Origin of the sequence: Henriciella mobilis (assembly GCF_003576285.1) — a bacterium.
GTDB classification, from domain to species: domain Bacteria; phylum Pseudomonadota; class Alphaproteobacteria; order Caulobacterales; family Hyphomonadaceae; genus Henriciella; species Henriciella mobilis.
On the sequence record NZ_QWFX01000012.1, the window covers coordinates 57672 to 112925 of the forward strand.

A 55254-nucleotide genomic window follows, 5' to 3' on the forward strand; every position below is an offset into this window, starting at 1 on the left:
GTCCAGCGCGCCGCCGATGTGTTCGGTCCCTTTCCATAAAGCCGGAAGGCTTCCTTCTGGAGCTTCAGCTTGCGCTCATAGGCGACCATGTCCGAAATCTGCAGCTTCATGCGTACGGGTTCGAGGCTCAGCAGTGACATGCCTGTGCAGCGCACCTGGACGACGCAGTCATTACCACGGATCAGAAGATATTCCCGGCCCGCGCGGTCGGTAATATGCGTGATATCGCAATGAGGCACGGTGCGATCCCAGATGTCGCAGCTCTGGCCCGGCTTGCGCGGCGTGCAGTTCACCTCGACCTGGTCGGGGAAGACATAGTGGCTCCAGACGGCGTCCGCCTCGAAACCGTTCAGGTCCGGATCGGGCATAAAGACGAGTCCCCAGCGCTCAGCCAGGGTCTGGGGAACGCGCGAACGCAGGATGCGGATGTCAGCGCAATCGGCTTTCTTTTCGGAGATGTCGTCATCGCTGCGATGCGCCGCATCATCGCGAAGATCGTCATTGCGTCTGGCGTACTCCCAGGCCCAGCGGTCTGAAGAAAGCCGGGAGAGATAATCGTAAGCGGCTGTTTCCGCATTGGTTTCAAGTGTGAAGGTCTTCATGCCCTTTTCCTCCTTTCCCGGAGGCAACAGCAAAATTCGTTCCACACGCGATTGTGCCAATTCGAATTATTCCAATGACGGGAAATTCAGTTCGGTCTTGTGACATCGATCGGCGCCAAAAGCGCAATCGTCCGCAGGTCAATTATTGGTGTGATGCCTGACGTGGATTTGCAGAGGACTGCGACAGTCTGCAGTCGCTTGCGCGCAATGGCCGGTTTTCGAACTGATGTGAAGGCGCTGTTGCTGGGATGATTGAGGGGTCCACGAAAGGCCCCGTCCATGTCGCTATCCGCGCAACAAACGCAAACAGAAACCCGCCGCACCGCGATGCTGCGCACGGCCTTCTGCCCGGTGGTGCGCGAGGCGCTGGAAGCGCCTGACACGATCGAAGTGATGGCCAATCCGGACGGCTCGGTCTGGATCGAGAAGGCGGGCATCGGCGTCATCATTTCGCAGCACACACTTGCCCCTTGCGACCGCGAGCGCGTCATCCGCCTGGTCGCCTCAGGAGTTGGAGAGGCCGCTCACGCCAAGTCCCCCATCGTCTCTGCCGAACTCCCCGGCAGCGGCGAGCGGTTTGAGGGGCTTCTCCCACCTGTCTCGACAGCCCCATGCTTTTCGATCCGCAAGCCTGCGACGACGCCGTTTGAACTTGGCGACTATGTCACCCAGGGCGCGCTCGCGCCTGCGCTGGCTACAGCGCTGAAAGACAGTATCGCCAGCCATGCGAACATCCTGATCGCGGGCGGCACGTCCTCTGGCAAGACGACCTTCACGAATGCCTTGCTGGCAGAAGCCTCACTCCACGATGACCGCATCGTCATCCTCGAAGACACGCGCGAGCTGCGCTGCGCTGCGCCCAATGTGGTTCAACTCAGAACCCATCGCGGCAGCACCAGCCTGCAGGACCTTGTCCGCTCGACGCTGCGCCTGCGCCCCGACCGGATCATCGTCGGCGAGGTGCGCGGGGCTGAAGCGCTTGACCTGCTCAAGGCCTGGAACACGGGCCATCCGGGCGGGATCACGACGCTGCATGCCAATTCCGCCCACGGCGCGCTGGCCCGGCTTGAACAGCTGACACTGGAAGCCACACCCCGCGCGCCCTTCGATCTCATCGCCGAGGCGATTGACGTGGTCGTGTTCATGAGCCGCGCGGGCGGCCAGCGGCGCGTCGAAGAGGCGCTGCGCGTCACCGGCTTTGACGGCGAGGGGTACCAGACCGCCCCGCTCGTCTCCCGTTCCCTGTCCCTCGTCCAACATGGAGAAACCCAATGACGCTCTACACCCACCTTCAGGCTGTGAACCGAACGGTTCAGGTCGCGGCCTGTATCGGCCTCGGCCTCATGATCGCCGGTCCCGCCCATGCGGCAGGCTCCGGCATGCCCTGGGAAGGCCCGCTCGATCAGATCCTGACCTCGATCGAGGGCCCGGTCGCGCGGATCGTGGCGGTGATCATCATCACCATTACCGGCCTGACGCTGGCGTTCGGAGAAACTTCCGGCGGCATGCGCAAACTGATCCAGATCGTGTTCGGGCTGTCGATCGCGTTCGCCGCGACCTCGTTCTTCCTGACCTTCTTCTCGTTCGGCGGCGGAGCGCTGGTGTAATGGCCGACGGCTATGAAATCCCCCTCCATCGCTCGCTCACCGAGCCGATCCTGATGGCGGGCGCGCCGAGAACCGCCGCCATCGCCATCGGGACGCTCGCAGCCGCGGTCGGCCTCGGCCTCCAGCTCTGGATACCGGGCCTTGTGCTCTGGGCGGTCGGGCATTCGGCAGCGGTGTTCATGGCCAGAAGCGATCCGGATTTCATGGCCGTCGCAGGCCGGAGCACGCGGCACAAGGAGCATCTGACATGCTGAACCTCAGAGAATATGCCGAAACCCCGGTCCTCCTGGCCGACTACCTGCCCTGGGCCTGCATGGTCGCGCCGGGCGTCGTCCTCAACAAGGACGGGTCTTTCCAGACGACATTCAAATATCGCGGGCCGGACCTCGAAAGCTCCACCGAAGAAGAACTCGTTTCCGTCATGGCGCGGGTCAACAACGTCCTGCGCCGCTTCGGCTCCGGCTGGGCGCTCTTCTTCGAAGCGCAGCGCCATGAAGTGCATGACTATCCGGAGGCGGAGTTCCCCGATGCGCTGTCCTGGCTTGTCGATCAAGAACGCGCCCTGCAGGCCGAAGAAGCCGGAACCCGATTTGAAAGCGCCTACTATCTCACGCTGCTCTGGCTGCCGCCTGCCGACGCCACAGGCCGCGCCGAGAAGGCCCTGATCCAGCGCGCCGAAACCGAAGACGCCGCAACCTGGCGCCACCGGCTGGAGACGTTCCAGCAGCATGCGGCCCGCGTGTTCGATCTGCTCGCGACCTGCCTCGCCGAGATTGCGAAGCTCTCGGATGACGAAACGCTGACCTATTTGCATTCAACGATCTCGACCAAGCGGCACCCGGTCGCGACGCCCGAGCTTCCGGTCTTTCTCGACGCCATTCTCGCCGATGAACCCTTCGCAGGCGGGCTGGAACCCATGATCGGCGAGGCTCACCTTCGCACACTGACGATTCTCGGCTTTCCGGCCTCGACCCTGCCCGGCATTCTCGATGAGCTGAACCGGCAGGGCTTTGCCTATCGCTGGGCGACACGGTTCATCGCGATGGATAAAGCCGAGGCTGAAAAGGTGCTCGGCAAGAAGCGCCGCCACTGGTTCGCCAAGCGCAAATCCATCGGCGCGGTCCTGCGCGAGACCATGTTCAACGAACAGGCCGCGCTCGTGGACAATGACGCCGACAATAAAGCCGCTGACGCTGATGCGGCCCTGCAGGAGCTTGGCTCCGACCTTGTCTCTTACGGCTATGTCACCACGACCATCACCGTTGCACATCCCGACCGGCGCACGGTTGATGAACACATCCGCGTGGCCGAGCGCATCGTGAATGGCCGTGGCTTCACCGCGATCCGCGAGACCCTGAACGCCGTTGATGCCTGGCTCGGAAGCCTGCCCGGTCACCCCTACGCCAATGTCCGCCAGCCCATCCTGCACACGCTGAACCTTGCCCATATGGTCCCGCTGTCTGCGGTCTGGGCCGGCGAAGACACCAACCGCCACTTGCAAGCCCCCGCGCTCATTCAGGCCCAGACGGATGGCACGACGCCCTTTCGGCTCAACCTGCATATTGGCGATGTCGGTCACACGCTGGTCGTCGGACCGACCGGCGCGGGCAAGTCTGTCCTGCTCTCTCTGCTCGCTCTCCAATGGAGGCGCTATGAGGGGGCGCAGGTCTTCATCTTCGACAAGGGCCGCTCGGCCCGCGCGGCAACGCTCGCCATGGGCGGCGCGCATATTGATCTTGGCAGTTCGAACGCCCCGAGCCTCCAGCCCCTGAAAGACATCGACACAGACACCGGCGCAAGCTTTGCCGCCGACTGGCTCGCGGGTCTTTGCACCAATGAAGGCGTCGCGATGACGCCGGACCTCAAGGCAAAGCTCTGGGAAGCGATCCAGTCTCTCAGCTCAGCGCCTGAACCCGAACGCACGCTGACAGGCCTCAGCCTGATGCTGCAGGACGACACGCTCAAATCCGCGCTGCATCCGTTCACGCTGGAAGGTCCGCACGGACGGCTCCTCGATGCCGACCATGAAAGCCTCGCGCTCGCCGACACAGTCTGCTTCGAGATGGAAGAGCTGATGCATGCGAAAGGCGCCGTGGCGCCTGTGATCACCTATCTCTTCCACCGGCTGGAAGCGCGGTTTGATGGCAGGCCAACACTGCTCATCCTCGATGAAGCCTGGCTCTTCCTCGATGATCCCATGTTTGCCGCGCGCATCCGTGAATGGCTGAAGACCCTTCGCAAGAAGAACGTGTCCGTCGTGTTCGCGACGCAAAGCCTTGCCGACATTGCGAACAGCACCATCGCGCCAGCCCTCGTCGAATCCTGCCCCACGCGCATCTTCCTGCCGAACGAGCGCGCGCAGGAACCACAATCCCGCGAGACCTATCAGCGGTTCGGCCTCAACGCGCGCCAGATCGAACTGATCAGCAGGGCCACACCGAAGCGCGACTATTACTACCAGTCGCCCCTCGGGGCCCGTGTCTTCGATCTTGGCCTCGGGCCGATTGCATTGTCCGTCTGCGGCGCGTCATCGCCCGAAGACCAGGCCCGCATGGATCGCATCTGGGCCGAGACGGAAGGCGACGGCTTTTCCGCCTGCTGGCTGATCGAAAAGGGCCTGCCCTGGGCAGCCGAGCTTCTCACCCGCTGGCCCGGCCATGCGCCGGAGCCTGAGGCGCACGCGCCCTTCAATCCCTCCCACATCCTCGCCGCCGAATAGGAGCCCCCGATGAAACGCATACTTGCCTCCGCTTTGATCTGCGCCGCGCCGCTCTCCATCCTCATCGCGCCGCCCGCTTCGGCCCAATGGACGGTGTATGACCCGGCCAATCACATCCAGAACATCTACCAGGCCATCCGCTCGCTTCAGGAGGTCAACCAGCAGATCCAGCAGCTCACCCATGAAATCGAAATGCTGGAAAACATGGCGCGCGATCTGGAAGCACTGCCGGATTCTATCGCTGACGACATCCTGCGCCGTATGCGCCGCATCGAGGAGCTGATGCGCGAGGCCGAAGGCATCGGCTACCGCGTCGAGGAAATCGAGCGCGAGTATGAAGAGGTGTACCCGGAAGACTATGGCGCCGAGCCGCCGCGTCAGGCCGTGCTCGTCGAAGAGGCCCGCGCCCGCTGGCGGCAATCGCGCACAGCTTACAGGGACAGCCTGACCGTCACGGCGCAGGTCGTCTCCACAGCGCGGGCTGACAGTGACAGCCTCGACCGGCTGATCGCGGACAGCCAGTCCGCCGTCGGCAATCTCCAGGTCGCCCAGGCCGGCAACCAGATCGAAGCCCTGCAGACCGAGCAGCTCATGCAAATGGAAGCCATGATGGCGGCCCATTACCGCGCCGAGGCGCTGGAGCGGGCGCGCCAACTCGCCGAAGCCGAACGTGGTCGCGCACGCACCCGGGCCTTCCTCGGAGAATAGCGCGCCATGGACGTGATCGACACCTTCCTTGCGACCTTCATAGCTTACATTGACAGCGGGTTCGGCCTGCTGGCGGGCGATGTCGCTTATTTGTCGACCACGCTCATCGCCATCGACATCACGCTGGCGGGCCTGTTCTGGGCGCTAAGCCAGAACACGGACGTCATCGCCGGGCTCCTGAAGAAGGTGCTCTATGTCGGCTTCTTCGCCTTCATCATCGGCAACTTCTCTCTCCTCGCCGGTATCGTCTTTGACAGTTTCGCCGAGCTTGGCGTGACCGCTGGCGGCGGGACGATGACTGCCGATGATCTCCTGCGCCCCGGCTTCATTGCCAGTGTCGGTCTCGATGCCGGTCAGCCGCTGCTCGAAGAGATCAGCGACATGCTGGGGCCGATTTCGTTTTTTCATAACTTCATCATGATCGCGGTCATGTTCGTGGCCTGGGCGATCATCATGGTCGCGTTCTTTGTGCTCGCCGTGCAGCTCTTCATCACGATCCTGGAGTTCAAGCTGACGACCCTGGCCGGGTTCGTGCTCGTGCCCTTCGCGCTCTGGAACAAGACGACGTTCCTCGCCGAACGTGTCCTCGGCAATGTCATCACCTCGGGCATCAAGCTCATGGTGCTCGCCGTTATTATCGGCATTGGCTCGACGCTCTTCTCGTCGGTGACCGATGCGTTCCGCACCGGCGATGATGTGACGCTGGCGCAGGTCATGGGCACGGTGCTGGCTGCGATTGTCTTCTTCTGGATGGGCATCTTTGCGCCCGGCATTGCGAGCGGGCTGATCACCGGCGCTCCGCAGCTCGGCGCAGGCTCAGCAGTGGGTGCTACAGCGGGCGTCGCTGCCGGGACCTATGTAGCGGGCATGGGCGGCCGCGCCGCTGTCGGCGCGGTCGCGGGCGGTGCTTCAAGCGCCGTCAAGGCCGGCGCCAGCATGGCAGGAGCGGCGCGCACCTCCTATACGCTGGGCTCTGTCGCCTCCGGCGCATCCGGCGCAGCGGGCGTCGCCGCCGGCCTTGCCGGTGTCGCGCGCGCAGGCGGGGACGCCATGCGCCGCGCTGCAAGCCGTCCTGCCCAGTCCATGCGCGAGGCCTACCAACGCGGCAGTCAGGGCGCCTGGCGCGCAACCGGCGGGTCTGAGACCGCATCCATGCAAAGCTCTGCCTCCGGATCATCCTCATCCCAGAGCCCCGGCTGGGCCCGCCGCATGCAGACCAGCCAGCGCATGGGACAGGCAGGCCAAATGGCCGCCCATTCGATCCGCGACGGCGATCGCGGCGCTTCGGGCGCGAACCCAACCCTCAAAGACAAGGACGATTAGACGATGGCTTTCAGGCGATCTTCCTCCAGCTATGGGCCAAGCCCGTTCCCTGAAACGCCTTACCAGAAGGCCGGACAGGTCTGGGACGACCGTATCGGCTCCGCCCGCGTGCAGGCAAAGAACTGGCGGCTCATGGCGCTCGGCTGTCTCGGGCTCTGCTTCGTCACCTCCGGCGCGCTGGTCTGGCGGAGCATGCAATCGACCGTCACGCCTTATGTCGTGGAAGTCGATGAGACCGGCGCGGCCCGCGCCGTTTCGCCAGCGACGGAGCGCTACACCCCGACCGATGCGCAGATCGCGCATCACCTCGCCAACTTCATCGAGCACGTGCGCGGCCTCAGCGTCGATCCGGTCGTCGTGCGCGAAAACTGGCTGCGCGCCTATGACTTCGTCACTGACCGCGCCGCCACCACGCTCAATGAATACGCCTCGACCAATGATCCCTTCGCCGATGTCGGCAGAAAATCCCGCACGGTGGATGTCGTCAGCGTCGTGCGCGTCTCGGACGACAGTTTCCAGGCCCGCTGGATCGAGAAGACCTATGAGAATGGCGCGCTGGTTCGCGCCCAAAGGTTCACCGGCAACTTCACCCTCATCACCCAACCGCCGACGGATGCGCAGACCCTGCGCGCCAATCCGCTCGGCCTTTATGTCCATGCCCTGAACTGGGGTCAGGACCTCGTTACAGGAGAATGATCCCCATGCTTCGTATCCTCACCGCCGCTTCTGCCATGGCGCTATTGTCAGCCTGCGCCACGACGGAACTCGACCCCATCGATGCCAGCGCCTTCGTCGCCGCGACGCCTGTCGAGGACCGCGCTGACTACCCTGTCGAGATTGTCGAAACCGCCGTGGCACTTCCGCTGCCCGGCCAGATGATGCCCATCGGCACCCGCGTCACCACCAATCCCGATGGCAGCGTGACACGGACCTATACAAGGACCGTCAGCACGCCGTCGGTTTCACCGGCAGAAGCGATAAGACAAGGTCGCACCAGCGCCCTGATCGAACCTTCGGTCGACGGCTATGTGAACGCGATCCAGGTCTATCCCTATACCGAAGGCGCGCTTTACCGCCTCTATGCCAGCCCCGGCCAGGTGTCGGACATCGCCCTGCAGCCGGGCGAGGAACTCGTCTCGGTTTCGGCCGGTGACACGGTGCGCTGGGTGGTGGGGGACACGGTGTCCGGTTCGGGCGCGACGGCCCGCGCCCATGTGCTGGTCAAACCGATCAGCTCCGGCATCCGCACCAATCTGATGATCGCCACCGACCGGCGGACCTATCACCTCGAACTGGAAAGCACCGACGGCGGCTATATGGCCGCGCTCTCCTGGCGTTATCCGGCAGTTGAACTGGCAGGCCTGACCGCTCGCAATGAACGCGCCATCGCGCGCGACGCAGGCAGCATTGAACGCGGCCTGACGCTTGAGGGCCTCAACTTCGATTACCGGCTCTCCGGCGACAGCCCGGACTGGAAGCCGGTGCGCGTGTTCGATGATGGCCGTCAGGTGTTCATCCAGATGCCGGAGGACATTGCCACCACCGACATGCCGCCGCTCTTTGTTCTGGGCGCGGACGGCGACGCCGAACTCGTCAACTACCGGGTGCGCGGCAATTATTATGTCGTCGACCGGCTGTTCCGCGCGGCGGAACTGCGCCTCGGCGAGCGGAACCAGACCGTTGTCCGCATCAGTCGCACCGAGCGCCGTTCGCCTCTGGCTGGCCTGTTCGGGAACTAAGCCCATGTCCGAGCCCATTCCCTTCGATGAGCATGCCGAACGGCTGAAGATCCGTTCCAGCCCGAAGCCGGTCACGCGGATCAACCGCAAGGTCCTGATGGTCGGCGCAGGCCTTGGCGTGCTCGCCCTGTTCGCGGCGATGAGCATTGCGCTCAAGCCGCCGACCGCCGTCGATCCCGATGCGCGGCGCGAGCTCTACAACACGACGAACACGCGCAAGCCCGAAGGTCTCTCCACGCTTCCTGCCAGCTATAGCGACATCGCGCCGGTCGAAGACCGCATTGCGCGCCTTGGCCCGCCACTCTCCGGCGATCTCGGCGCGACCATGCTTCGGGCTGAACGCGAGCTTGGGATCGAACCCGAATATGTGACCCGGTTCGAGGACGATTTCCACCCGAACCCCGCCGATGAGGCCGAACGCGCAAGACGCATGCGCGAGGCGGCGCTTGCCGATGAAGCGGCCCGCGCACCGGTCTTCTTCCGGCTCGATTCTCAGAGCGGCACGGCAAGCGCCACCGACACGCGCCCAGCCTATCGCGACCCCGCGCTTGATCTTGGTTCGGAACTGCTCGCGCTCGCCGCCCTGCCGCAAGGCGCGCCGTCCGCGTTCGGTCAGCCAAACGATACCAATCTCCAGTCGCGCAAGCTCGCCTTTGCCGCGGAAGGTACGGAAAGCGAGATCTACAATCCGCACGGCGTCGAGGACCCGGCCTCACCTTATCAGGTCATGGCGGGCACGCTGATCCCGGCCTCGCTGGTCACCGGCATCAACTCGGACCTCCCCGGCACGATCGTCGCGCAGGTCACCCAGCCCGTCTATGACACGGTCACCGGGCAGTATTTGCTTATCCCGCAAGGCTCGCGGCTGATCGGGCGCTACCGGTCGGAAGTCTCGTTCGGTCAGGACCGCGCGCTCGTCACCTGGGACAGGATCATCTTCCCGGACGGATCCTCCATCGTCATCTCCGCGCCGGGTGCTGATGCCCAGGGCTTTGCGGGTCTGTCTGACCGCACCGACCATCACTGGGACCGTGTGTTCGTGGCAGCCGGATTGGCGACCATTCTGGGCGTCGGGGCCGAGCTTGGTGCAGACGGCGACGGCGATCTCGAACGTGCCATCCGTCGCGGCACCACCGACACTGTGAACCAGGCCGGTCAGCGCGTCGTCGAGCGTAATCTTGGCATCCAGCCAACCATCCGCGTGCGGCCCGGCTGGCCGGTGCGCGTGGTCGTCACCCGCGACCTCATTCTCAGACCCCACCCCCAAGGAGCCACACGATGACCCTTCGTCTTGGACAATTACCCGACCGCACCCCGGTGCGCATGAGCCTCTCGGTCGATCCCGAGCTCGCCAGCGCGCTCAGCGACTATGCCGAAATCTACCGCCAGACCTACGGCGCGGAGGAAAAGCCCGAAGCGCTGATCCCGGCCATGATCGAGAGCTTCCTGGCGTCCGACGCCGGGTTCAAGCGGGCGCGACGCGCCCTTCATTCAACCGCCAGCACGGAGACCTAAACCCATGGCACAGATCGGAACATTCACCCTGAAGGAAGGCAGCTATACCGGCACCATCCGCACCATGACCATCAATGTCAAAGCCCAGCTTGTTCCCAACAGTGACAAGGCCTCAGACGGTGCCCCCGACTTCCGCCTCTATGCCGGCGGGGCCGAACTCGGCGCTGCCTGGCGTCAGGAAAGCAAGGATGGCGAAACGCCCTACCTCGCCGTCAAACTCGACGACCCGAGCTTTGCCAGCCCCATGCGCGCGGCCTTCTTCGAGAACGAGAAAGACGGCACCGGCGTGATGGTGTGGAACCGGGCGAAGACGGTGTAATCGGAGTGCGTCATGTTGCATCGCGTAAAGGAGGGCGGGCGCACAGGGCTTAGGGATTTCGCGCGGGACCTGAACCCGCCGCCAAAGGCCCCTGCTCCGGTCACTTCAACCGATCCTGAACGGATCACGCCCGCCGACATCTTCAGGCGCCGAACCGTCAGGCGGCCGGAGCTTCGCAAGCTTGTGCCGCTCTCCGATACGACGATCTACGAACTCGAACAGAAGGGCGAATTTCCGCAGCGGTTCTACCTGACACCCCGATGCGTCGTCTGGCCCCTCGCCGAAGTGCTGGAGTGGATCGACGCCCAAAGGCGCAAGGGTCGCGAAGGCTGCGGACCGCATCCGGATTATCGAATGCGGTGAACTGTCTCAAATATCCCTCATTGCGGACAATGCTGCGTTTCGTAGGCAGCGCGCCCGTTAGCAGACATCCAATCGTTAAGTCGTATTGACTGCGACACCGCCAAAGCATCTTCCGAGCCGCCCACCGCAGGATGAGTTGAACAAGCAGCTGACGAAGGCACAGTGCATCGCTTGGCCCCGTCTTGGACTAGAGGCCGCGAAAGATCAGCCACCGCCTCTTGCAGCTACGGGGTGAGGAGCTCCTGCAACCCGCGATAAGCCGCCGCAAGCTGCTTCACCAGCGCGTCGTAGACATCAAAGAACGGCGCGGCGGCCGGGAGACCAAGGCGGCTCGTGATATCGTCCATCTTGTCCGACGCCGTCCCCGTAGATGTGAGATGCAGGTTTGCCACCCGGAGATCGTAGGTCACGAAGAGCGGCAGCATGAGATTCGAAATTGCGGAACTGCCGGGAAGCGTTTCAAGTAGTGTCTGCAGGCGCTTCAGGCCGCCAAGGCCTTTGGGATCGCCTCCGGCCGCGCTCAGCAACTTCCCGATGGCCTGTGTATCCAGAGATTCGACGTGGATCTTGTTGAGCGCGTCCGCCGCATGCTGTTGGTTCTTCACGCTGTCTGTGAGCGGCCTCGCAAAGTCGAGGGCGATCGCCACCACTTCGGCTTCAAGGTGGGCGAGCGTCGCTCCAAAATGCATCCTGGCAGCTTCGAGGAAGTCCGTCCTTGCCGCGAGTAGGTCGTTTTCCGGTGTTGGATCGGAAAATATGCAGTCGATCTGTCCATCGTAGAATTCGCTGCCGATGGAGTGATCCGATTCCACGTTTTCAGACAGCAGGTAATACTGTTCCGGCACGGGCAATGTCGCGATGTCGCCGAGCCACATGACGACGCGGCCATTTCGGTTGATGCCAAAGCTTATCTGGTTGTCTTCGTCCGTGGTGATCGTGCCGTACGTCCGAGACGCAAACGTCAGGCGATAGCCCGACGCCGTGTCGTATTTCAGCAAGACCCCTCTCTTGAAGAACACAGGTGTGAGAAAACCGTCCCCCTGCCCGCGAAGGCCAGGCAGGTATTCGTAGTCGTCCGCATCATACTGGAACGGCACGTCCGTGAAGGGGTAGCGGTCTTCAAGCTTCCTACGCGTTACGGTGACACCGGCGGATACCTTGGACACGCACTGCTCGTGCAGCCGGATGATCGAGATGCGCGATCGGTCCGGAAGATAGTCCTTCTCGCACGTAGAACACCGAAGTACGGGCAGCCCTTTGATGGCTATCCGCGCCCCTGACACAGTTTCGTCGAAGTCAGCATAAGCGAGATCGAGCCAACCGTCGCAGTCAGAGCACCTCAAGCGCTGCACGTGACCAGGCGGCGGGAAAATGTCTTTGATGTCCACGGTGCCCCCCATAGTTACACCTTCCTACTTAGACCGATGTGTTGCAACATGGGATTGTCCACGACATTCATCCAATCTGACCTGGGATCCACGATTGGCCGTTTGGCGCCATCAGCGCTGCTTCGCGCCGCAATCGCAAACGTCAGCTTTGGCCTACGCTTCATGCCGGTCGTAAAGACTCCTTCTGCGCCCGAACCGGAAGTGACGATCACCCCACCCTCGGATCAGCGGCGTAGACCGCCATGCTCTCCGGGATGATGTTCGGCTTGCGGCTTTCACCCGCAGCCCAGGCATCGATCATGTCGGCCCATTCCTGCATCATGTGGCGGCGCTGGTCTGCATATTCGGCCTTGTTGTAGACCCCACGCGAAGAGCGCCGGTCTTCGTGCGCGAGGCTTTTTTCGATCCAGTCGCGATTGAAACCAAGCTCATTCAGGAGCGTCGAGCCCGTGCGCCGCAGGTCGTGGACGGTGAAAGGCTCCAGCGGAAGCTCCATCTCGCTTGCCAGCTTGTGGGCGCTGTCGGTGATCCGGTTGAAGGTCGCATTCGATATCGGGCGAAACGTGTCATAGCGCGACGGGAAGACGTATTTCGATCCGCCTGCGCAGGTTTTAAGCGCCACCAGAATATCGAGCGCCTGGTTCGACAGATAGACATTGTGGTCGAGGCCGGTCTTCATCCGCTTCTTCGGGATGGTCCAGACCGCATCCTGGAAACTGACTTCATCCCATGTCGCATGGGCGACCTCGGTCTTGCGCTTCATCGTCAGCAGGATGAATTTCACGCCGAGCTTCAGCGTCGGATTGGCGGTGATCTCTTCGAGCACGCGATAGAGGACCCGGATCTCCAGCGGCGTGAGCGAGCGGTCGCGGGGCCGGACACGCGCGATCGACCGGGGATCGACCTCCTCGGCGGGATTCTCGACACGGATGCCGTGCAAATTGGCGAAGGCGTAGATGAGCTTGATGAACTCGCGGGCGTGCAGCGCCGTTGAAGGCGCGCCCCGCTTCTTGATCTTGTCGCAGAGCTGACGGACGTCCTCGCTCGTCACTTCGCGCAAGGTGTAATTGCCCAGCGCCGGGATCAGGTCACGATCGACAATGTGACGACGCATGTCGCGGGTCGAGTCCGACATCTCGCTCTCAGCGAGCCAGCGCTGAGCAAGCTCCCCGAACGTCCCTTCGGATTTCGCTTTGGCCTTGGCCCGCTTCTTTTCCTTGGCGGGTGAGACACCCTCATCCACGAGCTTCTTCGCATCGATCAGCTTCTCGCGCGCAGCCGCCAGCGTGATCCCGTACTTGCCATAACGCCCGATGGTCAGCGTCTCCCGGCGCCCGTTCACACGGTAATCGTAGCGGAAGGTCTTGGTGCCCGTCGGCGCGACGGACACATAGAGACCGTCCCGGTCTGCGACCTTGTAGGGTTTATCCTTTGATTTCAAAGACTTGATTGCAATATCGGTCAGCATGTTGCGCCTCCTTCCCACCAATTTTACCGTCAGGCCGAAATGGCCAATTTTCCACAACAAAAAACTTATTTTTCAATGCGTTATGCCGAAAAAATACCGTCAGGCCGCCAAAATGGGCTGACGGTATTTTGACTTTAGGCAGGAAGAGGCAATTTGTATACCGTCAGGCGATACCGTCAGAATGTTCCGTTGGCCCGCGATAGAAGGCGATAGACACCGAACGAAAATCGGTATCAAGCTATTGTATTTGTTGAATTTATTGATCGTTCGCGATAGTCCGCGAGAGACGCGGAATCATTCCCACTCGATCGTGCCGGGCGGCTTCGAGGTCACGTCATAGACGACGCGGTTGACGCCTTTCACCTCATTGATGATGCGCGTGGCGACGCGGCCGAGGAAGGCGTGATCGAAGGGGTAGTAGTCCGCGGTCATGCCGTCGGTGGACGTCACCGCCCGCAGCGCCAGCACAGCCTCATAGGTGCGCTCGTCGCCCATCACGCCGACCGTATTGACCGGCAGCAGCACCGAGAAGGCCTGCCAGATCTCGTCATAGAGCCCGGCATTCCGGATCTCCTCGATATAGATCGCGTCCGCCTTGCGAAGCGTGTCGGCCTTTTCGCGCGTGATCTCGCCCGGGATGCGGATGGCGAGCCCCGGCCCCGGAAAGGGGTGGCGCCCGACAAAGGCCTCCGGCAGGCCGAGCTCACGGCCAAGCGCGCGGACTTCGTCCTTGAACAGGTCGCGCAGCGGCTCGACCAGCTTCATGTTCATCCGCTCCGGCAGGCCGCCGACATTGTGGTGCGACTTGATCGTGACGGACGGCCCGCCCGTCGCGCTGACGCTTTCGATGACATCCGGATAGAGCGTGCCCTGGGCGAGAAAGTCGGCGCCGCCAATCTTCTTGGCCTCTTCCTCGAAGACGTCGATGAACAGCTTGCCGATGGTCTTGCGCTTCTTCTCCGGGTCACTGACGCCCGCCAGCTCGCCGAGGAAAAGATCAGAGGCATCCACATGCACGAGCGGGATATTGTAATGGTCCCGGAAGAGGCCGACGACCTGCTCGCTTTCATTCATGCGCATCAGGCCATGATCGACATAGACGCAGGTCAGCTGGTCGCCGATCGCCTCGTGGATCAGGACGGCCGCGACCGAGGAATCCACCCCGCCGGACAGCCCGCAAATAACCTTCGCATCGCCGACCTGCGCGCGGATCTTCTCGATGGCCTCGGCGCGATAGGCCGCCATCGTCCAGTCGCCGGACAGGCCGGCAATCCTGTGGGTGAAGTTGCGCAGCATGTCGCGGCCATGGACCGTGTGGACGACTTCCGGGTGGAACTGCGTGCCATAGAAGCGGCGCTCGAGGTCAGCGATGATGGCGAGCGGAGCGCCCGGAGACCTCGCGATCACGCCAAAGCCCGGCGCGAGTTCGGCGACATGGTCGCCATGGCTCATCCAGACCTGCTCGCGATGGTCCTCGCCCTCGAACAGCCCGTCCAGCAATTCGCTGTCCGTGACCTTCTCGATGAAGGCGCGGCCGAATTCGCGGCTGGTCCCGCTTTCGACCTTGCCGCCGAGCTGCTCCATCATCACCTGCTGGCCGTAGCAGATGCCGAGCACCGGCACGCCGCGCGTAAAGACGGCCTCATCGGCGCGCGGGCTGTCGTCCCAAGTCACGCTCGACGGCCCGCCCGAAAGGATGATCGCCTTCGGGTCGAACCGGTCGAGGAAGCCGGCATCGACCTTGTTGAAAGGATGGATCTCGCAATAGACGCCGCTTTCACGCAGCCGGCGCGCTATCAGCTGCGTCACCTGTGAACCGAAGTCGATAATCAGGACGTGTTCGTGCTTGTCGGCAATGGAATCGGGAGTGCTGGCCATGACGCCTCCTAACCGCTAATTTCCAAGGCTGGAAGAGCCACAGATGCGCTTTCAGGGAGGAATCGATGGACGAGCGCCTTGCGAAGGCAAGAACACTCGCCGCCGAAGGCATGCAGGCGCTACAACGCGCCGACGGGATGGCTGCGCTGCAGGCTTTCAGCCGCGCCATCGACATGGGCTGGCCGGGCGCCGATGTCTGGATCGCGCGCTCCTTTGCCCACTCCCTGCTGGGTGACATGGAAGCCCGTCTCGGCGCCCTTGAGAAAGCCCTGGAAGTGGACCCGGCCAGCGTGCGGGCCCGCCTGCACTATGGCCAGGCCCTTGTCGGCGCGGGCCGCCAGGAAGAGGCTGAACCGCACTTCCTTGAAGGTCTTGAAGGCGCCCGCGCCCTGGAGCACCGCAATGCCGAGATCGAACAACTGATCCGCGCTGCCAGCGATTTCGTCGGCATGGCCAGCGAGCCGGACCCGCATCCGGTGGACGAGTTCGCCCGCGCCCATGGCGTCGGCGACGATCCCGAGGACGACCTCTTCCAGCAGTCGCTTGACCTTCTGGCCGGCCGGGCTCTCTCCTACGTCTCGCGCCCGACACGCTATCTTTATCCCGGCCTGCCCAGCCGGCAGTTCTATCGGCCCGAAGACTTCGACTGGACCAGCGCGCTCGCCGCGAAGACGCCGGAAATCCGCGCCGAGCTGGACGAGCTCCTGGCCCGCCAGTCGCTCGAGGCGTCGGCGTTCGCCCCCTATGTCGAAAAGGCGGGCCGCGAAGGCGCGGGCGTCTCCCATCCGCTGCTCGACAATCCCGACTGGAGCGCCTTTTACCTCATCAAGCAGGGCGAGCGGGTCGAAGAGAATATCGCCCTCTGCCCGCGCACCATGGCGGCCATTGATGCGATCGGCGACGACGCTGCCCCTGCCCCGGCGCCGTCGGTCCTGTTCTCGCGCCTGGAGGCCGGCGCGCGCATCCCGCCGCATCATGGCATGCTGAATACGCGCCTGATCTGCCACCTGCCCGTCATCCTGCCGGGCCAGTGCGCCTTGCGGGTCGGCAATGAGACACGCGCCTGGAAGGATGGTGGGGTCTTCATTTTCGACGACACGATTGAGCACGAAGCCTGGAATGAAAGCGATGAGCCGCGCTATGTCCTGATCTTCGAGATCTGGCGCCCGGAACTGTCGGCGCGCCAGCGCCACCTCGTCAGCGAACTGTTCAAGCTGGGCGGACTGGCAAGGCGCTAGGCCCTGCCCGCAATATCCTCCGGCCACCCGAAATGCTTGACCGGCAGGTGGAAACTGATGCCCGGGTGAGCGCTTGTGCGCATCTCGCAAAACCGCCGCAGAAGGCCCTTCCGCTCAGCCGCCTTAATGTCCGACCGTGGGATGACCAGTGGCGGCTGTGCCCAACGGAAAAGGATATGCGGCTTCAGCAACAGGCGGTCCGGCTCGAACGCCGCCCAGAGAACGCCGCGATAGTGCACGCGTGGAAACCGCCCATGCCCAAGTGTCACCGTGCGGAGGCGGCGCCCTTGGAAGTCGTCTGGAAGCTGCGCCCCATAAGTTTTCGCCAGTGTCCGCCAGCCGCCGACCCAGGCGAGGAACCCGACAATCGCGAACCACAGCACGCCGAAAAATAACGGGAAGGACAGGACAATGAAGATGACCGCCCAGTCTATGACGCCGCTCCCTCTTCACTGAGCGCGCGGTCCCGGAAGGCATTCAGTATCTCGACCAGCCGCGATCCCTTGAGCCGGTAATGCTCCGTGATGCGGATCGTACCAGCTGTCATCAGACCGGACAGACGACCGGCAACCTGCCTGTCCCTCGCGGTCAGTTTGAAGGCAACCTGGTGGGTGCCCGGTACCCTGCCGACGCGCTGGCGATAAAGCTTGAAGTCGGAGACATCACGCCAGGGAATATGACCGAGCGCCTTGAACTCACTAGAGGAAAAGCCTTCCCGGTCGAGCTTCAGCCAGCTGCGCTTGAACAGCGCCGCTGAGGCGGCAATCAGCGTGACGATGGCAAAGAAGACAGTCAGCCAGACATTCACATCATAGGTGGCGACATCGTCGACTTCGCGAACCGCAGTCAGCAGGACCACCAGCAACGCGCTGACAGCGCCGAGCACAATGTACTGGCGATTGCTCGCCTCGAAGTGCATCTCGTCTTCCAGGGGTTCATCCATGCGAATCTCTCCAGCTGGAGGGAGCATACGCCGCTCAGCCAGTGCGCACCATGAGGGAGAAGAAGAAGCCGTCCGTGGCGGCGGTGCGCGGGGTCAGGCGGACAGATGTGCCGGTCTTGCAGCCGGCCCGGACCTTGGCGGCGCCCTCATCGGTCAGCAGGCCCGAGGCGATGGCGGATTCGGCGGCGTTCTGCTCGGTGAATTCCGGATGGGCCGACAGGAATGCGGCGACGCGGTCCTCATCCTCTTCCTTGAGAAAGGAGCAGGTCGCATAGAGCAGCCGCCCGCCGGGTTTTACGAATTCCGACGCTTTTTCAAGGATTTCAGTCTGCTCCTCGATGCGCTTGGCAAGCTGTTTGTCCTTCAGGCGCCACTTGGCATCCGGGCGGCGGCGCCAGGTCCCCGTGCCCGTGCAGGGCGCGTCAACAAAGACGAGATCCATCTGCCCTTTCAGCGCCTCGAGCGCCTCCGGCTCACTGGGATGGACGAGCTGGACATTGTGCGCGCCGGAGCGTTTCAGCCGCGGGATCAGCGCGCTCAGCCTGCGCCCATCAATGTCATAGGCATGGATCTGGCCCTTGCCCTCCATCATCGCCGCGAGCGCCAGCGTCTTGCCGCCCCCGCCCGCGCAGTAATCGAGCACCTGATCGCCCGGCTGCGCATTGGCCGCGGCCGCCGCGATCTGCGAGCCGGCATCCTGCACTTCGACCCAGCCCTTGGAATAGGCCGGGATGCTTTCGAGCGAGGCCTCCCGCTCGGACGGATCGCGGGCCGGGATGTGGTAGGCATTCTTCAGCAGCGGTGAAACTTCCGCATTGGCCGAGCGCATCGGCCCGCCGGCCTTTTCGGCATCCACCTTCAGCGTGTTCACCCGGATATCGACATCGGCGCGCACCGCCATGGCCTGCGCCTCGACGACCTTCTCCTCACCGAAGACGCGCTCCATCATCGGCTCCATCCAGTCCGGATAGTCGCCCGACACCCAGGGTTCGGCCGTTACGTCCGGGGCCATGACCAGCCGCTCGCGCTCATCCAGCGTCAGCTTCGAGGGCGCATGCTCCTCATCCATGGCCGAGTCGATGCGCATGATGTCCCACTTCCAGGCGTGCGCCAGCGCGCCGAGCACCAGCGCGCGCGGCTCGTCCGAGCCCATGGCATGCGCGATCGAATTCTTCTTGCGCAGCGCATCGAGCACCAGGCCGGACACCCAGGCCCTGTCCTTGGAGCCGGCATAGCGCGCCCGCTTGCCCCAGTCGCGCGCCGCCGACTTCACCGGCTGATGCCGGTTGAGGACGTCTGTGAGGACATCGATGGCTGCTGCTATTCGTCCGCCGTCGCGCATGCGTACTATCGCCCTATTTCTTGTTCAGCTTGCCGGGGTTCTGAATGGAGATGACATGCGCATCAAGCCGCTTATCGCATTCTACCTGATTGCCGGCTTTGTCTTTGTCGCCTTTTCGGGCCGCGCCGAAGGCATGGGAGCGCCCCGCTATCTTATCGCGCCCTTCGCCCTTTTGGCGATTGGCCATCTTGCCTTTCTGGTCTTTCAGGCCGTGCGGGTGTCCTCCCGAGCCGGTCTTCTCTCAGGTGCCGCCTTGTTGCTGCATGTCATCGCGCCCGCCATCTTCCTGCTGTGCCTGTTCATCGGGCTTCAGATAGACCGCTTCAGCGAACGATACTCAATGAGGATCGGGGACACGCTTGTGAAACAAGTTGCCGCGTATGAAGAGGCCAACGGCTATTGCCCGGCCAGTCTGGAACAAGTGCTGGGAGAGGGACAGCAGCTTCCCTCGCCAATCTTGCGAGCATCCTCTTTCCGTCTCGATGGCTGCACCGTCTGGTTTGAGTCCACCCTTTTCACGACCTGCAGGCGATCAACGGGTAGCAACGAATGGCTTTGTAGCGACTAACCGCCTGAGTCCGCCACGCCACATCGATTTACTTGCTGGCAGACAATCCCTTAAATGCACGCCAGTCTTTGAGGGAGGACACACCATGAGCGCCTATATCACCGCGCAGATCACCATCCATGACCGCGAGACCTATCGCAAATACGAGGCCGGATTCATGGACATCTTCGCGCCTCATGGCGGCAAACTTCTCGCCGTCGAGGAAGCACCGATGGTTCTCGAAGGCGACTGGGACTGCACCCGCACAATCGTCGCCGAATTTCCCGACCGGGAAAGCGCCCTCGCCTGGTACAGGTCGGATGACTACCAGACCCTGATGCAACACCGCCTTGCCGCCTCCACCGGCAGCATCGCGCTTCTTAGCGGCCTGCCCACATGACCCCTGCAAGCCGTCCCGCGCTCATGCTGAGCGATATCGAAGCAAGAGCGCCTCTCAGCGGGAGCCCGCAATGAAGATCGACCTTCCTCCCGCCATGCGCCGCGCCGCCCGACAGGACTGGCGCGCCGTGGGCGAGATCATCGGCGAAGCGTTTCGCGACGATCCGGTGAACCGCTACCTCTTCGGCACGGCTGAAGGCGTCCGCTCGGCGATGATGGTGCTCGCCCATCATGTCTATGTGCCGGTGGGGGAGAGCTACCTGCTCGACGACAAGGGCGCGACCATGTGGCTGCCGCCCGGCGCCGCGCCGAAATTCGGCCCCTGGCCGCAGATCGTCTTCGCGCTCGGCCAGCTGCGCCATGGCAAGAGAGGCGCGATGAAGCGGGCCCTTCACCTGGCGAGCCTTATGGAGAAACACCACCCGGGCGAACCGCACATGTACCTCTTCGCTATTGGCACAACGGTCGCCGCGCGCGGCAAGGGTGTCGGCAAGGCGCTGATGCGGCCCATGCTGGACGCCTGCGACCGCACTGGCACGCCCGCCTATCTCGAAAACTCCAATCCTGCCAATCACGGCTTCTACACTTCGTTCGGCTTCGAAAAGGTGGCCGAGTTCGAGGTTGGCCCAGATGGCCCGCCCATGGCCCCGATGTGGCGTGAGCCAAAATGAGCGCACTTCTCTCGAATGAGGTCTTCAGCGCCATCGCCATGGTGCTGACCTTTGTCGCCTTTTATCCCTATATCCGCGCCATCCTGAAAGGGAAAACGCGCCCGCACGTCTTCTCCTGGTTCATCTGGGCGGCGGTGACCTTCACGGTGGCCACCGCCCAGCTGGCGGGTGGCGCGGGCGTCGGCGCCTGGCCCATCGCGGTGTCCGGGCTGATCACCGGCGGCGTGGCGCTGCTCGCCCTGTCGAAATCGGCCGACACCTCGATCCACCGCGCCGACTGGATTTTCCTCGCCCTGGCCGCAACGGCGCTGCCGCTCTGGTGGCTGACCAATGATCCGCTCGCCGCCGTGTTGATCCTCACCAGCGTGGACCTGCTCGGCTTTGGCCCGTCCATCCGCAAGGCATGGACCCTGCCGCATGAGGAGAACGCTCTCTTCTTCACGCTAGGGGCGATCCGCAACGGCTTTGTCGTCCTGGCGCTGGAGCACTATTCATGGACAACGGCCCTCTTCCCGGCGGCCGTGGGGCTGGCATGTATCGGTTTTGTAGCGATGATCCTCATCCGGCGTAGCGTGCTCGGGCCAGTGGTGGCAGGCCTGACGAGATAAGCTAGCCACCATTCGCTGCAAAGGAGCGACCCACGCCCGCTGTTCATACCCCGTCTCAGCGTCTTCGGTATTCTGGAAAACTGCCCGTATTTGAAGCAATGTATTCTTCGTACAAGCTTAGGAGTCGCTGCTCGTAATCTCGCGGATCTGTCGAAGAAGGTGAATCTGGATTGTCGTGTCCAATTGCCTGCTCCCAGGCCTCATAAGGCAAGTCGACGGGGATTGAGTTTCGACTAAGCTCTTCTAACAAACCACGATCCGGCTCATCTCCATACGTGTGAATCGAATTCAGATCGTCCATAATATCATTCAATGTCGGGATATTCTCATCCGCTCCAGCCGTCGGATTGATCTGAATGACAACTGGCTTCAGGGGGTCGTCAACAATCAGGTTTGCAACCCCCAGCGCACCGGTCACAAAGACTCCGGCAGCCGCGGCTCCTGCGCCGACAATTTGGGCAACCTCGGTTGGGCTCATCTTCTTGGGAGCCACCCCAGAAGTGATCTGATCCTGTTCGGGCTGATCTGCCGGTTGCTGACTTTTTGCCATTCGAGCGAACACTTCTCTGTGCAGCCCAAAGCCTTTTGAACGCCTTAGAACGGCCGCCTTGTCTTCATCGCTAAGTTTAGATGGATTGATGTCGCCAGTGAGTAAGCCCATCATCTTCAAGTCGATGGACTCTTCCAAAGTGACACCGGAACTGTTCGAAGAGGCCAACCGTTTCTTCCCCGCAATCCTGCCGTCCTGCATCAAGGATAACATTCCCGGCAGAAATTGGCAGCCTACCGCCCGATGGAATAGTTCGGCGCTTCCCGCGTCATGGTCACATCATGGACGTGGCTTTCCGACAGGCCCGCGCCGGTGATCTGGATGAACTGCGCCTTTTCGTGCAGCTCCTTGATGTCCTTCGCACCGACATAGCCCATGGCGGCCCGAAGCCCGCCGACCATCTGGTGGATGATGTTGCCGACCGGTCCCTTGAACGGCACCTGGCCTTCAATGCCCTCCGGCACGAGCTTGTCGCTCTCAACCTCTTTCTGGAAGTAGCGATCCGCCGATCCCCGCGACATCGCGCCGAGCGAGCCCATACCGCGATAGGCCTTGTAGCTCCGGCCCTGGAACAGGAACACCTCGCCCGGGGCCTCTTCGGTGCCGGCAAAGGCCGAGCCCATCATCGCGGTCGATGCGCCGGCCGCCATGGCCTTGGCAAAATCGCCGGAGAACTTGATGCCGCCATCGGCGATGATCGGCGTGCCCGATGCCTGCGCGGCCTCGGCGCAATCCTCGATGGCCGTCAGCTGCGGAACACCGACGCCCGCCACGATCCGCGTCGTGCAGATCGAGCCCGGCCCGATACCGACCTTCACACAGTCCGCCCCGGCATCGATCAGCGCCTTTGTCGCGTCGCCCGTGGCGACATTGCCTGCGATGACCTGCACCGAATTGGAAAGCTTCTTTACCCGCGTGACCGCATCGAGAACCGATTTCGAATGGCCGTGCGCGGTGTCGATCACGATGGCGTCGACCCCGGCATCAATCAACGCCTGCGAACGCTCGAAACCAGCATCGCCAACCGTAGAGGCCGCCGCGACGCGCAGGCGCCCCTGATCGTCCTTGGCCGCGTTCGGGTTGAGCTGTGCCTTCTCCATATCCTTGACGGTCAGCAGGCCGACGCACTTGCCGGCCTCGTCCACGATGACGAGCCGCTCGATGCGGTGCTTGTGCAGGAGCTGGCGGGCTTCCTCGATGGGGGTCGCCATGGTGACGGAGACGACCTGCCTCGTCATCAGCTCGGCCACTTTCGCCGTCGGATCGTCGACAAAGCGGGTGTCGCGATTGGTGATGATACCGACAACCTTGCCGTCTTCCTCGACCACTGGAATGCCGGAGAAACCGGTGCGCGACTTGATCGCCTGCAGGTCGCCGAGGGTGGCCGTCGGGGCGATGGTGATCGGGTTCATCACCACGCCGCTCTCATATTTCTTCACCTGCGTGACCTGACCGGCCTGCTCCTCGAAGGTGAGATTGCGGTGGATGACGCCGATACCGCCAGCCTGCGCCATGGCAATGGCGAGCCGCGCCTCGGTCACGGTATCCATGGCCGATGACAGCAGCGGGATGTTCAGCGGAATCGACTTCGTCAGCCAGGTCGAGGTGCTGACATTGGCGGGCATGACCTCACTCGGGCCGGGCTGGAGAAGCACGTCGTCGAAGGTGATGGCTTGTCGGATTTTCATGTGGGGAGCTCCCTTTTCGGCCTAATAAGGGAGTCGCGGCCCTTCGAAAAGCCCCTTTGTGAAATCCAGTTACATGTTCCCGGTTGAGCGCCGAGCGCCCCCATGACCCGGATCTGGTCGGACGATCCGGCAGGCGGAAAGCGGTCCGATTTTCCAACAGGGCAAGCGGTAGACTTATGGTGTGCCGCATGGACCGGATGCAGGGATTTGTCGAAACGGGCCTTGCCACAGCAGGGCGTGCGCTTCAGGCGGCGGGCGACCGCGCGGGCCTGCACCTTGCGCCGGACACGCTGACCCGCACTGCCGCTCGGCGCCTTCGTTCGAGCCTTCGTGCCATCGAGACGCTGGTCCGCCGCCTGCTGGTCCTGATCGCTGCCTCGCTTGAGCTGGAAGACCGAAAAGGCCCGGCAAGCCCCGCGTGCGACAGCCAGAGCCCGGCGCCATTGCCCGGCCGGCGTGCCCGTGTTTTCGAGTTGATGCCGCTGGCGACATTCGACCCGGAAGCCTTCCAGCGGATGGCCGCAACTCCCGCTCACGCGCCAGACCGGAATCATACCGGAATCAGACTCCTTCTGGACCGTTTCCATACCCTCCGCGCGGTGATCGAAGATCCCGCCCGCGCCGCCCGCCGCATGGCGCGCCTGCTGGCCCGCGAAAAGCAAGCGGGTGCCCTGAAGCCGATCTGCGTGCCGCAGGAGCGGCTCTACCGCTTCGATGCCGAATTCGGCCTGATCGCGGCCGCCCTGCCGGGCCTTGTCAGCGAGGTCTTGCCGACTTGGTACGACACCGGCTGAAGCACTTGATAATGTGGAATAAAATGCCGCAAGCCGGGCCGGTTTGCGGATGGAGGCGCAGGCCTATTCGTCGCGCTCTTCCTTGTAGCTTGGCGCTTCATCGGCCTGGTCGGCCGGGCGCCCCGGAATGGCGTAGGAACCCTTCAGCCAGCGCGAAAGATCCACATCCGCGCAGCGCTTCGAGCAGAACGGCCGGAAGGCCGGATCGGCGGGTTGCTTCTCGCAAACGGGACATTTGGCCTTGCTCATGCGCGCCTCACAACAGATTGCTCGCCTGTACCGCTGGCAATCGAAACCCTGCCGGAACAGGCCGAGTTCAGGATCGCGTCGCAGTCATTCCGGCGCGCGTTATAGGCCTTGAGGGCGCGGGGCGACAGGGTCAGTCTGAAAAAAGCGGTGCGATCGGCCGCGGCCTGCCGGGCGGCGTCGCGGAAGAGATCGAGCAATTCGGTGTCGGCAGTTTTTTGCCCCGTCTCGTCCAGCAGCCGGTCCTCGATGGGCGATGCGCCCCAGGCGATCTTGGCTTCGAGCAAGCCGAAGCGGGATGGTTTCAGCGCCTCGACCTTGCGCGCGGATACAGACTGGAAGGCCGCCAGGAAAGCATCGCGCAGCTGGGTGCGAGCCTCGGCGGTCAGCGGGGCAAGGCAGTCGATGACCAGCAGGCCGCCCCAGTCCCGGAGGGCGACCTGGCGGGCGGCCGTCTCGACCGCTTCCTTGTTGATGCTGAGCGCCCGGGCCGCCGCGCTGCCCTTGCGGTTGCGCCCGGCGCTGTCGATGTCGATGGCAATCAGGGCGGCGGTCCGGTCCAGCCGGATCAGCCCGCCGCGCGCAAGGCCGACGGCCGGCGCAAGCGCCTCGTCAAAGGCTGCCTCGATCGCGTCGAGATCTTCGGCGTCGGCAGCGGTTTCGGGCTCGGGCGGCTGGCCGGGCAACTCGTCCAGCCAGGCCGTGAACGCGTCGAAGGCGGGCGTGGGGTCCTGTTTGGAGAAGGCTCCTCTTGCAAGCTTGCCATGGCGGGCTTCGGCGCGGATTTCCAGGGTTGTTTCAGCGCCTTCGCTCAGCCCTTTCGGCACGTCACCGCGCACAAAAATGCGCTCGCCGCTAGCTGTTTCGAAAAAGGCGCCGCCATCCTTGACATCACTCTGGCGCAGCCGCGCGCTGACAATTTCCCCGGCCCGCACCGGCTGCCCATCGCCGGACCAGCGCTGCAGGAAAAGCCGGACCGCCTGCCCGGCCTCGTCGAATGCGGCGGCGCGTATTTCGCCGGGTGCCTCATTCAGGACGATGCGGGAAATGCTCATTCCGGTTTGCCGCGAAAACCCTGCGCGACCACAAACAGCTCCGGCGATCCGGCCCGGCTGGCGGGCGGTTTGACGTGTTTCACCGTCCGAAACATCTGCTTGAGCTGGTTCATCATGTCGGGCGTTGCCCCGCCCTGGAAGACCTTCGAACAGAAATTGCCGCCGGGCGCGAGATGCTCCCCAGCAAACCAGAGCGCCATCTCGGCCAGGGCCGCGGTGCGAAGGCTGTCAGTCTGTTTGTGGCCGGTCGTATTGGCGGCCATGTCGGACAGGACAAGATCTGGCGGGCCCGAGAGTCCTTCCATCATCGCAGCGACATCGTCGGGATCGTTGATGTCGCCCTGGACAATGTGGGCACCTGGAATGGGGTCGACCGGCAGGAGGTCGATCCCGACAATTTCCTTCACCCCGCGGCGCAGACAGACCTGCAGCCAGCCGCCGGGCGCAGAGCCAAGATCAACTACGCGCGTCGCGCCTTTCAGCACGCCGGTCTTCTCGTCGATCTCGATCAGCTTGTAGGCAGCCCGCGCGCGAAAATCATCGGCCTTGGCCCGCTGGACATAAGGGTCCGAAAGCTGACGCTCGATCCAGCGCTTAGAGCTTTCATCCTTGGCATTGTAAGCGATGATCTTGCGCTCGCCCATGCGCCGGCCGGACGAACCCTTGTCATTCTTGGGGGGGCCTTTCCAGCGGCGTTTTCCCTCATCGCTCATCCGTCAGCCTCCATCCGATTGTCGCCTGCCGGTTTCGGCTTTCGGCTCCGGCCACCGCGACTGCGCCGGCGTTTCTTGGGTCCGCGCATCATCGACAACAGAAGCCCTTCGCGAAGTCCCCGGTCAGCGACGCGCATCCGGGACGTCGGCGCCAGTTCCCAGACGGCTTCCATAAGAGCACACCCGGCGACCATGAGCCCAGCGCGCTCTTCTCCGATAGTCGGATATTCAGCGCGCCTTTCCGGCCCGGCCTGGATCAGTTCGTGCATCGTCTCCTGACAGCCTTCCCACTCCATCCACTTGCCGTCTACCAAGTCGCGGCGATAGCGCGCCAGACCGAAATGGACACCGGCGACGCAGGTCACTGTACCCGATGTTCCGACGATGTGGGACGCCTTGTCGGCCAGCGCCTCACGAACACCATGCTTTGCGGCCCACGGCTCAATGTATTCGGCCAGCAACTCCCGCATTTTCGGATAGGCTTCAGCTTCGCCAAGGTCACCAAACCGCTCCGTAAGCGTGACGACCCCATAGGGAATGCTGGTCCACGCCTTGATCGGCGGGCGTTTCAGCATGCCGTTCAGGCCGCCTTCGCGTGCCTTCGCCGCATCGACGAGCGAAAGCTCGGTCGAGCCGCCGCCAATATCGAGGACCAGGATATGGGATGCGTCCGGGTCAATCAGGTTATGGCAGCCGATCAAGGCCAGCCTCGCCTCTTCCTGCGCACCGATGATCTTGAAGGTCAGTCCAGTCCTTTCACGGATTTCGCGGATAAAGTCCGGCCCGTTCGTGGCCTTGCGACAGGCTTCGGTGGCGATGCAGCGAATCCGGCCGACCCGTTTTGCCTTGAGCTTCCGCGAGATTGTCTCAAGCGCATCGAAGGCGCGGTTCATCGCGACATCCGAGAGCTGGCCGCTCTGGGCTAGACCTTCGCCAAGCCTCGCAATCTGGGAATGCGAATCGACCACGTTGAAGCCATCGCGCGATGGCGCGGCGATCAGAAGTCGGCAATTATTCGTGCCGAGGTCCACCGCCGCATAAAGCGGTGGCCCCTGCTTGTTGCGCGGCGGGCGGCCATTCGACCGCGGCCTGCGCGATTTTTTTTCAGCCATGTGCGGCCCAAATCTTGTCGGTTGCCGAAAGGTTTATCACATTGGGCGTTAATGAGCCATGGACAGGGCATAGGAAAGCGGATCGCCGCACTGTTTCGCCGCAACAAGGCAGGCCATGAGGAATCTCATCAGCCAGCCGAGCCTGCGAGCGATGAGCCATTGCGTGCGGAAGCCCCCCACGAGGACGAGGATGTCCTCCACAATGCGATTGACCACCGGCGCGCCAAATTCCAGATCGGCCAGGTTGTCCAGCACCGGATCTTCGACTTTCGCGGCGTCATTTTCGACGTTGACCCGGTCTTTGCCAACACCGATGAGTGGTATGAGGCCATCCCCGAGGACATGCGTCCCTCGAAGGACCAGCCTTACTATCATCTCTTCGCCGAGAACGACAAAACCCACTATGTCGCCTATGTCTCGGAGGGCAATCTTGTCCCCGATGACAGCGATGACCCGGTCACGCACCCGGACATTCCGCATTTCTTCGAACGCACGCCGGAAGGCTATGCGCTGAAGACCATGCATTCCAACTGACAGAAGCGGTCAGCCGGGCTTGACCACATCGGGCGAGGCCCGCCTGAAAGCGTCGATCTCGCTACACTTTGCATCGACCTCCACCAGGCGTGGAAACGCGCCCAGAGGCGTGTCAAAACGGCGGGCATTGTACATTTGCGGCACCAGACAGACCTCCGCCAGCGTGGGCCTGTCACCGAAAAGAAAGGGCTTGGCAGGTGCACTCGCGGCCTGCGCCTCAAGCGCCGTGAATCCCCGGATAATCCAGTCCTGATACCAGGCAGAAACCGTTTCGGCATCGGCTGAGAACTCCGTCCGCAGCTTGGTGAGCACAGCCAGATTGTTCAGCGGATGGATGTCGCAGGCAATCAGGTCCGCAAATGCCCGGACCTGGAGGCGCGCCCACGGATCGGCTGGCAGCAGCGGCGGCTCTGGATGAGTTTCATCGAGCCATTCGAGGATCGCCATGGACTGGCTCGCAATCTTCCCGTTCACATCGATCGAGGGCACGCGCATCTGCGGATTCACTGCCTTGTAGGCCTCCGCGAACTGCTCATCGGCGCCCGGCGCAATGTTGACCGTTTCCGATGTGTACGCGACCCCTTTCAGATTGAAGGCGATTCGCAGGCGGTAAGCCGCCGACGAGCGCCAGAAATCGTATAGTTTCAGCGCGCTCATGCCTTCACGACGTCCTGCTCGATTGCACCGAACACCGTATGCCCGGACTTGTCCTTCACCTCGATGCGGATCGTGTCTCCCACCTGCATGAAGCCGGTTTTCGGCTCGCCGTCGCGGATCGTCTCGATCATGCGGATTTCGGCAATGCAGGAGTAGCCAAGCCCGCCATCGGCGACCGGCTTGCCTGCCCCGCCATCCGGGTCCCGGTTGGAGATGGTGCCCGAGCCGATGATCGAGCCGGCGCCCAGCGGACGCGTCTTCGCCGCATGGGCAACGAGCGTGCCGAAATCGAAAGTCATGTCGACATCGCATTCGGGCTTGCCGAAGGGTTTGCCGTTATAGGTTGAGAGCATGGGCAGGTGCAGCTTTCCGCCAGACCAGGTATCGCCCAATTCGTCTGGCGTGACGGCAACCGGCGAAAAGGCGCTGGAGGGTTTGGACTGGAAGAAACCGAAGCCTTTGGCCAGCTCTCCCGGGATCAGGCCGCGCAGGCTGACATCATTACAGATCAGGATGAGCCTGATCTGGTCGAGAGCGGCGTCGCGGTTCGCGCCCATAGGCACATCCCCAGTAATGACGCAGACCTCGGCTTCGAAATCCAGCCCCCAGGCCGGATCGCCGAGCGGGATCGAATCGCGCGGCCCGAGGAAACTGTCAGAGCCACCCTGATACATCAGTGGGTCGGAATAGAAGCTCTCTGGCACTTCGGCGCCGCGCGCCTTTCTCACCAGTTCGACGTGATTGATATAGGCCGAGCCATCGGCCCACTGATAGGCCCGCGGCAGCGGCGAGGCGCAGTCATGCTCGTGGAAGCGCTCACTCGGCACAGACCCGACCTCAAGCTCCTCGGCCAGCTGGGCGAGTTTCGGCGCTGTCAGGTCCCACGTATCGAGCGCCGCCTGCAGAGTCGGCGCAACATGGCCTGCATCGGTGTAGCGGGTAAGGTCTTTCGAGACGACGACGAGCCGTCCATCACGGCCCTGTTTCAGACTGGCAAGTTTCATGGGGTGCGCGTCCTTTTCTCTGATGTTTTCCGCCACGCTGCGAGCGGCTTCTCATTTCATTCAGCGCGTTTTGCGTTATATTAGTTTCATGAGCAACCATTTCGAAAAACCCGATCATGCCCGCGCGGACTGGACGATTGATCAGGACTGGTCTCGTTATACCGATGAAGAACATGCCGTCTGGGACCTGCTTTACAAGCGGCAGATGGAAGTATTGCCCGGACGGGCTGCACCGGAGTTCCTCGACGGGCTGAAGGCGCTTGATCTTGGTCGAGGCGGCATTCCGGATTTCGAGGTTATATCAGACGAGCTGGAAGCGCTGACGGGCTGGCGCGTCGTCGCGGTGCCCGGCCTTGTTCCTGATGACGTCTTTTTCGACCATCTCGCCAATCGCCGGTTTCCGGCCGGGCAGTTCATCCGCAAACGGAATGAGCTGGACTATCTTCAGGAACCTGACGTCTTCCACGATGTCTTCGGCCACGTGCCGATGCTGACCAATCCGGTGTTCGCCGACTATATGGAAGCATACGGCAAGGGCGGTCTTCGCAGCCTGAACTACGCGGCCCTGAAGAATCTGGCCGCCCTGTACTGGTATACGGTCGAATTCGGACTCATCCGTACCGATGAGGGCCTTCGCATCTATGGCGCGGGCATCGTCTCGTCGAAGACCGAAAGCATTTTTGCGCTCGAAGACCCGTCTCCCAACCGGATCGGTTTCGACCTCGAGCGCCTGATGCGCACCGACTACCGGATCGATGATTTCCAGCAGACCTATTTTGTCATCGATTCCTATGACCAGCTTTTCCGCGCCACGGTCGATACTGACTTTGCGCCCATCTATGAGCGCCTGCAGGGCAAATTTGCCCATGGACCTGAGGATGTGCTGGACCGCGACGAGGTGATCACGCGCGGCACGCAGGCCTATGCAAAAGCCGGCGGGCGATTTGCAGACGCGAGCTAGTTCCTAGACCAGTCCAGTCAGACCCAGCGCTTCAAGCAGCGCCTCACGGGCGATCTGGCACTCGCTGGCGAATTGTGGATCGGCCAGATCAGCCGGCGCAACCCGGTCGCGATAGGTTCGCCGTACAATATCCTGCAAGGCGTCGATCCTGTCGTCGTCGAGGAACACGCCCTGATGGGCCGCCGCGATCTCTTCATCGGTCATCACGACCCGAAGGCGCAGGCAGGCCGGACCACCGCCATTGCGCATGGACTGGCGCACATCGACGTACTGCACGCGCCCGATCGGCCCATTTCCCGACACCATCCGCTCACAGAATGTCCGTGTGCTGTTCGTCTCCTGCGTCTCAATCGGTGCGAGCAGGACAAGCCTGTCTTCACCTGGCCATTGCAGGAGCTGGGAGTTGAAGAGGTAGGACCGGATCGCATCGCCAATTGGCACCTCGGCCTCAGCCACCATCACAGGCTTCAGCTCGAACAATCCATCCGCCGCCTTGCGGATCTGAGTTAACGTGCCCGTCGTGTCTTCAAAGGCAAGCTCATGGAAGAACAACGTATCAAGCGCGCCCACGCAGACGACATCATTGTGGAAAGCGCCAGCATCGATGGCAGCCCTGGCCTGCCGCGACAGAACCGTCCGGTTGTCCTTCAGCCGGTGCGCTCGGGCAATGCTCTCGCTTGCGAGCTTTGTCTGGCGCGCCGGAAAGCCGATCAGGCTTTCGCCCGCCTCGCGGCCAAAGACAAACAGCTCGACACCCGGCCCACCATGCTCAGCACACAGACGGACATGATTGGCCGCCCCCTCATCGGCAAAGTCCGCATGACAAGGCAGGGCACCGTGGACGGCAAATCGCGACTCGTCCTCGAAGATCGCCGCGAGGCTTGCGGTTGTATCGGGATGCTCTGTCGAGCGGTGCAGCATGGTCGAAAGGTTCGCGGCGGTCAGATGCAAGCGTCCGTCGGCCGCATCGGCAGATGGCGAAACCGTCGCTGCGTTCGCCGCCCACATCGAGCTGGCGCTGTAAGCCGCCTTCAGCAGCTGCGGCGCTGTCTTTGCCGCTTTCTCGATAATATCGGCATCCGACCCGCCAAAGCCGGCCGAGACGAGCAGGTCGAAATTCGGTCGCGGCAAGGGCGGAAGGATCGCCTGGGTCAGCCCGGCCTTCACCAGCAACCGCATTTTCTCCAGACCTTGCAGCGCAGCTTCGCGGGGATTGGAGACATCGCCCGCATTCGACGCACTCGCTAGATTGCCTTCGGACATGCCCCCATAGTTGTGGCTTGGGCCGATCAGGCCATCAAAATTGACTTCGCGTGCTTTGCTCATGCGATCGCTTTCTCAATCCGTTCTAGGCTTGTGCGGTGACAATCCAGACGGCGGCATCCAGTCTGACATGGCCGTCAGTATCCGCTTTCGCCGCCAGTGCCGAGCGCACGACTTGGAACACCTTGTCGGAATCGAGCTCCTTCTCGGCGATCAGTCTGGCGGCCGGTCCCATCCGGACCGCAAAGGCAGCGGCCTCGTCCACCGTATCGCCCGGCAGCCGCATCTTCCCGGTCCAGGATGCGGCCGTGGCATCTTTCCACCCAGCACCACTCAGCAGGCCCACTGTGCGATCAGCATCCTCGAATGCGAATGGCCCGGGCGCACCCGGCTCAGGCCGGGTTGGCGCTTCATCGGTCAGCGACAGCGCAGCCTTGAGCGGCTCGACTGCCCAGTCATTCCTGGAAAGGGGCTGCCAGCAGACGAAGGCCAGCCGCCCATCTGGAGCTATCTGTGCCCGCAAATTGGCAAAGGCGGCCTGAGGGTCAGCAAAGAACATCACGCCGAAGCGGGAGATGAGCCGGTCGAACTTGCCGTCCGCCTGCCAGACCGAAGCGTCGGCCTGGATGAATTCGGCATCGCTGCGGCCTTCGGCGCGTTTGCGGGCGAGCGCGAGCATCGGCCCTGATACGTCGACACCCGTTACATGCCCGGCGCCAGCTGCGAGCGCGGCCCGGCTGAGTGCCCCGGAGCCGCATCCAACATCGAGGACACGCTGCCCCGAGGCAATCTGCGCCGCACTGAGGACGATGTCGATGTAAGGCGACAGCATCGCATCGAGACGGTCAGCCTGAGCGGCCCAGTTCTCACCGGCTTTGCCATTCCAGTATTCGATCTGGTCGGCATTGCTGGCGTTCTGTCGCGTCATTTCGGAAATCCTTTTGCTTCCAGCCGCTCGGCCTTGTCGGAGACCTGGCTTGCCTGCGGCCAGGCACAATAATCGGCGGCATAGTAGGCGCCGGGCCTTGAGTTGCCCGACAGGCCCGGACCGCCAAATGGCATATTGCCCGCCGCGCCCACGGTCGGCCGGTTCCGGTTCAGGATGCCCGCACGCATTTCGTTGTGCACCTTCAACCAGAGCGCATCATCATCACTCACAAGGCCGCCCGAGAGGCCGAACCGGGTGTCATTGGCCATGGCCAGCGCGGTGTCGAAATCCTTCACGCGGGTGACCTGGACCAGCGGTCCGAACAGCTCTTCATCCGGAATGCTTGAGGCATCAGTGACATCAATGACACCAGCGGTAACGAAGCCCCCGCCGCGGTCCATCCGCTTGAGCCGGCGCAACGGCTTGCCGCCAGCCTTGGACAGCATGGTCTGGAAATCGACAGCCGCCTCAGCCGCCTTTTCGGAGACGAGCGGCCCCATGAAGACATCGTCTTCATTCCATGCCCCGATCTTGAGACCGCGGGCCCGCTCGACCAGCGCATCGATCACTTTTCCACCGAAACCATTGTCCGGCACGAAGATGCGGCGCGCGCAGGTGCAGCGCTGGCCTGTCGTCAGATAGGCAGACTGGGCGGCAATGTCGGCAGCGGCATCGACATCTGCCGGATCCCAGACAATCAGCGGATTGTTCCCGCCCATTTCGAGCGCGAGGATGACATCTGGCCGGCCCGCAAAGTGACGGTGAAAGGCTGTTCCGGTTCCGGCGGAGCCGGTAAAGAGCAGCCCGTTGATATCCGCTTCGAGCAGCGCTGCCCCGGTATGGCGCCCACCATGGACAACGTTCACGACGCCGGGCGGCAGACCAGCAGCCTCGAAACATTCGACCATGATCTCGGCAACGGCCGGCGCCAACTCAGAGGGTTTGAATACGCAGGTATTGCCCGCCAGAAGCGCCGGGACGATGTGCCCATTGGGAAGGTGGCCCGGAAAGTTGAACGGGCCGAAGACAGCCATCACGCCATGCGGACGATGGGTCAGGTGCGCTGAGCCGAACGCCGTGTCGCCGGATTTGCCGCCAGCGCGCTCAACCTGCGCCTGGATGGACACCGCGATCTTGCCTTTCATCGCTGCCGCCTCGCCGAGCGAATCCCATTTCACCTTCCCCATATCGCGGCTGATCGCTTCGGATATTCGTTCCGCCCGCGCGCCGATCTCCTCAGCATACGCTTCGAGGATCCGGGTCCGGTCATGCTGTGGCATGTGGCGCCAGGACTTGCCGGCCTCACGGGCATTCTCGACGGCCTGATTGACCTGCGCCGCGCTCGCCGCCTGGCCTTCCCAGCTTGTGTCTCCCGTGGCCGGGCAGGTCTTCTCGAACCAGTCCCCGTCGCCTGCGGCCCATTTTCCTGCGATGTAGGCGCCCTTCGCCATCGATCAGCTCCTCAACCAGATTCTTGCCGTGTCACCCGGTGACAGTTTCAGGCGGTCGAGCACATCCGGCGACGTCACGAAGACGGCGCCATCGCGTAGCTCGCCATCCGCCATGGTGACGCGGATGTCGGAGGCCTTGTCGTTCGATACAAGCCCGCTTGCAGTATTGGCCTCACCGACCTGCAGGGTCACAAGGCGGCTTTCCCGGATCGTCCGAATAAGGCTGCGCGGTGCCGCTACCAGCGGACCGCCATCGAAAATATCGACCGTGCGCTCGAACCGGAAGCCTTCCCATTCAAGCAGTTTAAGCGCACCCACGCCATCTGCATGGACCCGGCCGATCACCTCACGCGCTTCTGGCGGCAGGAGATCCACATAAATCGGGTATTTCGGCATCAGGTCGAGGATGAACTGGTTGTCCGTGGTCGCCGACAGGATGTCTGCTTCGGTGAATTCCATGCGGAAGAAGTGCGCGCCCATCGCGTCCCAGAACGGGGTCCGTCCCTCTGGATCGACGACGCCGCGAAGCTCGGCCAGAACCATATCGCCAAAGCGCTCTGGCCCAGCAGCCATGAGCAGGTAGCGGGACTGCGCCAGCAGCCGCCCTGCCCCACCGCCCCGATGGGCCTTGCGCAGGAAAAGCGTACCGACTTCGGTGTAGCCGACGAACTCGTTCGTCAACACCAGCGCGTCCATGTCAAAGCGCCGGTCAGCGGCCTGACTCGCCTGGGCTATTGTGATCACGCGATAATTGAAGAAAGGCTGGTCGATGCCGACGCCTGCCTTGACGGCACTGCAGCCGCCAACCTCGCCGGTCTCGTGATCGACCATCATCATGAGGTACTTGCCGTATTGTGGCTGCGGAAGCTTGCCGGCAAAAGCCTTCTCTGACTTTTCAAGCCGTTCGCGGATGATCGGCTCGTGCACGGGCAAGCTGGTAAAACCGGGGCCTGACTCCTCGGCCAATTGCATCAGAATGTCGAAATCGTCCAGCCGCGCCGGACGCATGACATAGGACGAACTCATTCCATCAGAGCCTTGATTTTTCTGGCGTCAATACGCCCATCCGCCAGGCGGTTCAGCAACAGCCCTGAAAGGCTTGCACGCTGGACGAAGCTCGACATGACGACATATTCCTCATTTGAATGGATGCGCCCGCCCATGACGCCCAGCGTATCCACATTGGGAACACCTGCTGCGAAGATGTTGTTTCCCTCACAGACGCCGCCCGTGTCGACGAATTCCAGCGCAAGGTCAATCGCGCGACCGGTTTCGGCAACGGCCGTGAAGAGCGCCTGCTGTGCCTCGTTGCGCGGCTTTGGCGGGCGGTAGAAACCGCCATGCAGGTGACCTGAAATCCCGTCGCGCGCCTTGGCCTCGCGGAAGATGCGCTCGACTTCCCAGGTCGCCCACTGCGCTGCGTCGGCGTCCGGTGCGCGGGCCCCGAACCGGACGATGGCGAGATCGGGCACGATGTTGACCGGCCCGCCACCCTCGATCGCCCCCACATTGAACGACACGCCTTCGCGGCGATTGTTCAGCGCTTCGAGATCGACGACCATGTGCGCGGCCGCCTCGATGGCGCTGCGCCCTTCCTCTTTCGCCCGGCCCGCATGTGAGGAGCGGCCATGCAGAACCACATCAAACACGGCCGAGCCTTTGCGCCCACCAGACATGGCGCCCGTTTCCATGCACGGCTCATAGGTCATCCCGATCATCGCACCGGACTGGGCGGCCTGTTTCAGGACAGGCGCGCTGGCGAAATTGCCGATCTCCTCGTCAGGGGAGATAACGATCTGATAGCCCAGCTTGTCCTTGAGCGGCCCTGCCTCGAACGCTTCCAGCGCGCCGAGCATGATCGAGAGACCACCTTTCATGTCAGCGAGGCCCGGCCCGTTCAGCCGACCGTCACCGAGATCCTTGATGTCGGTGAAAGTCCCCTCGGGAAAGACCGTATCATAATGCCCGCTCATGATAACCTGGACCGGCGCATCCGGACGCGATGAAACGCGGATGATCGGCCCGGTCTCGAAATCCTCGGCCTCGCCCTTGGCGTTCACTTTCTCAAAAGGCTGCGAGGCATCCAGCTTGATTTCGGCATCGAGCGCGGAAAAGGCATCGGCAAGCTTCGGCGCTAGCGCATCGAGCCCGGCGCGATTCCAGCTTCCTGTGTTAATCCGCGCCCAGTCCAGTGTTCGCGACTGCATGCGTTCTTCGGCATCAGCGATCCGCTCGCAGATGGCCTCGTCTTCAGAGGTCTTGAGTGTCAGGTCTGCCATGTCTCTTGGTTTCATGGGAATTGTGTTCCTGCAAGCCCGCCTCACGAGTTTGACGCACCTATTTTCAGAGCCATGTACCATATCGACTCGAACGTTCCGTTTTGCCATGAGGGCCGGGACATTCAGGAGATTTGAAATGATGATTCGCAGCACAGCGACCCTCGCACTGTGCCTTTCGGGTAGCGCCCTGGTTGCGTCGGCCCAGGATGGCTGGTCCGGTGAAGGCTCTTTCAGCGCCGGTTATACCACAGGCAACACCGAAACCACCGACCTTGGCCTCGCCGTAAAGCTCGACCGCGAAGCCGGCTTGTGGACCTATTCGGCGGAGGCGGCGGCCGATTATGGCGAGACCGACGAAGTCGAAACGAAGAATCGCTGGTTTCTCGCCGGCGAGATCGACCGCCAGCTGGGCGACCGTCTGTTCGGCTTTGTCCGCTCCTCCTATGAAAGCGACGAGTTTTCCGGTTTCGATTCGCGTCTGTTCGTCGGCGGCGGTCTCGGCTACGAGATCCTGGACGGCGAGAAGACGACCTGGTCTGTCCAAGGCGGCCCGGGCCTGAAAATCGATGAAGTGAAGGAAACCACCGTCACTGTGAAGGGCACGCCAGTCACGACGCCGGCGTCGACCGAAGAATCCTTCTCGCTCGTCGGCGGCTCGGAATTCAGGCACCAGTTCAACGATTCAGTGCGCTTTTCCAACGATACCGATATCCTCTACGCTGAGGAGTCAACGCAGATCGGCAACGTCTCGGCGCTGACCGCATCGCTGACGAATACGCTGTCGGCCCGCTTTTCCTTTGAGGTTCGCCACGACACGAACCCGCCGCCCGGTTTCGAGGCGACGGACACCGTAACGCGTGCATCGGTCGTCTACACCTTCGGGAAGCAGAAAGACGGCTAGACCTTTTCAAGGGCCTGTTCGAGATCGACGAGCAGGTCCTCAGCTGCCTCGATGCCGACAGAGAACCGGATAAGGCCATCGGTGAAACCGATCCGCTTGCGGATCTCCTCGTCAACACCTGAATGGGTTGTCGAGCCGGGATGGCACATCAGGCTTTCCGTGCCGCCCAGAGACACCGCGAGCTTGATGAGCTGGAGGTTGTCGAGCATCCGGAAGGCGGCGTCCTTTCCGCCCTTCACATCGAACGAGAAGGTCGAGCCGGCAGCCTCACACTGCTCGTCATAGACCTTGCGCTGGGGGTCGTCCGCTTCGAGAAAGGCCGGATACATGACCTTTCCGATCTTCGGATGGTCGCGCAGGAATTCCGCGCAGATCCTTGCATTGTCGAAGGCCTTCTCCATCCGGAGACGAACCGTTTCCAGCGACCGCGTCACCAGCCAGCAGGTATGGGCGTCAAGCGTTGTACCGAGATAGTTACGCACACGGCGGATCTTGGCGATGACATCTTCATTGCCAATGGCCGCCCCTGCCACGAGGTCAGAATGACCACCGATGTATTTTGTGAGCGAATACAGCGCGAGGTCTGCCCCATGCTTGAGCGGCACATGACCGATCGGCCCCATCATCGTATTGTCGCACATGATGATCGGGCGATGGCCGGTCTCCTTCTCGATCGTATCGGCAACGCGCGCACAGGCTTCGATGTCGACCAGGGCACAGGTGGGATTGGCCGGCGACTCGGTGAAGATGACGCTGAGCGGGCCGGACTTCGCGGCTTCGCGCGCCTTTGCCAGGATTTGCTCTTCGGTCGCCCAGGCATCCATTTCGAACGGGGTAACACCGAAGTCGGGCATGAAAGTCCGCATGAACACTTCCGTGCCGCCATAAAGCGGGCTGGAGTGCAGGATGCTCGTCCCTGCACCGGCGCAGGCCAACAGTGCTGTCGTGATCGCGCCCATGCCGGACGAGAAGACAAGCGCGTGGTCGCCCGCATCATAGAGCGTCAACCGGTCTTCAAGCACCTCCATGTTGGGGTTGTTGAAACGGGTGTAGATCAGGTCCGCCTCTTCAGGATCGCCCTCCTCCTGCTTGCCAGCAAGGCGCCTGAAGAGCGCCTCTCCATCGCGGGCGGATTTGAAGACGAAGGTCGAGGTCATGAAGATTGGCGGCTTGATCGACCCTTCCGACATGGCCGGGTCGAACCCGTACCCCATGACGAGGGATTCCGGCTTGAGGACGTGATCGCCAATCTTGCGCTTTCGATAGGGCTTGCTCGGCTTGCTCATGTCAGGATCCTTCTTTTAATTGGTTTCAAATGAAACCATTTGCGCGAGCGAAGCAACCTTGTGCCGCTTGCCGTGCATGAAAAAACCCCGGCCAAGCGACCGGGGTTCCTTCGAATTGAATACTTCTTGAAGGGTTGCCTAGCTGTTGCCAAGCGCCTTGACGGCTTCCTGAGCGTCTTTCAGGCGCTGCTCCACCGTGTTGCAGGCTTCCGGCAGGCCTTCGTCGCCAAGAACCGAAAGTCGATCACAACGCTCTTTCTCGTTCTTGGTATCCTGTACGAGGCTCTCGGCCTCGAACCGCACAAGCGCTGCTTCCGTGCGCTCCTCGGAATCCATGAACTGGAGCCAGCCGCGGCCGCCACGATTATTGGCATTGCGGAAAGCCTCGCGGGCGCCATCACGGTCGCCGCGCTCATAGCGGGATTGGCCGATCAGGACCCAGACCAGGCCACGATCCTTCACACCGCCAGCGTTCAGTGCCTTGACCATGGCATCTTCGGTCTTCTCCCAGTTCTGGAGCTCGGCATAGGAGCGGCCAAGACGCTCATACATGGCGCCGCTGTCGTTCATGCGGGCCGCTTCCTCGATGACCGGGATCGCCTTGTCGAATTCGCGGGCCACCTGATAGAGGTTCGCCAGTAGCTCCATCCGGTCATAAGTCTTGGAAATACGTCCGGCGTTCATCTCTTTCTCGAGAACGCGAGCGGCGTGATATGGCACGTTGAACCGGTTATAGAAGTTCACGACGCGCATCAGCTCGTCTTCCTTCTGCAGGATACCACCAAGATACATCGCCTTCTGGACCTCGAACGCCTTGCGCTCTTCATTGGCCTGGAAGTAGTCACCTGCAATCGCATCCCAGAGACGGCGCTCGTTGGGATTCTTGGCGAGCAGCTGTTCGAGCAGAGCGGCCTTCTTGGCGCGCTGACCGGTCGCATCATAGAGATAGATCAGGAAGTCATACACTTCGCGTTCCGCATTCGACCCGTCGATCTCGAAGACGCGCTCAGCCCATTTCAGGGACTCCTGATTATTGTCCAGCTTCTGGTTCATGACAGCCAGGCGCCACATGTCATCACGGTCCGGCGTGCCACCTGCATTCATCCAGCGCTTGGAATAATCGAGCGCGCGCTGAAGATCGTTCTGGCTGAGATAGATCTGGAAAATCTGGTAATAGGTTTTCGCCTTTTCGGCTTCCGGCACATAGCCTTGGTCGATGGCTGCCTGGAGGTCGCGAGCGGCGCCGGCATAATCATTCGCCTGGATCTTGATAGCAGCGCCAAGCTTCAGGACGGCGCCCTGCTCGTAACAGTTCAGTTCCATGCTGCGCAGCTTGTTGATGTGCTGCAGCGCTGCCTGCGGATTGTCGTTCTGGAGAAGCTCGGTTTCAGCCTTGAGGTAGACTTCGCCCGTCTTCGAGCTGAACTGAGTCTCTTCACAGGTCGCGTTCTGGGCCATCGCAGCCGATGCGCCGAAAACTGTCATCGCGCCGGCAAAGATCGCGCCTTTCAGGATTGGCCTAAGTCCCATGGTGTCTCACTCCTTTCGCCGTGACGGCGGATTGTTGGCTTGGGGAGATCGCACCGGACCTGCCCCACACTAAACTACGAATCCGCCGCGTCGTCGCTATTATTATTCACGGCGCGTCATCGCATGAAAAATCACTAATAAGATATGAGCGGTTGAGCGAGTGGCGTCAACGCTTTGCTCGCCCCGGACTGCATCAATCTTCGTTCAATTCAAATTCCAGCGGATACACGACATTCTGCCGTATTTGCGGGCGTCCATCGACGATTTCTGGCACGAACTGGACCTTGCGGATCGCGCGTTCGGCCTCACCCGAAAATCCGGCATGGGTGCATTCGGCTTCGACGTCGAAGGGACGGCCCATCGTGTCGAGGCTGAAGCGGACATCGCAGCGCCCTTCTATGCCGCGCTGCGCCATCTTCTGGGGGTAAACCACAACTGGGGGCGCCAGTGGCTCGGCCACCCGCTCACCAATGGCGACTGGCGTCACATTCAGGATATCGCCCAGATTGCCTGAGATGGTCATCGGCACCGCCCCGCCGAAGTTCACATCCGGCAGGCCGACATCGGCCGCGACACTCGCAATCGCCGGCATGGCAGGCGGAGGAACAATCCTTGTTTCCGTAGGCAAGTCAGGCTCAGGCCGCGGGGGCTCTGCCTCGACTGGCGGCATGATGAAGGGACTGAGTTCGGGCTGCGGGCTCGCAGGAGGTGGTGCGAAATCGTCCCGGATCATAGCGGTCATGAACGCGAACAAGCCCCAGACGATACCGGCCGCAAGCGGCAAACCGACGCCGGAGCGCATGAATAGGTGATGGAACATAGCACTCTCCCATATGTATTTATGTTATATCATTGCATTTTTCTTTCCGCGGCGTCAAGATCGTTTTCTAGCAAAGGGCGAAATTTGTCGCTTAAGCGGGGCGGAGTTGCTCGCGCAAAGGAAAGGCTCCGCAGCCCTTGAAGCTTTCTGTTGGCGCATTTTCGACTGTAAAGCGGAAGCTCATGCGGCCCGTCTTCAAGACCGCCCTGGCGACTGGGCAGATAGGTTCCACCCCTGCCCCATACCCGCTTACCGGCAAAAAAAATGGGCCCCGAAAGGGGGCCCATCTCTGATTTTCAATTGCCTGTTTCAGGATCAATCCTGCAGAGTGAACTCCAGCGGATACACCACGTTGCGGCGTTCGGCCGGCTGCCCCCGGACAATCTTCGGCGCAAATTCCACCCGGCTCACGGCACGTTCGGCTTCACGCTTGAAGATGCTGTCGGTGCAATCGGCTTGCACATTGTAAGGGCGGCCCCGCGTGTCCACGTCGAAGCGGACGTCGCATGACCCTTCAATACCGCGCTCGGCTGCGCGGGACGGATAGGTCGGAACCGGCGGACGGATCGGCTGCGCATCCCGGTCGGAAATAGCGACCGGATCGATCGCAAGCGAGTCGAGACGGTCGACGTTGAGTTCCGTCGGTGCCGCACCCTGGATGTTCGGCGTGGGCAGATCAATATCCGACCGCGACGCCGACATTTTTGGCGGTGGCGGCGGCTTGTCAGCCGAGTCGATCCGCTGGGCCTTGTTGCGGCTGCGGGTCCGGACTTCCGTATCTTCTTCAGACGGGGTGATCCGTTCCAGCACACGCTGCTCTTCAACTTCAGGCTGTTCATAGTCCTGATTGATCATGGAGTACATGAAGGTGAAGAGGGCATAGACAACGATCGCTGCAAGCGGGACGCCGATAACCAGCCGGATAATCGGATTGCTAAACATGGATCAGTCCTCCTATTCCTGCTCGACCGACACAGGAACAGCGGTCAGACCGTCTTCCTTGTTGATCGTCTCAAGCAGGGAGATAAGCACCCCCGCTTCCGAGTCCTTGTCCGCTTGCAGAACGAGTTTGCCCTTCGGGTTTTCCTCGCGCAGCTCACGGATGCGGAAACCGATTTCCTGCAGCGTCACCTGCTGCTTGTCGATGTAGATATCGCTGTTCTCATCAATCGCGATCAGGATGCCGAGCGGGTTCTGCTTGTCGAGATTATCAACTTCAGTCCGCTCGATTTCCACGCCCGGCTCTTTGATGAACTGGGCCGTCACGATGAAAAAGATCAGCAGGATAAAGACAACATCGAGCATCGGTGTGAGGTTTACATCATCCTCAGCAGAATTTTGTGAGGCGAGTTTGCGTTTTTTTCGTGCCATTACTGCCTCCTATTCCTGACTCTGGACGACGTTCACCCGTTCCATCTTCGCATTGTACGCCTCGTCACGGATCTTGATGATCGTGCCGGTGCGGGCGCGCGGATGGGCCTGGATGATCAGCGAGCTCTCCGGGTTTTCCGCCCGAAGCCGCTCCATGTTGGCGCGCACACCACTCAGGTCGGTGAAGCGGCCATTCACCGTGATCAGATTGTCGGCACCCACATAGACGAGGATCGCCTGGGTGTCCGGATCAGTCGGCGCGTTTGATGGCGGGGGCGGTGGCTCGAGGCCAAGCGCCCTCTCCTGGATAAAGGTCGACGTCACGATGAAGAAGATGAGGAGAATGAACACCACATCCAGCATCGGGGTGAGGTCGACACTCGCCTCTTCAGGCGCGTTGTGTTGGCGTCCTCGCATCAGCGAATCTCCATCTCGTCTTCGACTTTCTGGACCAGCCGGTTCACCTTGCTGTCCATGCCGGACGTGAAGATGATGCCCGAGATGGACGCCACCATGCCGGCCATGGTCGGGATTGTGGCGCGAGACACGCCGCCCGACATGGCTTTGGCGTCGGCACCGTCCGTGATGGCCATGACGTCGAACACCGTCACCATGCCTGTCACCGTGCCGAGCAGACCAAGTAGCGGCGCAAGCGCCACCATCGCCTTGGTCATGCTGACATTGGCTTCAGCCTTGGCGCGGACTTCCGATATAAGCTTGTCGCGAACCCAATGCGCCAGCACCGACTTGCGGTCAGACCGGGCATTCCATTCGGCAATCGCTTCATCGGCGACCGATTGGTGAGCGAAGCGGAAGTAGAACAGGCGCTCCAGAATCAGGGCCCACATGACGAATGTGGCAACCATGATGACCAGGAGAACGGGTCCGCCGCGCTCAAGAAAGGCCTGAAGATCATTCAGTCCTAGATCCATTGCAGCACCTCCCGAAGGAGGGAGCAGCGCTTAGGCTGCTCCCGTGTTGGACTCTGCACGCTCGGCAACGAGACCGGCAGCCTGCTCATCGAGGATCTGCTGGTTGCCGCGGGCGAGCGATGCAGCGACGGCGTGCAGGAGAAGCAGCGGGATTGCCGCCACCAGACCGAGCACCGTCGTCATGAGCGCGACCGAAATACCGCCGGCCATCAGCTTCGGATCGCCTGCACCGAAGTTGGTGATGGCGGTAAAGGTGATGATCATACCGATAACCGTACCGAGCAGGCCGAGCAGCGGCGCAACAGCCGCAAGAACCTTAACGATATCGTTGAAGCGCTCGATCTTCGGCGTTTCACGAAGAATCTGCTCGTCGAGCTTCAGCTCAAGCGATTCCAGGTCCTGGTTCTTGTTGTTCTCGTATTGCTCGAACACGCGGGCCAGCGGGTTGCCCGTACCGGCCTGGCGGGTCTTGGCGGTCTTGCGCATCGCGCTGCCCATCAGGAAGAGCGTGGCAATCTTGAAGATCGCGAACGCAGCACCGATCGCCAGCAGGACAAGGATCACGGCACCAACGACACCGCCCTGACCGATACGCTCGCCGATACCGGGCATTTCACCCTGAACGGCGAACAGGTCGCCCTTGGTCGGGTCGACCGGCGTGATCACGACGTCGCCTTCGGAAGCATTGATCAGCTTCTTCATGGCCGACTGGAAGTCACCGCTCGGCTGCGCCTTGAGAACGCGCAGATACGGTTCGTCAGTGTTGTCGGTGATGACTTCGACGAAGCGGGCGTCGTCCGTCGTCGCAGCGGTGAAGATACCGACGCGCATCAGCTCGGTGTTAACCACCTCGCCTTCCGGGCCTGCACCAGCCACATCTGCAGTGAAGGTCTTCACTTCGGACTGAGCAATCATTTCCCGAAGCATTGCCTTCGGCAGCGCGTCGAGATCCTCACGGGTCGGAAGCGAACGGGCTTCGGACACTTCGGCGAGCTTTTCGGCACGGCCGCTGTATTCGTAGTTCGACAGCGACTCGCGAATGATCGGCATGGTCTCGCCCGCAGCGCTGCGGAACTGACCGAGCAGTTCGCCGAAATCGCCAGCCTGGGTTTCCAGTTCAGCAGATAGCTGCGAGATCTGACGCTCATTCTGGTCGAATTCGGCAGACAGCTGGCGGCCGCGAGCTTCAGCGGCATTCAGGTCGGCACGGGCCTGCTGCATTTTCTGCTGCTGAGTGGCGGCGTCGGAGCGGAACTCCTGGAGACGACGCTGGTCCTCAGCCGACATTTGCTGGGAGTCCTGCTGGACGCGGCGGAGAATGTCGGACAGCGACACATCCTGTGCCACAGCGGGGGCGGTAATAGCCATTGCAGAGCCCATGACCAGCGCGGCTGCGCCGAAGGCCTGCAGAGATTTCTTGATCGGGTTCATTTCGATAATCCTCTGGAACTTGGCGCTTAGGGTGCGGTCACGGAAAGACGCGTTGCCGGAGCGTAGAGAACGCTCGGCGTCGTCGTGCCCTTGGCGACCTTGATGGCCTTAGCGATGTTTTCCTTGAAGCGGTTCTCGACCGGGACCCAGGCACCCTGGGCACGATCGTAACGCGCGGCGTAACGGCGATCCGGCGACAGATAGACGAGCGCGACGCGGCCGTAGAGGAACATATCGACCATGACGGGGCTGCCGTCGATGTCGATAACTTCCGGCCAGGTCTGGATCGTCCGGCCATATTCCATCTCAGACTTGTAGGCCTCGATGATCAGGCGGTACTGCTCGACGATCGGAACCTGCGGGTTTTCCATCGCCGCGCGCAGCGTATCGATGCGGTTCTGACGGTCTTCCAGCTTGAATGGCAGGTCGGCCGAAACGAACGCTTCGAGATCGGACACCATGTCGATCAGCATCGGCGTGGTCTGTGCGGTGATTTCATCGACGCGCTCAAGCTGGCCCTGGAGCGATTCCAGCTCACGGCGCTGGCTTTCGACGACTTTTTCCTGCTGGCGCGCGTAAAGCTGCGCTGCCTGGGTACGCTGAAGAAGCGTACGGAATTCGGCGACCATGTCGGAGCGTTGATCATCCAACTGGTTGATCCGCTCCTGTACCTGCTCAGCCTTGCGGGTTGCGTCTTCGCCGATATCGAGTGCCTGGCGCAGCTGGCTTTGTGCAACAGCTGGCATGGCCAGGCCGGCAACAAGCGCTGCCGCAATGGCACCCCGCGCCGGTGTCAGTACTTTCTTCATGAGGTTTGCCTCTTACTCTCCGAATGGTCGTGCCTTGGACAGCACGGTGAAACTCCAACGCGGCCATGCCCCCTGAAATGGCGAGCCGCTGCTCTCTCAGTCATGCCCGTCACACACAGGGCGTCAGTATGGAGGCTGGCGGAGTTTGTCACCCATCGCCTCCCTGATTTTACGGAATGCTCTATGGCACTCTCTTGTTTTTCCCGGCAGAGCCTGAAGGCCGCCGAGGCAGCCATCGCGCGGGACGCTAGCAGTAGCAACCTCGCTGATCAATGGTCGACCGGTAACAGTTTAAAAAGCTTACCGTTTTGATGTGCAAGCACAATGACGCATCACAGTTTGCGGCCCGAACGGTTCGATCAAGCCGCAGAGCGACCAAAATGCGGTCAGTCTGCAACCGCAACGAGCGGAACAGGCCCCGGGGCGAATGGCCCAAGATAAACTGAAACAGGAAGGTGGCTGGGGTGCCAGGATTCGAACCTGGGAATGTCGGTACCAAAAACCGATGCCTTACCACTTGGCGACACCCCAACTGCGAGGAAGGCCGGGACATACTCAATCCGCTTGCGGCTTGCAACTCCTGTTCTGCGTCAATCACAGTGCCGGTGCATCTGCACAAGATCGGTGGCTGACGCTTGTCAGGCTGGAGCCGCTGAGATATAGGCGCCCGCTCTGGCTCGGAACATAGCTCAGCCTGGTAGAGCACCGTCTTCGGGAGGCGGGGGTCGGAGGTTCGAATCCTCCTGTTCCGACCATTTCCATTTTTGCAGGATTGCTACAGGCACCTCCCCCTGGGCTCGCAGCGATTCCCATGTTTCTCCGATGCGTTGGCATTGTTGAGAATCATCGGTGCGGCTCACATCAGCCCTTTACTTTTATTCGATAAGGGTCATATCGTTTATTGATAAAAATTCCGGTTCGGAGGCCAAACGGTCGTGAAAACGTTCTTTACTGCGCTTGGCGGCGCGATTCTCGGCACCATACTCGGCGCTGTCCTGCTCTTCTTCATCGCGTCAATGGCGATCAGCGGGTTCATGCAGTCTGCCGGGTCCCAGCTATCGGGAGGCGAGAATCCCGAGACCATGGTGTTGACCCTCGACCTGCGCCAGGATCTCAGCGATCAGCCGCCGACCAGCGGCATCGCTGCCCTGTTCGGCCAGAAGGGATTCGTGAACGTCATCACCCGCCTCGATGCGGCCCGGACGGATGAGCGCGTAAAAGGCGTCTTCGTTCGCGCCAGCGAATTCTCCGTCGGGTCGTCGCGGGCCGAAGAGCTGCGCAACGCCATTCGGGGTCTGCGCGACGCCGGGAAGTTTGTTGTTGTCCATTCGCAAGGTACCTATGGCGGCGGCCCCTCTTCCCTGCGAGCCATTGCCGCGGCAGATGAAATCGTGATTCAGCCCGCCGGAGACTATCTCGGCGGCGGCGTGACATTCGAGACCATGTTTTTCAAGGACCTGCTGGACCGCCTCAGCGTGTCGGCAGAGATCGAGCAGTTCTACGAGTACAAGAACGCGCCGAATGTCTACAAGGAAACCGACTACACAGCCGCACACCGCGAAGCGATGACTGCGCTGGCCGAATCGATCTGGCAGACGTCGCTGGCCGACATCGCTCAGGACCGGCAGATGGATGTTTCCGATGTTGAAGCCGCCCTCACCTCTGGGCCGCTCAGCCCCGAGGCGCTCGTCGAGGCCGGACTTGCCGATTCGATCAACTGGCCGGAAGCTGTAAAGGAATCGCTGAAGGAACGCGCTGGCGAAGACGCTGAATTCGTAGACGTCCTGTCCTATCATCCCCCGTCTGCGCCGCTCGGCGCGCCCGCCATTGCAATTGTCGGCGGTGAAGGCCCGATCGTGACCGGCGGTGGCTCTGGCGACTTTTTCTCAAGTTCGGCCGAGTTCGCATCAGACACGATCGCTGCTGCCCTGCTCGAGGCGGGTCGCAACGAGCGCGTCAAGGCGATCGTCTTTCGTGTCGACAGCCCTGGCGGTTCGCCGACAGCTTCCGACCAGATCTGGAACGCCGTGAAGATGGTGCAGGAAATGGACAAGCCTGTCGTCGTTTCGATGGGCACGTACGCCGCTTCCGGTGGCTACTACGTCTCGACCGGCGCCGACTGGATCATCGCAAACAAGGGAACCCTGACCGGTTCGATCGGCATCTTTGGCGGCAAGCTGGCCATCGCAGACGGACTTCGCCAGATCGGCATCAACACGTCCGAAATCTCGGTTGGCGGTCCGTTTGCCGGCGCGATGACGACGATCGACACCTTCTCCGATACCGAACGGGAAATGCTGCATGCCTGGCTGAAACGTGGCTATGACCGCTTCACCAGCCTTGTCGCAGAAGGACGCGGCATGAGCGTCGAAAACGTCGACAAGATTGCCCGCGGACGGGTCTGGACAGGTGAGGATGCCCTGGAAGTCGGCCTGGTCGACCAGATCGGCGGCCTCGTCGATGCGATCTCGAAAGCCCGTGATCTCGCCGACATCCCTGCTGACGAGAAATCCCGCATCATGTTCTACCCTGTCCCGCAGGGCGGCATTCCGGGCTTTGGTCCGATGGCAGAAGCGTCCGCCGAGGACCTTGGCACGCTGGCTCGGGCAGCCGAAATCCTTGAGGATTCCCGCATCCAGGCCCTGATCGAGCGCGGCAGCATGCTGCAATCCTCACCCGTTCAGGCGCGCGGCCCACTGCTGATCGAGAAATAGGCCGAGAAGGCGGCTCTCCGCGACGAGCCGCCACACGCCTTGCCGGCGCAGGCTGGTCCATATAGGGCAGGCCTGCAGCAACCCTGGAAAGCCAATCATGACTGACGCGGTCGCGCCCGATACCCGACGCCACTCGGCCGAGACGGCAAAGACGATGGACGATGTCCGCTACGAGGTTGACCGCCTCGACCGGGCGCTGGTCGCTCTTCTTGTCGAGCGGCAGTCATTCATGGACGCCGCTGCGCGCATCAAGGGCGATCGCTCACGCATTCACGATCGTGAGCGGATCGAGGATGTCATTGCCAAAGTTGTCGAGGAAGCCGCACGCCAAGGCCTTTCCCCGTCCATCGCCGAACCCGTTTGGCGCAAACTGATCGATCGCTGCATCGCCTACGAGTTTGAAGCCTTCGACGCCCTCAAGCCCGGTCGCGACAGCGTGTGAACGGCGCGGCTGCACGCTTCGAGTGTCGCCGCGATTTCATCCTTTATGTCATTGAGCAGCAGGGCTGCGCCCGCCGCGCTTGGCGGCAAGTCCCGCCCGGCGGTCTCGGCGGCCTGGCAGCGCTCGGCAAGTTCATGAGCCCCGATACTCAATGCCGCACCCTTGAGCGTATGCGCGGCATCGGCCCATTGCGAGGCTGGCGCGGCCGGATTCAGCATGCGGGACCAGATGTCGACCTGTTGGCGGAAAATGTCGATCACCTCTTCAGCGAGATCGATATCTCCCCCCGTCATGGAGAGAAGGTGATCAATGTCGATTTCGCTCGCCGTGCTCATGGCTGCTTGTCCGTCCCTATCCCTGTCAGGGCATGTTTTTGCGGAAAACTCATTGCTCCGCCGTTAAAATACCGGCGAACGCGGAATTCTTCGCATTCAACGCAATTGCTTTCTTAACCGGTCAGGCGTATAAAACCTTATCGATTTTCAATAGGGGTCCGACCATGATTGCCCTTCTCGTAGCCCTGCGGGACTTTTTCATTGCCGTTCTTATCGGTTGGCTAGGTGTTTCGGCTGAGCCTGCTGACAAGCAGCAGAAGGCAGAGCCTTCCGCGCAGCCGGCGCATACGCAATTGTCCCTGCTTGGATAGAAACTGGCTTTATCCTTCCAGAGCGAAGGATCGCACATCAGAAAAGAGCGCAGACTTTCCGGTCTGCGCTCTTTTTTGTTTCCGGCGATCAGTCTGACCGGTTCTGCCGGCCCTCGATCAGCTGGTCGACCACTTCCGGATCCGCGAGCGTGGACGTATCGCCGAGAGCATCAAAACTGTCCTCGGCGATTTTCCGCAGAATGCGCCGCATGATCTTGCCTGAACGCGTCTTCGGCAGCCCCGGTGCAAACTGGATCAGGTCCGGGCTTGCGATCGGCCCGATCTCGTAACGCACATGCTTGATCAGGTCCTTTTTCAGTTCGTCGTCCATCTCGACGCCTGCGACCGTGGTGACATAGGCGTAGATGCCCTGCCCCTTGATGTCGTGCGGATAACCAACGACAGCCGCTTCAGCGACGGCATGGTGCGAGACCAACGCACTTTCGACTTCCGCAGTCCCCATACGGTGGCCCGATACGTTGATCACGTCATCGACGCGGCCGGTGATCCAGTAGAACCCATCAGCATCACGCCGACAGCCATCACCCGTGAAGTAATTCCCCGGATAGGCTGAGAAATAGGTGTCCACGAAGCGCTGATGATCGCCATAGACGGTCCGCATCTGGCCCGGCCAGCTATCGGTAATGATCAGGTTCCCCTCTGCCTCGCCCTGCAGGATATTGCCCTCTGCATCCACCAGTTCGGGCTTTACACCAAAGAAGGGGTGCGAGCCCGCGCCCGGCTTCATGTCCGTGGTGCCCGGAAGCGGCACAATCATCGTGCCGCCCGTTTCCGTCTGCCACCAGGTATCGACGATGGGGCAGCGTCCTTCGCCGACGATGTGGAAATACCATTCCCAGGCCTCGGGGTTGATCGGCTCGCCCACTGTCCCGAGCAACCGGATCGACTTGCGGCTCGTCTTGTCGACAGGGTCGCTGCCTTCTCGCATCAGCGCGCGAATGGCCGTCGGTGCGGTGTAGAAGATCGTGACCTGGTGACGGTCGCAGACTTCCCAGAAGCGGGAAGCGTCCGGATAAGTCGGCACGCCCTCGAACATCACGCTCGTCGCGCCATTCGCGAGCGGTCCGTAGACGATGTAGGTGTGCCCCGTCACCCAGCCGACATCGGCAGAGCACCAGAAGACATCGTTTTCCTTCAGGTCGAAGACGTATTCATGCGTCATCGAAGCCCACACAAGATAGCCGCCACAGGTGTGCAGGACGCCCTTCGGTTTGCCGGTCGAGCCGGATGTGTAAAGAATGAAGAGCGGGTCCTCTGCATTCATCGGCTCTGGCGCGCATTCGTCGGAGACCTCGGCGCCGACCTCATGCAGCCAGAAATCACGTCCCTCTTCCATGTGGACGTCGCCGCCGGTCCGTTGCACGACCAGCATTTTCTCGACCATGCCATTCGCCAGCTGACAGGCCTTGTCGGCGTTTGTCTTCAGCGGGACCTTGCGCCCCCCGCGAAGGCCTTCGTCAGCCGTAATCACGAACTTGGATTCACAATCGGTGATCCGGCCTGCGAGCGCTTCAGGCGAAAAGCCGCCAAACACGACTGAATGGATGGCGCCGATACGCGCGCAGGCCAACATCGCCATGGCTGCTTCCGGGATCATCGGCAGGTAGATCGTGACCCGGTCACCCTTCCCGACGCCAAGGTCCTTGAGGACATTGGAAAAGCGGCAGACCGCCTTGTAAAGCTGGCGATAGGTCAGCGTGTGGGCATCTTCGGCCTCATCGCCCTCCCAGATGATTGCCGGCTTGTCGCCACGGGTCTCCAGCTGCCGGTCCAGGCAGCTTTCGGTGACGTTCAGCGTGCCATCGGCAAACCATTTTACGTGCAGGTTGTCCTTGTCCCATGAGACGTCCTTGACCTGTGTGAACGGCTTCATCCACTGGATGCGCTTGCCATGCTCGGCCCAGAAACCTTCAGGGTCATTCACCGAACGTGCATACATCTCCTTGTACGTCTCCGGGGTCAGGTTTGCCTGCGCAGCAAACGCCTCGGGTACGGGATGCTTGGTCACTTCATGGCTCATTTCAGTCGATCTCCCTGGTCGCTTTGTTCGGCCCTGCCGGCGGCTCACCGAGCGCTGGCATGCTGCTAGACCGGCAACATGAGCCACCTGCCTAGCAATCTGAACCCATGCCCGCCAAGCAAAAAGGCGGGATGCTCACACCAATCAAGGGCCTAACGGGATTTCTTCGCCATCGTCGGCTAAGGGGTCTGCGACAAATCAGCCCCGGGACCGGGGGCAGAGAGTTCCTTCCGCCCCCGGCTTGTTGGTTCGGCTCAGTACCAGGCCCTCAGGCCAATGAGAAAGACCGCTTCACCGGACTCTCCACCTTCAGCCTCGATATAGTCGGCCGTCTGGCCGAAGCGCTGGTGCCACTCGATACCGATATACGGCGCGAACTCCCGCTTGATCTCATATCGCAGGCGTAGGCCTGCATCGATCTGGGAAACGCCCGCGCCGATTTCCCGCTCGGGGATGTCGGACGCTGACAGCGCAATTTCCGCACGCGGCTGCAGGATAAGCCGTTGCGACAGGATCAGTTCATATTCGGCTTCCACCCTGGCGGTCAGGTCTCCCTCTTCCGACAGAAAGGCTGCGCTATCGAGCTCGAACAGGTAAGGCGCGAGCCCCTGCGCGCCAATAACCAGGTGCGCCAGCCCCTCAGGCTCGAAATCGTAACGCACGCCTGTTTGCAGGTCGAAATAGGGAGAGATCGCCCGCGACCAGAGCGCCTGGACCTCCGCCTCCTCGAACTCGCCCTCATCCGGCAAGTATTCGAGTTCGGACTTGATCCAGAGCTTGTTGATATCGCCGCCGATCCAGGCGTTGCCATCAAGCAGGATGACGTCTTCATCATCGCTCGATTGCAGCTCGAACCGTTCGGCCTGGATGTAGGTGGAGCGGATATCGCCATGCTTTTCGAGGACCTGGGCTCGTGCCTCGGCCATCGCTTCCTCGCCCCAGATGGCATCGGCCTGCGACCAAGGCTTGTCACCTTCCTCACCAATGGCCGACGGTACCAGCGCCAAAGCGCTGCAGCTTAGTATCGCCGCCCGGAATGTCATGAGCTGTCTCAATGGTGACCTCCATGATCGGCGCCGTGGTCCATGTCGTGGGGCTCATCCTGCATGTCTTGGTGCCCGTTATGGCTGTCATGATCCATGCCGTGATGGCCCGCATGCGGGTCGTCCGCACTGGCCGGCATCGCCATGCCCCCATGCGCGCCGTTCGGGATCACCGAGACGACATTCATCATGCCGGCATGCATGTGGTAGAGGAGGTGACAGTGGAACGCCCAGTCGCCGATATGCTCCGATGACACGTCGAAGGCCAGTTTCTCGCCCGGCTTCACAATGACGGTGTGCTTTCGCGGGCGATGGTCGCCGCCGCCATTCTCCAGTTCGAAGAACATGCCATGCAGGTGAATCGGATGCGGCATCATGGTGTCGTTGACGAGGTTGAAGCGCACCCGTTCGCCCTCGTTCAGGCGTATGGATTCGGTAACTTCCGAAAACTTCACCCCATCGAAGGACCACATGTAGCGGTGCATGTTCGAGGTGAGGTGGATTTGCAGCTCACGCTCCGGGGGGCGCGTGTCCGCATTGCGTTCCAGCGCGCGCAGGTCGGCATAGGTCAGGACCCTGTGATCAACGTCCTCGAGACCGATGCCAGGCTCATCGAGCCGGCTCACCGGCATCATTGCCGTATTCGCAACGCCCGGCCCCGTCTTGTGGTCATGGGTCATCATGGCATCATCGCCAGACATGGCCGACATATCATGCTTCATCTCGCCCATGTCATGGCCACTATGATCCATGCCATCCATCCCGTGAGCGGAATGATCCATGCCGGACATTTCATGGCCTTCATGCGACATATCCTTCATGTCGCCGCTGCGATGGCTCATGCCGTTCATACCGTGAGCGCCATGGTCCATTGCCATGTCCTTCATGGTCAGCGTCGGGACAGGCCTCAGCGTCGGCGCCTCGGCGCGCATGCCCGGCCGCGGCCCAAAGGTCGCAACCGCCTGGCCTGACCGGTCGATGGACTCGGCCACGAAGGCATAGGCGCGGTCATCCTTCGGCTCGATGATGACGTCATAGGTCTCCGCGACGCCCATCTGGAACTCGTCGGTCTCAACCGGCTCAACGTTCAGGCCGTCGGCAGCGACCACCGTCATCGGAAGGCCGGGCATGCGAACGTTGAAGATCGACATGGCCGAGGCATTGATGATGCGCAGCCGGACCCGCTCGCCCGGCGTGAAAACGCCGTTCCAGTTGTCGAGCGTCGAATGGCCGTTGATGAGATAGGTGTAAGTCGCCCCGGTAACATCTGCGATGTCGCGTGGCGACATCCGCATGCTGCCCCACATCGCTCGCTCGGAGAGGGCTTCATCGAAGCCCCTTTCGCTGGCGTCCTCAAGGAAATCGCCAACGGTGCGCTTGTTGAAATTGTAGCTCTCCGCGGACGCCTTGAGCTTGGCAAAGATGCGATGCGGATGCTCGAAGCTCCAATCGGAGAGGACGAGGACATATTCCCGGTCATAGGCAACAGGGTCGGCGCTGGCCGGGTCTATGATCAGCGGCCCGTAGTGGCCCTGCTGCTCCTGCAGGCCGGAATGGGAATGGTACCAGTAGGTGCCAGACTGCGGCACGGCGAACTTGTACTGGAAGGTTTCGCCCGGCTTGATGCCGGGGAAAGAAACGCCCGGAACACCATCCATGTGGAACGGCACCAACAGGCCGTGCCAGTGAATGCTGGTGTCGGCCTTCAGCCGGTTTGTCACATTCAGCGTGACTTCCTGGCCTTCGCGGAAGCGGATGAGCGGGGCCGGCAGCGTGCCGTTTACGCCAACCGCATGGCCATGGCGCCCACCGATTTTGACGGGGAACTCTCCGACATCGAGATTGAACTCGCTGCCGGTCAGTGCGGTAAGCCCGGTATTGCCGTGGGACGCAGACCGCGCCCATGCCGGCAACAAGCTGGCCGCACCGAATGCGGCGCCAGTTCCGAGGGCCGTACCGAGGAAAGATCGTCTGTTAAACATCTTGAATTCAGGCTTTCATCTTGATCTTGAACGAAAAAACAGGGCGCAATGCGGCGCCCGACAGTCTTTCCGGCCGATCAGATGAGCAGGCTGATTTTCAGATGCGTAAGCGTAATTGGCTCCAGCGGCGGCCCCTTGCCCGGCGGCCAGGCAACGCGGACCGGAGCTTGCGCAAGCCTCTCCAGGTCAAGCGCTACTGGCAGGACGAAGACGGGCATGTTGCCGAAAGACGGGGCGGGTACGGTGTCCGGCGTTACCGAGATCCGGTTGAGCACGCTCTGTGTGCAACCGTCGCAGCTGCTGTCATCATGGTCATGCGCCGGCGCACTATCTGGGGCGGCCGCCATGTCATGCGACGCATGATGGTGATGGCCTGCCATCGCGGCTGGCCTTTCCACCTCATGCATCGTCTGTGCTTCTGCGGCTGTCGCGGAGAAAACCGAACAGCCGATCAGCCCGGTGCTGACCAGCAGCGCCAGAAGGCTGGTTAGAAGAAGACGACATGCGGCGTTCATTATCAGGGAAATTAGGCCAATACCCGCTCGTTGCAATACGGCACGCGCGGCAGACCTGTTCACATTCTGGGGAAATTCGCCTGGCACGGGCAGTAGGACTCGAACCCACGACCTGCGGTTTTGGAGACCGCTGCTCTACCAGCTGAGCTATACCCGTCCGGCGAAGCGCCGTTCTGCCC

At 61.8% G+C, this 55254-nt stretch carries 57 protein-coding genes and 3 tRNA genes (1 of these 60 cut by a window edge); 24 read left to right on the forward strand and 36 right to left on the reverse strand.

Annotated features, from left to right (window positions below; translation table 11 throughout):
• Positions 1 to 602, reverse strand: the 5' portion of a protein-coding gene (locus tag D1223_RS10145) for a DNA -binding domain-containing protein (protein WP_119376324.1). It extends 247 nt beyond the left edge of the window; only the first 602 of its 849 coding nucleotides appear in the window; its start codon is at positions 600 to 602; its stop codon lies beyond the left edge, outside the window.
• A gap of 279 nt (positions 603 to 881) precedes the next feature.
• Here D1223_RS10145 and trbB point away from each other — a divergent pair, with 279 nt between their 5' ends.
• Genes trbB through D1223_RS10205 form a run of 12 tightly spaced genes read left to right on the forward strand, consistent with a single transcriptional unit; the run spans position 882 to position 10895 of the window.
• Positions 882 to 1877: a P-type conjugative transfer ATPase TrbB gene (gene trbB, locus D1223_RS10150; protein ID WP_119376325.1), complete on the forward strand. Its 996-nt coding sequence runs from the start codon at positions 882 to 884 to the stop codon at positions 1875 to 1877.
• Complete coding sequence (locus D1223_RS10155) at positions 1874 to 2209, forward strand: TrbC/VirB2 family protein (RefSeq protein WP_119376326.1); 336 nt, start codon at positions 1874 to 1876, stop codon at positions 2207 to 2209. Before trbB ends, D1223_RS10155 begins: the two co-directional genes overlap by 4 nt.
• The gene (locus D1223_RS10160) at positions 2209 to 2463 is read left to right on the forward strand and encodes a VirB3 family type IV secretion system protein (RefSeq protein WP_084146418.1); all 255 of its coding nucleotides are present in this window, start codon (positions 2209 to 2211) and stop codon (positions 2461 to 2463) included. The genes D1223_RS10155 and D1223_RS10160 overlap by 1 nt, the downstream gene beginning before the upstream one ends.
• Positions 2457 to 4928, forward strand: coding sequence for a conjugal transfer protein TrbE (gene trbE, locus D1223_RS10165; protein WP_119376327.1), 2472 nt, complete (start codon positions 2457 to 2459; stop codon positions 4926 to 4928). The genes D1223_RS10160 and trbE overlap by 7 nt, the downstream gene beginning before the upstream one ends.
• Before the next feature lie 9 nt (positions 4929 to 4937).
• Positions 4938 to 5636: a P-type conjugative transfer protein TrbJ gene (gene trbJ, locus D1223_RS10170; protein ID WP_034763738.1), complete on the forward strand. Its 699-nt coding sequence runs from the start codon at positions 4938 to 4940 to the stop codon at positions 5634 to 5636.
• Positions 5637 to 5642: 6 nt separating this feature from the next.
• The gene (gene trbL / locus D1223_RS10175) at positions 5643 to 6959 is read left to right on the forward strand and encodes a P-type conjugative transfer protein TrbL (protein ID WP_119376328.1); all 1317 of its coding nucleotides are present in this window, start codon (positions 5643 to 5645) and stop codon (positions 6957 to 6959) included.
• A 3-nt stretch (positions 6960 to 6962) separates the two neighbouring features.
• Positions 6963 to 7655: a conjugal transfer protein TrbF gene (gene trbF, locus D1223_RS10180; RefSeq protein ID WP_119376329.1), complete on the forward strand. Its 693-nt coding sequence runs from the start codon at positions 6963 to 6965 to the stop codon at positions 7653 to 7655.
• Positions 7656 to 7660: 5 nt separating this feature from the next.
• A complete protein-coding gene (gene trbG, locus D1223_RS10185) occupies positions 7661 to 8698 on the forward strand; it encodes a P-type conjugative transfer protein TrbG (RefSeq protein ID WP_119376330.1) in 1038 nt (345 codons plus the stop codon).
• 4 nt (positions 8699 to 8702) lie between these two features.
• Positions 8703 to 9980: a TrbI/VirB10 family protein gene (locus tag D1223_RS10190; protein WP_119376331.1), complete on the forward strand. Its 1278-nt coding sequence runs from the start codon at positions 8703 to 8705 to the stop codon at positions 9978 to 9980.
• Positions 9977 to 10213 (forward strand): DUF2274 domain-containing protein, encoded by a 237-nt coding sequence (locus tag D1223_RS10195; RefSeq protein WP_034763727.1) that lies wholly within the window; start codon positions 9977 to 9979, stop codon positions 10211 to 10213. Before D1223_RS10190 ends, D1223_RS10195 begins: the two co-directional genes overlap by 4 nt.
• A gap of 4 nt (positions 10214 to 10217) precedes the next feature.
• A complete protein-coding gene (locus tag D1223_RS10200) occupies positions 10218 to 10532 on the forward strand; it encodes a DUF736 domain-containing protein (protein ID WP_034763723.1) in 315 nt (104 codons plus the stop codon).
• A 12-nt stretch (positions 10533 to 10544) separates the two neighbouring features.
• A complete protein-coding gene (locus D1223_RS10205; RefSeq protein WP_081812989.1) occupies positions 10545 to 10895 on the forward strand; it encodes a helix-turn-helix transcriptional regulator in 351 nt (116 codons plus the stop codon).
• A gap of 224 nt (positions 10896 to 11119) precedes the next feature.
• Here D1223_RS10205 and D1223_RS10210 read toward each other — a convergent pair whose 3' ends face one another.
• From D1223_RS10210 to guaA, 3 genes are all read right to left on the reverse strand, one after another.
• On the reverse strand, positions 11120 to 12061 hold the full coding sequence (locus D1223_RS10210; RefSeq protein ID WP_233353121.1) for a hypothetical protein: 942 nt from the start codon (positions 12059 to 12061) through the stop codon (positions 11120 to 11122).
• A gap of 430 nt (positions 12062 to 12491) precedes the next feature.
• The gene (locus tag D1223_RS10215) at positions 12492 to 13751 is read right to left on the reverse strand and encodes a tyrosine-type recombinase/integrase (protein ID WP_034763719.1); all 1260 of its coding nucleotides are present in this window, start codon (positions 13749 to 13751) and stop codon (positions 12492 to 12494) included.
• A gap of 294 nt (positions 13752 to 14045) precedes the next feature.
• A complete protein-coding gene (gene guaA, locus D1223_RS10220; protein ID WP_119376332.1) occupies positions 14046 to 15629 on the reverse strand; it encodes a glutamine-hydrolyzing GMP synthase in 1584 nt (527 codons plus the stop codon).
• 65 nt (positions 15630 to 15694) lie between these two features.
• On the opposite strand from guaA, the gene D1223_RS10225 reads away from it, so the two are divergent.
• Positions 15695 to 16867, forward strand: coding sequence for an aspartyl/asparaginyl beta-hydroxylase domain-containing protein (locus D1223_RS10225; protein ID WP_119376333.1), 1173 nt, complete (start codon positions 15695 to 15697; stop codon positions 16865 to 16867).
• On the opposite strand, the gene D1223_RS10230 is transcribed toward D1223_RS10225, so the two are convergent.
• From D1223_RS10230 to D1223_RS10240, 3 genes are read right to left on the reverse strand one after another with little or no spacing between them, the layout of a single operon-like run.
• Positions 16864 to 17250, reverse strand: coding sequence for a hypothetical protein (locus D1223_RS10230; protein ID WP_119376334.1), 387 nt, complete (start codon positions 17248 to 17250; stop codon positions 16864 to 16866). The two genes, D1223_RS10225 and D1223_RS10230, sit on opposite strands and share 4 nt — an antisense overlap.
• Positions 17251 to 17297: 47 nt before the next feature.
• Positions 17298 to 17810, reverse strand: coding sequence for a hypothetical protein (locus D1223_RS10235; protein ID WP_119376335.1), 513 nt, complete (start codon positions 17808 to 17810; stop codon positions 17298 to 17300).
• Between the two features lie 34 nt (positions 17811 to 17844).
• Entirely contained in the window at positions 17845 to 19152 is a 1308-nt protein-coding gene (locus tag D1223_RS10240) for an RsmB/NOP family class I SAM-dependent RNA methyltransferase (RefSeq protein ID WP_119376336.1), read from the reverse strand.
• On the opposite strand from D1223_RS10240, the gene D1223_RS10245 reads away from it, so the two are divergent.
• The 4 genes from D1223_RS10245 (at position 19121) to D1223_RS10260 (ending at position 21377) form a co-directional block, all read left to right on the forward strand.
• Positions 19121 to 19720, forward strand: a complete 600-nt coding sequence (locus tag D1223_RS10245; protein ID WP_147372781.1) for a hypothetical protein — start codon at positions 19121 to 19123, stop codon at positions 19718 to 19720. The genes D1223_RS10240 and D1223_RS10245 overlap by 32 nt on opposite strands.
• An 85-nt stretch (positions 19721 to 19805) precedes the next feature.
• The gene (locus D1223_RS10250; RefSeq protein ID WP_119376338.1) at positions 19806 to 20099 is read left to right on the forward strand and encodes a DUF1330 domain-containing protein; all 294 of its coding nucleotides are present in this window, start codon (positions 19806 to 19808) and stop codon (positions 20097 to 20099) included.
• A 70-nt stretch (positions 20100 to 20169) separates the two neighbouring features.
• Positions 20170 to 20769: a GNAT family N-acetyltransferase gene (locus tag D1223_RS10255; protein ID WP_119376339.1), complete on the forward strand. Its 600-nt coding sequence runs from the start codon at positions 20170 to 20172 to the stop codon at positions 20767 to 20769.
• Positions 20766 to 21377, forward strand: a complete 612-nt coding sequence (locus tag D1223_RS10260) for a hypothetical protein (protein WP_119376340.1) — start codon at positions 20766 to 20768, stop codon at positions 21375 to 21377. The genes D1223_RS10255 and D1223_RS10260 overlap by 4 nt, the downstream gene beginning before the upstream one ends.
• Before the next feature lie 55 nt (positions 21378 to 21432).
• On the opposite strand, the gene D1223_RS10265 is transcribed toward D1223_RS10260, so the two are convergent.
• Together D1223_RS10265 and guaB are read right to left on the reverse strand one after the other, a co-directional pair.
• A complete protein-coding gene (locus D1223_RS10265; RefSeq protein ID WP_147372783.1) occupies positions 21433 to 22131 on the reverse strand; it encodes a hypothetical protein in 699 nt (232 codons plus the stop codon).
• Between the two features lie 29 nt (positions 22132 to 22160).
• The gene (guaB, locus tag D1223_RS10270; RefSeq protein ID WP_119376342.1) at positions 22161 to 23615 is read right to left on the reverse strand and encodes an IMP dehydrogenase; all 1455 of its coding nucleotides are present in this window, start codon (positions 23613 to 23615) and stop codon (positions 22161 to 22163) included.
• A 188-nt stretch (positions 23616 to 23803) separates the two neighbouring features.
• On the opposite strand from guaB, the gene D1223_RS10275 reads away from it, so the two are divergent.
• Complete coding sequence (locus D1223_RS10275; protein ID WP_119376343.1) at positions 23804 to 24409, forward strand: hypothetical protein; 606 nt, start codon at positions 23804 to 23806, stop codon at positions 24407 to 24409.
• 63 nt (positions 24410 to 24472) lie between these two features.
• Here D1223_RS10275 and D1223_RS10280 read toward each other — a convergent pair whose 3' ends face one another.
• Genes D1223_RS10280 through D1223_RS10295 form a run of 4 tightly spaced genes read right to left on the reverse strand, consistent with a single transcriptional unit; the run spans position 24473 to position 27535 of the window.
• Positions 24473 to 24658, reverse strand: coding sequence for a DNA gyrase inhibitor YacG (locus D1223_RS10280; protein WP_119376344.1), 186 nt, complete (start codon positions 24656 to 24658; stop codon positions 24473 to 24475).
• Positions 24655 to 25710 carry a ribonuclease E/G gene (locus D1223_RS10285; RefSeq protein WP_119376345.1) on the reverse strand — a complete coding sequence of 352 codons (1056 nt, stop codon included), beginning with the start codon at positions 25708 to 25710 and terminating at the stop codon, positions 24655 to 24657. Before D1223_RS10285 ends, D1223_RS10280 begins: the two co-directional genes overlap by 4 nt.
• Complete coding sequence (locus D1223_RS10290) at positions 25707 to 26423, reverse strand: RlmE family RNA methyltransferase (protein ID WP_119376346.1); 717 nt, start codon at positions 26421 to 26423, stop codon at positions 25707 to 25709. The genes D1223_RS10285 and D1223_RS10290 overlap by 4 nt, the downstream gene beginning before the upstream one ends.
• On the reverse strand, positions 26420 to 27535 hold the full coding sequence (locus D1223_RS10295) for a Ppx/GppA phosphatase family protein (protein ID WP_119376347.1): 1116 nt from the start codon (positions 27533 to 27535) through the stop codon (positions 26420 to 26422). The genes D1223_RS10290 and D1223_RS10295 overlap by 4 nt, the downstream gene beginning before the upstream one ends.
• 207 nt (positions 27536 to 27742) lie before the next feature.
• Here D1223_RS10295 and hspQ point away from each other — a divergent pair, with 207 nt between their 5' ends.
• Positions 27743 to 28069, forward strand: coding sequence for a heat shock protein HspQ (hspQ, locus tag D1223_RS10300; protein WP_407646975.1), 327 nt, complete (start codon positions 27743 to 27745; stop codon positions 28067 to 28069).
• Positions 28070 to 28078: 9 nt separating this feature from the next.
• Here hspQ and maiA read toward each other — a convergent pair whose 3' ends face one another.
• Both maiA and D1223_RS10310 read right to left on the reverse strand, forming a co-directional pair.
• Positions 28079 to 28726 carry a maleylacetoacetate isomerase gene (maiA, locus tag D1223_RS10305; protein WP_119376349.1) on the reverse strand — a complete coding sequence of 216 codons (648 nt, stop codon included), beginning with the start codon at positions 28724 to 28726 and terminating at the stop codon, positions 28079 to 28081.
• The gene (locus D1223_RS10310) at positions 28723 to 29730 is read right to left on the reverse strand and encodes a fumarylacetoacetate hydrolase family protein (protein WP_119376350.1); all 1008 of its coding nucleotides are present in this window, start codon (positions 29728 to 29730) and stop codon (positions 28723 to 28725) included. Before D1223_RS10310 ends, maiA begins: the two co-directional genes overlap by 4 nt.
• Before the next feature lie 88 nt (positions 29731 to 29818).
• Between D1223_RS10310 and phhA the strand changes: the two genes are divergently transcribed.
• Positions 29819 to 30691 carry a phenylalanine 4-monooxygenase gene (phhA, locus tag D1223_RS10315; protein ID WP_119376379.1) on the forward strand — a complete coding sequence of 291 codons (873 nt, stop codon included), beginning with the start codon at positions 29819 to 29821 and terminating at the stop codon, positions 30689 to 30691.
• A gap of 3 nt (positions 30692 to 30694) precedes the next feature.
• Here the strand turns inward: phhA and D1223_RS10320 are convergent, their stop codons facing one another.
• From D1223_RS10320 to D1223_RS10340, 5 genes are read right to left on the reverse strand one after another with little or no spacing between them, the layout of a single operon-like run.
• A complete protein-coding gene (locus tag D1223_RS10320) occupies positions 30695 to 32017 on the reverse strand; it encodes an N-succinylarginine dihydrolase (RefSeq protein ID WP_119376351.1) in 1323 nt (440 codons plus the stop codon).
• Between the two features lie 22 nt (positions 32018 to 32039).
• Positions 32040 to 32882 carry a class I SAM-dependent methyltransferase gene (locus tag D1223_RS10325; RefSeq protein WP_119376352.1) on the reverse strand — a complete coding sequence of 281 codons (843 nt, stop codon included), beginning with the start codon at positions 32880 to 32882 and terminating at the stop codon, positions 32040 to 32042.
• The gene (gene astD, locus D1223_RS10330; protein WP_119376353.1) at positions 32879 to 34333 is read right to left on the reverse strand and encodes a succinylglutamate-semialdehyde dehydrogenase; all 1455 of its coding nucleotides are present in this window, start codon (positions 34331 to 34333) and stop codon (positions 32879 to 32881) included. Before astD ends, D1223_RS10325 begins: the two co-directional genes overlap by 4 nt.
• 3 nt (positions 34334 to 34336) lie before the next feature.
• On the reverse strand, positions 34337 to 35359 hold the full coding sequence (locus D1223_RS10335; protein ID WP_119376354.1) for an arginine N-succinyltransferase: 1023 nt from the start codon (positions 35357 to 35359) through the stop codon (positions 34337 to 34339).
• On the reverse strand, positions 35356 to 36627 hold the full coding sequence (locus tag D1223_RS10340) for a hydrolase (protein WP_233353122.1): 1272 nt from the start codon (positions 36625 to 36627) through the stop codon (positions 35356 to 35358). The genes D1223_RS10335 and D1223_RS10340 overlap by 4 nt, the downstream gene beginning before the upstream one ends.
• Positions 36628 to 36748: 121 nt before the next feature.
• Between D1223_RS10340 and D1223_RS10345 the strand changes: the two genes are divergently transcribed.
• Positions 36749 to 37513 carry a DUF481 domain-containing protein gene (locus D1223_RS10345; protein WP_119376356.1) on the forward strand — a complete coding sequence of 255 codons (765 nt, stop codon included), beginning with the start codon at positions 36749 to 36751 and terminating at the stop codon, positions 37511 to 37513.
• Here D1223_RS10345 and D1223_RS10350 read toward each other — a convergent pair.
• The 10 genes from D1223_RS10350 to D1223_RS10395 all read right to left on the reverse strand — a co-directional run bounded on the left by D1223_RS10350 (position 37510) and on the right by D1223_RS10395 (position 46223).
• Positions 37510 to 38799 carry a cystathionine gamma-synthase family protein gene (locus D1223_RS10350; RefSeq protein WP_119376357.1) on the reverse strand — a complete coding sequence of 430 codons (1290 nt, stop codon included), beginning with the start codon at positions 38797 to 38799 and terminating at the stop codon, positions 37510 to 37512. The two genes, D1223_RS10345 and D1223_RS10350, sit on opposite strands and share 4 nt — an antisense overlap.
• A 138-nt stretch (positions 38800 to 38937) precedes the next feature.
• Positions 38938 to 40329, reverse strand: a complete 1392-nt coding sequence (locus D1223_RS10355; RefSeq protein ID WP_119376358.1) for a tetratricopeptide repeat protein — start codon at positions 40327 to 40329, stop codon at positions 38938 to 38940.
• Positions 40330 to 40522: 193 nt separating this feature from the next.
• Positions 40523 to 41149, reverse strand: coding sequence for a TonB family protein (locus tag D1223_RS10360; protein ID WP_119376359.1), 627 nt, complete (start codon positions 41147 to 41149; stop codon positions 40523 to 40525).
• Between the two features lie 315 nt (positions 41150 to 41464).
• Complete coding sequence (locus tag D1223_RS10365; protein WP_119376360.1) at positions 41465 to 42091, reverse strand: energy transducer TonB; 627 nt, start codon at positions 42089 to 42091, stop codon at positions 41465 to 41467.
• Positions 42092 to 42103: 12 nt separating this feature from the next.
• The gene (locus tag D1223_RS10370; RefSeq protein WP_119376361.1) at positions 42104 to 42520 is read right to left on the reverse strand and encodes an ExbD/TolR family protein; all 417 of its coding nucleotides are present in this window, start codon (positions 42518 to 42520) and stop codon (positions 42104 to 42106) included.
• 9 nt (positions 42521 to 42529) lie between these two features.
• The gene (locus D1223_RS10375; RefSeq protein ID WP_119376362.1) at positions 42530 to 42937 is read right to left on the reverse strand and encodes an ExbD/TolR family protein; all 408 of its coding nucleotides are present in this window, start codon (positions 42935 to 42937) and stop codon (positions 42530 to 42532) included.
• On the reverse strand, positions 42937 to 43452 hold the full coding sequence (locus D1223_RS10380) for a MotA/TolQ/ExbB proton channel family protein (RefSeq protein WP_119376363.1): 516 nt from the start codon (positions 43450 to 43452) through the stop codon (positions 42937 to 42939). Before D1223_RS10380 ends, D1223_RS10375 begins: the two co-directional genes overlap by 1 nt.
• Positions 43453 to 43482: 30 nt before the next feature.
• Complete coding sequence (locus D1223_RS10385; RefSeq protein WP_119376364.1) at positions 43483 to 44883, reverse strand: MotA/TolQ/ExbB proton channel family protein; 1401 nt, start codon at positions 44881 to 44883, stop codon at positions 43483 to 43485.
• A gap of 26 nt (positions 44884 to 44909) precedes the next feature.
• The gene (locus D1223_RS10390; protein WP_119376365.1) at positions 44910 to 45692 is read right to left on the reverse strand and encodes a DUF3450 domain-containing protein; all 783 of its coding nucleotides are present in this window, start codon (positions 45690 to 45692) and stop codon (positions 44910 to 44912) included.
• 456 nt (positions 45693 to 46148) lie between these two features.
• A tRNA-Gln gene (locus tag D1223_RS10395) sits at positions 46149 to 46223 on the reverse strand.
• Positions 46224 to 46370: 147 nt separating this feature from the next.
• Here D1223_RS10395 and D1223_RS10400 point away from each other — a divergent pair.
• From D1223_RS10400 to D1223_RS10410, 3 genes are all read left to right on the forward strand, one after another.
• Positions 46371 to 46447, forward strand: a tRNA-Pro gene (locus D1223_RS10400).
• 180 nt (positions 46448 to 46627) lie between these two features.
• Positions 46628 to 48406 carry a signal peptide peptidase SppA gene (sppA, locus tag D1223_RS10405; RefSeq protein WP_119376366.1) on the forward strand — a complete coding sequence of 593 codons (1779 nt, stop codon included), beginning with the start codon at positions 46628 to 46630 and terminating at the stop codon, positions 48404 to 48406.
• A 97-nt stretch (positions 48407 to 48503) separates the two neighbouring features.
• Positions 48504 to 48848: a chorismate mutase gene (locus D1223_RS10410; protein ID WP_119376367.1), complete on the forward strand. Its 345-nt coding sequence runs from the start codon at positions 48504 to 48506 to the stop codon at positions 48846 to 48848.
• Here D1223_RS10410 and D1223_RS10415 read toward each other — a convergent pair.
• From D1223_RS10415 to D1223_RS10445, 6 genes are all read right to left on the reverse strand, one after another.
• Positions 48797 to 49183: an Hpt domain-containing protein gene (locus tag D1223_RS10415; protein WP_119376368.1), complete on the reverse strand. Its 387-nt coding sequence runs from the start codon at positions 49181 to 49183 to the stop codon at positions 48797 to 48799. The genes D1223_RS10410 and D1223_RS10415 overlap by 52 nt on opposite strands.
• Positions 49184 to 49582: 399 nt before the next feature.
• Positions 49583 to 51535, reverse strand: a complete 1953-nt coding sequence (gene acs, locus D1223_RS10425) for an acetate--CoA ligase (RefSeq protein ID WP_119376370.1) — start codon at positions 51533 to 51535, stop codon at positions 49583 to 49585.
• Between the two features lie 254 nt (positions 51536 to 51789).
• Positions 51790 to 52578: a copper resistance protein B gene (locus tag D1223_RS10430; RefSeq protein WP_119376371.1), complete on the reverse strand. Its 789-nt coding sequence runs from the start codon at positions 52576 to 52578 to the stop codon at positions 51790 to 51792.
• 8 nt (positions 52579 to 52586) lie between these two features.
• Positions 52587 to 54560, reverse strand: coding sequence for a copper resistance system multicopper oxidase (locus D1223_RS10435; protein ID WP_119376372.1), 1974 nt, complete (start codon positions 54558 to 54560; stop codon positions 52587 to 52589).
• Between the two features lie 77 nt (positions 54561 to 54637).
• A complete protein-coding gene (locus D1223_RS10440) occupies positions 54638 to 54967 on the reverse strand; it encodes a hypothetical protein (RefSeq protein ID WP_147372785.1) in 330 nt (109 codons plus the stop codon).
• 189 nt (positions 54968 to 55156) lie between these two features.
• Positions 55157 to 55232 (reverse strand) — tRNA-Trp (locus D1223_RS10445).
• Positions 55233 to 55254 lie beyond the last annotated feature (22 nt).

Excerpts from the sequence above, each read along its gene's own strand:
- trbB (WP_119376325.1), top strand. The coding sequence starts at position 882 with ATGTCGCTATCCGCGCAACAAACGCAAACAGAAACCCGCCGCACCGCG.
- D1223_RS10155 (WP_119376326.1), top strand. The coding sequence starts at position 1,874 with ATGACGCTCTACACCCACCTTCAGGCTGTGAACCGAACGGTTCAGGTC.
- D1223_RS10160 (WP_084146418.1), top strand. The coding sequence starts at position 2,209 with ATGGCCGACGGCTATGAAATCCCCCTCCATCGCTCGCTCACCGAGCCG.
- trbE (WP_119376327.1), top strand. The coding sequence starts at position 2,457 with ATGCTGAACCTCAGAGAATATGCCGAAACCCCGGTCCTCCTGGCCGAC.
- trbJ (WP_034763738.1), top strand. The coding sequence starts at position 4,938 with ATGAAACGCATACTTGCCTCCGCTTTGATCTGCGCCGCGCCGCTCTCC.
- trbL (WP_119376328.1), top strand. The coding sequence starts at position 5,643 with ATGGACGTGATCGACACCTTCCTTGCGACCTTCATAGCTTACATTGAC.
- trbF (WP_119376329.1), top strand. The coding sequence starts at position 6,963 with ATGGCTTTCAGGCGATCTTCCTCCAGCTATGGGCCAAGCCCGTTCCCT.
- trbG (WP_119376330.1), top strand. The coding sequence starts at position 7,661 with ATGCTTCGTATCCTCACCGCCGCTTCTGCCATGGCGCTATTGTCAGCC.
- D1223_RS10190 (WP_119376331.1), top strand. The coding sequence starts at position 8,703 with ATGTCCGAGCCCATTCCCTTCGATGAGCATGCCGAACGGCTGAAGATC.
- D1223_RS10195 (WP_034763727.1), top strand. The coding sequence starts at position 9,977 with ATGACCCTTCGTCTTGGACAATTACCCGACCGCACCCCGGTGCGCATG.
- D1223_RS10200 (WP_034763723.1), top strand. The coding sequence starts at position 10,218 with ATGGCACAGATCGGAACATTCACCCTGAAGGAAGGCAGCTATACCGGC.
- D1223_RS10205 (WP_081812989.1), top strand. The coding sequence starts at position 10,545 with ATGTTGCATCGCGTAAAGGAGGGCGGGCGCACAGGGCTTAGGGATTTC.
- D1223_RS10215 (WP_034763719.1), bottom strand. The coding sequence starts at position 13,751 with ATGCTGACCGATATTGCAATCAAGTCTTTGAAATCAAAGGATAAACCC.
- guaA (WP_119376332.1), bottom strand. The coding sequence starts at position 15,629 with ATGGCCAGCACTCCCGATTCCATTGCCGACAAGCACGAACACGTCCTG.
- D1223_RS10225 (WP_119376333.1), top strand. The coding sequence starts at position 15,695 with ATGGACGAGCGCCTTGCGAAGGCAAGAACACTCGCCGCCGAAGGCATG.
- D1223_RS10235 (WP_119376335.1), bottom strand. The coding sequence starts at position 17,810 with ATGGATGAACCCCTGGAAGACGAGATGCACTTCGAGGCGAGCAATCGC.
- D1223_RS10245 (WP_147372781.1), top strand. The coding sequence starts at position 19,121 with ATGGCTGCTGCTATTCGTCCGCCGTCGCGCATGCGTACTATCGCCCTA.
- D1223_RS10240 (WP_119376336.1), bottom strand. The coding sequence starts at position 19,152 with ATGCGCGACGGCGGACGAATAGCAGCAGCCATCGATGTCCTCACAGAC.
- D1223_RS10250 (WP_119376338.1), top strand. The coding sequence starts at position 19,806 with ATGAGCGCCTATATCACCGCGCAGATCACCATCCATGACCGCGAGACC.
- D1223_RS10255 (WP_119376339.1), top strand. The coding sequence starts at position 20,170 with ATGAAGATCGACCTTCCTCCCGCCATGCGCCGCGCCGCCCGACAGGAC.
- D1223_RS10260 (WP_119376340.1), top strand. The coding sequence starts at position 20,766 with ATGAGCGCACTTCTCTCGAATGAGGTCTTCAGCGCCATCGCCATGGTG.
- guaB (WP_119376342.1), bottom strand. The coding sequence starts at position 23,615 with ATGAAAATCCGACAAGCCATCACCTTCGACGACGTGCTTCTCCAGCCC.
- D1223_RS10275 (WP_119376343.1), top strand. The coding sequence starts at position 23,804 with ATGGACCGGATGCAGGGATTTGTCGAAACGGGCCTTGCCACAGCAGGG.
- D1223_RS10280 (WP_119376344.1), bottom strand. The coding sequence starts at position 24,658 with ATGAGCAAGGCCAAATGTCCCGTTTGCGAGAAGCAACCCGCCGATCCG.
- D1223_RS10285 (WP_119376345.1), bottom strand. The coding sequence starts at position 25,710 with ATGAGCATTTCCCGCATCGTCCTGAATGAGGCACCCGGCGAAATACGC.
- D1223_RS10290 (WP_119376346.1), bottom strand. The coding sequence starts at position 26,423 with ATGAGCGATGAGGGAAAACGCCGCTGGAAAGGCCCCCCCAAGAATGAC.
- D1223_RS10295 (WP_119376347.1), bottom strand. The coding sequence starts at position 27,535 with ATGGCTGAAAAAAAATCGCGCAGGCCGCGGTCGAATGGCCGCCCGCCG.
- maiA (WP_119376349.1), bottom strand. The coding sequence starts at position 28,726 with ATGAGCGCGCTGAAACTATACGATTTCTGGCGCTCGTCGGCGGCTTAC.
- D1223_RS10310 (WP_119376350.1), bottom strand. The coding sequence starts at position 29,730 with ATGAAACTTGCCAGTCTGAAACAGGGCCGTGATGGACGGCTCGTCGTC.
- phhA (WP_119376379.1), top strand. The coding sequence starts at position 29,819 with ATGAGCAACCATTTCGAAAAACCCGATCATGCCCGCGCGGACTGGACG.
- D1223_RS10320 (WP_119376351.1), bottom strand. The coding sequence starts at position 32,017 with ATGAGCAAAGCACGCGAAGTCAATTTTGATGGCCTGATCGGCCCAAGC.
- D1223_RS10325 (WP_119376352.1), bottom strand. The coding sequence starts at position 32,882 with ATGACGCGACAGAACGCCAGCAATGCCGACCAGATCGAATACTGGAAT.
- astD (WP_119376353.1), bottom strand. The coding sequence starts at position 34,333 with ATGGCGAAGGGCGCCTACATCGCAGGAAAATGGGCCGCAGGCGACGGG.
- D1223_RS10335 (WP_119376354.1), bottom strand. The coding sequence starts at position 35,359 with ATGAGTTCGTCCTATGTCATGCGTCCGGCGCGGCTGGACGATTTCGAC.
- D1223_RS10340 (WP_233353122.1), bottom strand. The coding sequence starts at position 36,627 with ATGAAACCAAGAGACATGGCAGACCTGACACTCAAGACCTCTGAAGAC.
- D1223_RS10345 (WP_119376356.1), top strand. The coding sequence starts at position 36,749 with ATGATGATTCGCAGCACAGCGACCCTCGCACTGTGCCTTTCGGGTAGC.
- D1223_RS10350 (WP_119376357.1), bottom strand. The coding sequence starts at position 38,799 with ATGAGCAAGCCGAGCAAGCCCTATCGAAAGCGCAAGATTGGCGATCAC.
- D1223_RS10355 (WP_119376358.1), bottom strand. The coding sequence starts at position 40,329 with ATGGGACTTAGGCCAATCCTGAAAGGCGCGATCTTTGCCGGCGCGATG.
- D1223_RS10360 (WP_119376359.1), bottom strand. The coding sequence starts at position 41,149 with ATGTTCCATCACCTATTCATGCGCTCCGGCGTCGGTTTGCCGCTTGCG.
- D1223_RS10365 (WP_119376360.1), bottom strand. The coding sequence starts at position 42,091 with ATGTTTAGCAATCCGATTATCCGGCTGGTTATCGGCGTCCCGCTTGCA.
- D1223_RS10370 (WP_119376361.1), bottom strand. The coding sequence starts at position 42,520 with ATGGCACGAAAAAAACGCAAACTCGCCTCACAAAATTCTGCTGAGGAT.
- D1223_RS10375 (WP_119376362.1), bottom strand. The coding sequence starts at position 42,937 with ATGCGAGGACGCCAACACAACGCGCCTGAAGAGGCGAGTGTCGACCTC.
- D1223_RS10380 (WP_119376363.1), bottom strand. The coding sequence starts at position 43,452 with ATGGATCTAGGACTGAATGATCTTCAGGCCTTTCTTGAGCGCGGCGGA.
- D1223_RS10385 (WP_119376364.1), bottom strand. The coding sequence starts at position 44,883 with ATGAACCCGATCAAGAAATCTCTGCAGGCCTTCGGCGCAGCCGCGCTG.
- D1223_RS10390 (WP_119376365.1), bottom strand. The coding sequence starts at position 45,692 with ATGAAGAAAGTACTGACACCGGCGCGGGGTGCCATTGCGGCAGCGCTT.
- D1223_RS10410 (WP_119376367.1), top strand. The coding sequence starts at position 48,504 with ATGACTGACGCGGTCGCGCCCGATACCCGACGCCACTCGGCCGAGACG.
- D1223_RS10415 (WP_119376368.1), bottom strand. The coding sequence starts at position 49,183 with ATGAGCACGGCGAGCGAAATCGACATTGATCACCTTCTCTCCATGACG.
- acs (WP_119376370.1), bottom strand. The coding sequence starts at position 51,535 with ATGAGCCATGAAGTGACCAAGCATCCCGTACCCGAGGCGTTTGCTGCG.
- D1223_RS10430 (WP_119376371.1), bottom strand. The coding sequence starts at position 52,578 with ATGACATTCCGGGCGGCGATACTAAGCTGCAGCGCTTTGGCGCTGGTA.
- D1223_RS10435 (WP_119376372.1), bottom strand. The coding sequence starts at position 54,560 with ATGTTTAACAGACGATCTTTCCTCGGTACGGCCCTCGGAACTGGCGCC.
- D1223_RS10440 (WP_147372785.1), bottom strand. The coding sequence starts at position 54,967 with ATGCATGAGGTGGAAAGGCCAGCCGCGATGGCAGGCCATCACCATCAT.